Here is a 41,886-nt window from a genome sequence, read left to right as displayed (position 1 = left end):
CGTTCGCGGTGCAGCGGCTCGGTGGCGTCCCTCGCCGCCGCGAGCAGCCGCTCACGGCACAGCCGCACGGCCTGCTCGCTCGCCCAGGGCGGAAGATGCGGGCGCCACCCCCAGCGCAGGTCGTCTGCGGTCACCGGCGTGTGCAGCAGGCCGGCGGCCTCGGCGAGCCAGGCGGCGTACGAGCCCCGGTCGAGCAGCGCCCTCGTGACCGCCCCGAGGGGGCGGCGGTGTCGCGCGCGCCACCCGGCCGCGTGGCGCAGGCCGGCCGCGGGCGAGTGCCGCAGCAGACCGTGCACATACGAGGGTGGCGGCTGGACGACCTGGTCTCCGCCGAAGCCGGACAGCCGCAGCCGGGCCCCGCGCGCCCGCATCCGCTCGGCCAGGTACCGCTGCTCCACCCGCGTACGGACGATGGCGGACGGCTCGTCGCCCAGATCCACACGCTCGTCCAGCCCGCTGAAGTGAGCGGGCACATCGCCCGGCTCGAACACCAGATGCTCGACGCGGGGCAGGTGCCCGGCGGCCCGGGTGGCGTACTGGAAGTCCTCGTTGGTGGGGGCGCCCGCGTCCATGGTGACGGTGACCAGCCGGGCGCCCGCCCGGGCCGCCAGGAAGCACAGTGAGGTCGAGTCCATGCCTCCGGACAGGTCCGCGCCTACGACCTCGTCCGCTCGCACCCGTAACGCGACCGCCTGCTCAAGTGCCGCACGCAGCCCGGCCGCAGCCTCTTCCAGGGGCAGCCGGTCCTCCGGCGGATCCCACCAGCGCCGGACGCGCACCTCGCCGTCGCGCGCCAGCTCCAGAGCAGTGCCGGGCACTACGGCGTGCACGCCACGCCACAGCGCACCCCAGCCGAGTGGGTGCGCAACGGTGTCACCGGACAACCGCAGCGCCAGCTGCGCGGTGTCCAGCTCCGCGCCGGTCAGCCGGGCGAGGACACGGGACTGGCCGGCCAGGACCGTGACGCCACCGGACTCGGCCCGGTACACCCGCCGCTGCCCGGAGAAACTTCCCCGCGCGTAGGTGTGCCCCGCGACGGAGGCGAGGACGTGGAAGCAGCCGTGGACACCCGAAAGCACCGGCTCGATGTGCGCGATGTCAGTGACCTGCCGGGCCCGCGCGGCCAGCTCGGCGGAGTTCAGGGAACACGTCCCGGCGAGGGCCAGACGCACGTCACCGACGGCGCAGGCGGTCAGCTCCTCGTCCGGCCAGCAGCCGACCAGCCACGGACGGCCCGAAGCGTGCGACAGGACCCGGACGACGGTCGGGCCGGAGATCTCCCGCAGACGAGCGAGGAGACCGGGTGCCGTATCCCGGTCGGGAAGGACAACGAACCAGCAGGCCGGCGGGATGCCCATCGACTTCTCCAGGGTAGGGACCGAGCGACGGCGGGGCGGTGTGAGACCGGGTGCCGGCCCAGACCCGCACGGCCAGGACCGGCACCCGCCGGGCCCTCAGAGCCACCGGCCGACCGGAACGTCAGGCCAGTCCCCGAAGAAGCCCTGGGTCACCTCGGCGTACTGCCCGACCTCGGCCAGCAGCGGCGGCTCGTAGACGTCCTCTGCCCCGATGTCCTCCAGCGTCTCCTTCACAGCGATCACCTCCGGTCACCTCGAAGCGGAACTCCCGCTTCCCACAACCCAGTTAGGCACGCCACGCCGCGAACAGACCACCCCCGCCAGGCCGAAACCACCTGAGTGAGGGACAGAAGATCCCCGCCCGGCACACGCCGGGGTACGTACCGCCCGCCCATACACCAGCTCATCCACCCACACACCCGCTAATCCGCCCGCCACACCAGTACACCCCCGGACAGTGAAGCCAGGACGGAGGCGACAGCGCACGGCAGCGGGCGAAGCCGCGGTCGGCGCGTGCCCGCAGGGCGCAACCCGAGCGCGAACCCGGACGGGACACCGCACCACCCCCACCAGGTCAACCAGGTCTGCCGCCGCGAAGACCTGGCGGACCTGGTCGCCGACACCCCCCTCGGGCCCGAGCAGGCCGCCGCCCGCCTCCGGGTACGCCGTGCAGACGTCGACCACATGGTGCGATTCGGCTGGGTCCGCTCCCCGCAGTCGATCGAGGTCCGCTTCGGCACCAGCCGGGCCGGGGCCGTCGACGTCCCGCTCTGCACCACCGACTCCGTCGACGCAATCCCCGCCGCACACCCGGAAAATCGACTGGGAGCAGCCGCGCGCCGTGAAGAAGGGCCGACGCTCCCCGCTCGCCCCCCTGTGCCCGGCACCGGCGTAGGCCTACTGCGGGTGCAGCCCTCCGCCCCCGGGCCCGTGGTCGTACCGGGTGCCGAGGGTGGTCACCCGGCCTGAAGGCGCCCGGCCTCCAGGCCGTCCAGGCGTTCGTAGAGGGCACGGACGAGCCGGGCGCGGTTCTGGACGCAGCGCACAGTGCCCTCGACCGCCACGGACAGCCGGCCTTCCGCCTCGCGCAGGACAATGTCGGCGAGCGACCGGGGCCCGCTGCCCTTGGGGAGTCGGGCGGCACGGCGGCGGACGTCGGAGGCGACGGCGCGGGCGTGGCCGGTGAGCTGAAGGGCGATCTGCTCGTAGTCGCGTTCGGCGAGCGCCTCCGTTCCGGTCCACGCCAGGACGGCCTTCACCAGGCACTCGTACGGCTCGCGGTCGAGGGGAAGCTCCGCCCCGATGAGCCCTTCGGGGACGTACAGGACCCTGTGGCTGCTGGTGTGCATGGCGGGCATCGCTGCCGGGGCGGTATCGCGCGGGTGGCCGGCGGTCACCGCCGGGCGTCCTCGCCGACGCCGCCGGCACGGTCGTCCTGGTCCCCGGTGTGCTGGGCGAGGAACCGGGCGAAGCCGCGGTCCACGCGGGCAAGCAGGCCCCGGGAGGGGACGCCACAGGCAGACGGCTGGAGGCCGCGGCCCTCCAGGGCCGAGGCGGTGATGTCCGTGGATGCGCGCATGGAACCCCGCCTCTCCGGCTGGTGGTCCGTCGGTGCCGTCGACGCTACACAGCAAGGTACTCCCCCTGCCGTTCCCCGGCCGCTTCCCGGGCGCGGCCCTGGGCCGCCTCGCGGCGCAGGTTGCCGATCGCGTCCCGCAGGGGCTGCAGGTGGGTACGGCCCAAACGCAGCAACGCCGGCCCGGCCGGGCCGTACTCGCGCAGCCGCTTCAGGCCGGTGGCGACGATGGGGATCCTGCCGTCGTAGTCGTGGAAGCCCTCCGCCCGCTCCCCCTGCCACAGGCAGCGGGTCAGCTCGTGCAGGCGCGCGATGGCGCGGTCGGGATTGCGCTCGCCGATGCGGTCGAACACCAGCAGGACCGGCGGGTGCGCCCTGTCACCGGAGAAGGTGGCCGGCGCGCTCCAGCAGGTGCGCTACATCGGCCGCTCGGTGCCGTCGGTGTCCTTCACCTCCCGCCGCACAAACCGGGCGTACTTGCCCAGCTTGCCGGCGATCTCCTCGGCGGTCTCGTGGCAGTTGTCGACCTCGATGAACAGCAGCGGCACCCCGTCCTGCGGGCCGGTCAGGACGATGCCGGCCTGGGCGCCGCCCCGCCCGGGCGCGTTCCACGTGCCGGGCGGCCGGGCAGCGGCACCTCGGGCCAGTACGAGGCGATGGTGCCGAACCCGGGCGGCGCGTCGACGGCGGCCCGGGCGGCGGCCTGGACGTGCGGCGGGTCGACGGTGAACCTGGCCATGTCCGGCTTCGGGCGCAGCATCGCGATGACGGTCTCGTTGACGGCCATCGGGTGCAAGGCGCCGCTGGAGCCCACGCCGCGCGCGGCGGACCCCATCTCCGTCACCGGGCGCTGCAGGAGGCGGCTTGCAGGCCCTTGGGGGCCAGGTTCCGCAAGCGGTCCCCCGCCTGGGTGGAGCCGCCGTTCTCCACCAGGCCGTGCCGGCGCATGCCGGAGAGCACGGCGGTGTGGGAGGCGGTACGGGCCTGCTTCCGCTTCGACGCAGTCGGCTTGCCGGTGTACCGGTGGCTCAGGTGCGGAGCGCCGATCCGCTGGATCTGATCAGCCGTGGCCACCTTCAATGCCCCGAGCACGCACAGCACGTCACCGAGCAAGGTCTTCGTCGATCCCGCCGGGTTCGTCTCCCGCTCGCCCGCCATGAGCCCCACTCCCTTCCCGTCACCCACCACACCACCACGCCCGGCCGCCGGACGCCGACCGCGCCCGACCGCAGAGGACACCCGGCCCCCGGACCCGATGACCTCCTCCCCCACGGACAACACAGAGAAGTTCAGGAGGGGAGAAGAGGGCTGTGACGACGCGGGGCGCGCTCGATCTGCGCGGTGACCTGCGTGTTTTCTGTTTTGCTCTCTCGATATCAGGCACCAAAGGGGGTTCCACAGTGGCTTCCCACGTGCATACCGCAGAACGTCGGGACGGCTGGCCCGGTACTGGTCCCTTCGCTTCGGAACCGAGGGTTCGGCCGCCAAGCGGCAGGAAAGGCCCTCGCCCCGGTTCACGCGTCCGGGACGAGGGCCCTGGGTGCTAACGCGGCTGCGGCGAGCGCGCTGTCCGGCGAATCGTTCTCACGGACTTGGCGGCAGCCTCGTGTTCCCCTCTCGGGCCACCGTCTCAGGCACTGGTCCGGGAGAACAGCGGGTCACACCCAGACGTAGAGGTCGTACAGGCCGCCGGCGTTGCGGACGCACTTGGCCGTACCGGCATAGGAGTCACGCAGCGCTATGCACTCCGACTTGGAGAACTCACCTATGTAATCCCAGCCCGCAGCCTTCGCGGGGACCAGAGTGGCGGCTGTGGCCGTCGCGGTCGTGCCCGCGGCGGCCGAGGCGCCCGCCGAGGCCATCATGACGACTGCCGCGCCGGCGGCAAGTGCGCCGAGGACGCGCTTCGCTGTCGTGCGCATGGTCCGTCTCCCTTCACCTGTGCCACGAGGGAGGTTCCCTCCTGGCTGCCGACAGCGTCAGGGAACGACTCGGGCGGTGACCAGGTGTTCCGCTGTCCCGGACAGCCGTCGCGCTGTCCGGCGTGGTCAGCGGCCGGACCTGGGTTCTGTCCCGGACAACTCGGGACGGCTGGTCGGGCCCTGTGACTTGCATCTCCCACTCGGAGAACGTCGGTGGGCCCATGTCCACTCCTCCGCCGCAGTCCTCCCCGGCACAGGAGAACGGAACCGACATGTGGATCACACGTCCAGGGTCACCAGCACGCCGTTAAAGGCGGCGGCTTCTCGGCGGTGGGCGGGACGGTAGCGGAGGTGGACAAGGGGTCAGGGACGGCTTCGTGGCCGGGCCGGCCCTGCTGGACAAGAGCACCAAAATCAGCCCTTGCAGCCCCGATTCATCCTGTTTCGATTGTGATCGTTCGTGATAGTTGGCGGATCCGGGATCCGGACCGGACTCTCCGCTCGTGTGGGTGGGGTTCAGTTCACCGATCAGGCGGGCGTGAGGTAGTCGGTGTTGCGTGCGGCTTCGGGGGTGAGGCCGGTCCAGCGTCGGAAGGCCCGGTAGAAGGAGTTGGTGTCGTCGTAGGCGAGGAGGTAGGCGACCTGGGAGATGGGGAGGGCGGGGTCCGCGAGGTAGCGGCGGGCGAGCTTTTCCCTGGTGTCACTGAGGACGGCCTGGTAGCTGGCGCCTTCTGCCTGGAGCTGGCGCTGGAGGGTGCGGGGGCTGAGCATGAGCTGGGCGGCGACGGCGTTGATGGAGCTTTCGCCGGCGGGCAGGTGCTCGTGGAGTGCGGCGCGCACCCGGTCGGCGGTGGTGGCGGACGCTTCGAGTTCGGACAGGCGGCGGCGCAGTTCGGGTGCGAAGAAGTTCCACATGGCTTCGTCCTCGGTGAGGAACGGCTGTGAGGCGTCCTCGGCGGAGAAGGTGATGGCGTCGGCCTCGCCGGCGCGGACTGGTGTGCCGAAGTACGAGGTGGTCCCGGCCGAGGGCTGCGGGGCGTGGCGCATGGCGACGCGGGTCGGGTGAATCTCGCGCCGTGTGCCGATGCGTGCCAGTGCCGCCCAGAACGCGAGTTCGGCCGCGGCAAGGAGTGGGGGTGGCGTCGGGCCGTCGGGCCAGTGGACCGTGATCGTCAGCCCGGTGCGGTCGGCGGTGACGTCGAGGTTCACAGGGCCGATGAGCGGCTTGAAGGCGGCGATGCGTTCGGCCGCGGTGCGCAGGTCCGCGCTGCACAGCGCCGCGAAGATCGGCGGATTGAACACCTCGACGGACAGAGCCCGCCCGATCCTCACCGCCAGGTCGGGATCCGCGGCCTCGGTGTCCAGCGCGTCCCAGAACCGGTAGTACTCCTCGGTCGTCATCGTGACCTGGCCGTGAGCGAAGAGACCGGCCGGAAGCTGCGCCCGGCGCAGCACGCGGGCGAGGGAGATGCCGAGGTCGTGCAGGAGTGCGCGGGTGCCCGGGTCCAGGGTGAACTGCTTCGATGCCATGCCCCGAGGGTAGTTCCGCGCACGCGAGGAAGGGCATGCCGCATGCGCCATCGGACCCGCAGAAGACGCCATCTGGAGGTGGCGTGAACAGCAAGAAGGTAGGCGTCTTCCGCTAGTCCCCTGACGTGTTTCTCCGCCTAGCGTGGAAGCCACGAGCCACCGCAGCGGTGAACTCGGCGAAGGAACGGAGACGACCATGACCAAGACGATCCTCATCACCGGCAGCTCCAGCGGCATCGGCCGGGCAAGTGCGAAGCACTTCCACGAGCAGGGCTGGAACGTGATCGCCACGATGCGCAGCCCCGAGAAGGAGACCGAGCTCACCGCCCTGGAGAACGTGCTCGTCACCCGGCTCGACGTGCAGGACTCCGCCTCGATCGCCACGGCCGTCGACGCCGGCCTGGAGCGGTTCGGTCGGATCGACGTGCTGCTCAACAACGCGGGGTACGGCGCCTACGGCCTGCTGGAAGCGATTCCGATGGAGAAGGCCCGACGGCAGTTCGACGTGAACGTCATGGGCCTGCTGGAGACGACCAAGGCCGTCCTGCCGCACCTGCGCGCCAACGGCGGCGGCACCGTCGTCAACATCTCCTCCATCGGCGGCAAGGTCACCTTCCCGCTCGGCACCCTGTACCACGGCAGCAAGTTCGCCGTCGAAGGACTGAGCGAGGCGCTGCACTACGAACTCGCCGCGATCGGCGTCCACGTCAAGCTCGTCGAGCCGGGCATCGTCGACACCGACTTCGCCGGCCGTTCCTTCGACTTCACCAACGACGAGTCCCTGGCCGAGTACCAGAAGCTGGTCGGAGCGGTCCTCGAAGGGCAGGCGCAGCTGGGCGCCGGTGGCGACAAGCCCGAGATCGTCGCCGAGACCGTCTACCGGGCGGCCACCGACGGCACCGACCAGCTGCGCTACCCCGCCGGCCCGTTCGCGGCCGAGCTGATCGCCCAGCGCGCCGCCACGGACGACGCCACCTTCCTCGGCGGCATCAAGAGCCGGTTCGGCATCTGAGAGCTCCCTTGCGCCACCGGCCACCGACAGCTGCTCACCCCTTGACGAGGACCTCATGACCACCACCACCAAGACAGCTCTCGTGACCGGAGCCTCCTCCAGCATCGGCGAAGCGACCGCCCTCAAGCTGATCGCCCTCGGCTACACCGTCTACGGCGCGGCCCGCCGCACCGACCGCCTCCGCAAGCTCGCCGAACGCGGCGTGCGCCCGCTGGCGATGGACGTGACCGACGACGACTCGATGCGCAGCGGGGTCGACCGGATCGTCTCCGAGACCGGCCGCATCGACGTGCTGGTCAACAACGCCGGATACGGCTCGTACGGCGCCCTGGAGGACGTCTCCCAAGAGGAGGCGCGCCGTCAGTTCGACGTCAACGTCTTCGGCGCCGTCCGTCTGACCCAGATCGTCCTGCCGCACATGCGGGCCCTGCGTAGCGGGACGGTCGTCAACGTCACCTCGATGGGCGGGAAGATCTACACCCCGCTGGGGGGCTGGTACCACGGCACCAAGTTCGCCCTCGAAGCCCTCAGCGACTGCCTGCGGATGGAGGTCAGGCCCTTCGGGATCGACGTCGTCGTCATCGAGCCCGGCGGTATCCGTACCGAGTGGAGCGGCATCGCCGCCGACCACCTGGAGAAGTCGTCCGCCGGCGGTGCCTACTCCGGTCAGGCCGAGGCCGTTGCCGCCTCCATGCGTTCCGAGGCCATGGTCAAGCGCATGTCCCCGCCCACCGTCATTGCCGACGCCGTCGGCAAGGCCGTCACGGCCCGCCGGCCCAGGACCCGCTACGCCACCGGTTTCGGCGCGCGCCCCCTCCTCGCCCTGCGGCGCGTCCTGCCCGATCGGGCCTTCGACGCGATGATGGCCCGGTCCGTGGGCCTTCCCCGCTGATCCCCTCCGGGCAAGGGCCGCCGGGGGCGGCCTGGACCGCGGCGGCCCGCGCCGCCGCACCGGTCGTTCTTTCCACCGAACCTGCCCTCGGGCACACCTTCACCATCGGGAGAACTCGTGCGTGTCATCGTCTTCGGAGCGTCCGGCATGATCGGGTACGGCGCCCTGTACGCGTCCCTGCGGGATGATGCGGTCACCGAGGTCGTCGCCGTCGTCCGAACCCCGCTGGACGTGGCCCATCCCAGGCTGCGGCAGATCGTCCACGCCGACTTCACCGACTTCACGGCGATCCAGGACGAGCTCACCGGCTTGGACGCCTGCTTCTACTGCCTCGGCGTCTCCGCCGTGGGCCGCTCCGAGGCCGAGTACACCCGTGTCACGTATGACTACGCGCTGGCCGCGGCTCGTGCCCTGATCACCGCGAGCCCGGGCCTGACGTTCGTGTACGTCTCCGGTGAGGGCACCGACCCGACCGGCCAGAGCCGTCAGATGTGGGCCCGGGTCAAGGGCCGTACGGAGAACGACCTGCGGGCGCTGCCCATGACGGCGTACATGTTCCGCCCCGGCTTCGTCCAGCCGGTCGACGGTGCCGTCTCCCGCACCCCGCTCTACCGCAGGATCTACCGTGCCACCGCGGCCCTCCACCCGATGCTGGGGCGCCTGTTCCCCCGGCACATCACCACCACGGACGCTGTCGGCCGGGCCATGCTCGCCGCTGCCCGGCCGGGCAGCGGTGCTTCCGCCGTCCTGCGCAACCCCGACATCAACCGTCTGGCCACCGCGAGGAGGCGAAGGAGATGGCGGTGTCACCCGGCCGGCCTCTCGTTGATCAGGGAGCCTTGGCGCAGCCATCGGACGAACGCGAAAGCCCACGTCACGACGAGGAGCAGCAGCAAGATCAGGGCCAGGAGCCAGGAGACGGCCCGGACCCGGCAACCCCGGCCGGGCACCAAGGAAGTCGAGGAGACCGGCCTCGTCGGCCTGGCGGCCGCCATCGGCAACGCCGTCTCCCACGCGACCGGCCGCCGCATCCGCTCCCTGCCCGTCACCATCGGCCAGCTCATGCACTGGCATCCGGCAACGAGGGACATGGCAGGCAGGACACCCAGCCAGCCCGCCGCGTCCCCGGCGCCCGGTGCCACAGCGGATGAACGGCTGCGACAGATCCCCCCTCATGAACGATCCTCATGAACGATCATGATGCCGCTCTCCCACCACCGGTGCCGGACCAGGCCGCGGGTGATGAGGCGGCCGGTGGGCGCGGTGGCTTCGGCGGTGTCCTGGGCCGGTGCCTCACCTCGTGGGTGGCGACGCGGACACACCCCTGCCGGAGTCACGGTGCCGGGGACCGGGAGGCAGCCGTCTCATTGATGTCGGCGTTGGTCAGGGTCCGGCGGGGTGCTCCGGTGCGGACGGTGTGGATCATGGCTCGTCCGAGGTCGGTGCTGCTGGTGATGTGGCGCGGGGCGACGCGGCGGATCAGGGGGGCCAGGGGGGTGAGGAGCCGGTAGAGCAGAGCGTAGAGCGGGGTCTTCGCGGTGGTGCCGGGCAGGGGGGTGATGATGCCGGGGCGGAACATGAAGGCGCGCGGGGTGAGCGCGAGCAGGGCGTTCTCGGTCTCGCCCTTGACGCGCGCCCACATCAGGCGGGTCTTGCCGGTGGGGTCGGTGCCGGCGCCGGAGACGTAGCAGAAGGCGATGCCGGGGCTCGCCTCGAGCAGGGCGCGGGCGGCGGCCAGGGGGAAGGCGTAGGAGACCACCCGGTAGTCGGCCTCGGTCACGCCGAGGGCCGAGGTGCCCAGGCAGTAGAAGCAGCCGTCGTATCCGGCGAGCCGGTCCTGGACCGCGGTGAAGTCGGTGAAATCCTCGTGGTGAAGCTCGCGGAGCTTGGGGTGGGTGCGTCCGGTGCGCGTACGGCCGACGGCGAGGACCTCGGTGACCGCGTCGTCACGCAGGCAGGCGTCCAGGACTCCCTGGCCGACCATGCCGGTGGCGCCGAAGACGATGATGCGCACGGTGTTCCTGTTCTGTCGTAGGGCTGGGGTTGTGCGGACCGGACTCTTGTCCGGCCCGGGCGTCTGCGTCTGGCGGGGCGGGGCTTTCAGGGCTGAGCGGTCATGGTCGGTCCCGGGGAGGCCGTGCGGGGCGCTGCGTATCTCGGGCTGCTGCCGGAATCGATGAAGCGGCTTCCGCCCTGCGTGCTTCTAGACCGTCTTGGACATGCCGCCGTCGATGACGTGGTTGACGCCGGTGATGTTGCCGGCCACGTCGGAGAGGAGGAACGCGGCCAAGGCCGCGACTTCCTCGGGTTCGGTGATGCGGCCGGTCGTGACGTTCTCGTCCTTCACCAGTTGCTGGGTGAACTCGGCGAGGGACATGCCGGAGGCGGCGGCCCAGTGGGCGGCCTGACCGTCCGGGTCCTGGAAGGCGGTGGTGTTGACCATGCCGGGGGAGATGGTGTTCACGCGGACGCCCAGGGGGCCGAACTCCTCGGCCAGGGACTTGCCGAGCGTGATGACTGCCGCCTTGACGGCGCTGATGACCGGGAAGGCCCCGGGCATCAGCCCGCTGATGGAGGAGATGTTGACGATCGCTCCCCGGCGCTCGATCAGGCTGGGCAGGGCCGCCCGAGTGGCGCGGACGGTGCTGAGCACGTTGATCTCGAAGGCGCGGGTCCACAGGGTGTCGTCGGCGTCGTGGAAGCCGACGGACGTTCCGTTTCCGCCGCCCACGTTGTTCACCAGCAGGTCGATGCCGCCCAGCTCGGCGAGCGCGGCGCGGAAGAGGGCGGAGACGCCTTCCGCGGTGCTCAGGTCGGCCGCCACCGTGTGGGCGCCGGTCTCCTTGAGCTCGGGCGTGATGGTGCGGGCGGCGCCCACGACACGGACGCCTTCGCCGACCAGGGTCCGCACGGTGGCCAGTCCGATACCGCGGCCGGCTCCGGTGACGACCGCCGTCTTGTCGGTGAGATTCAGGTTCATGGCGTTCCGATCGTTGAACGAGGGGTGCGGAGGGTGAGTGAGGGCTGCCCGAGGCCGGGCTCGGGTGCCGGGGGCGGGTGGGAGGGACAGGCGTTGTCGGCGGCGGTGGAGACGCGCTCCCAGCCGGCCCAGGTCCGCAGCCGCCCGATTCGGCGCGGGCGCCGGGTGCTGCGTGCTCAGTGCCGGGGCTGGAACTGGGGGTTCCAGAAGATGCCGACGAGTTCTTCGGATGCGGTCCACAGGCGCCGGGCGGCTGCGGGGTCGCTGGCCGCCGCGGAGCGGCCGACGAGGGTGGGGTTGCCGCGCATTTCGCCCCGGCCGTCGGGGCCGACGAAGCTGCCGCCGGGCAGGTCCTGGACGGCGGCGTACAAGGTGGGCAGCGCGCCGGCCTGGCTGTCCTGGGCGATCAGGCGGTTGCCGAGGCGCATGAGGAGGCCGCGCAGGGCGCTGGCGTCGTTGCTCTGCAGGTTGGTGGCGGCCCAGCCGGGATGCGCGGCCATGGCGCGTACGCCGGAGCCGACCGCGGTCAGGCGGCGCTGGAGCTCGAGGGTGAAGAGCAGGTTCGCGAGCTTGGACTGGCCGTAGGCGGTCACCGGGTCGTACTCGCCGGTCAGGTTGAGGTTGTCGAAGTGGATGCGCGGGGAGCCGGGAGTCTTGTGCCCGGTCGAGGACAGGGACACCACGCGGTCGGTGACGTGGGGCAGCAACAGGTTGGTCAGGGCGAAGTGCCCGAGGTGGTTGGTGCCGAACTGCATCTCGAAGCCGTCCTTGGTGCGGGCCTCGGGGATGTACATCACGCCGGCGTTGTTGATGAGCAGGTCCAGCGGCCCCTCCCAGTCCGCGGCGAACCGGTGGACGGAGGAGAGGTCGGCCAGGTCCAGGGGGCGGACCTCCGTGCTTCCCTTCACGGTCTCGGCGGCGGCCTGCCCGCGCTTGGGATCACGGACGGCGAGGACCACGTGGGCGCCGGCGCCGGCCAGGGCACGGGCGGTGGCCAGGCCGAGCCCGCTGTTTGCCCCGGTGACGACGGCGGTGCGGCCGCTCTGGTCGGGGATGTCGTTGACGGTCCAGGTGTGCTTCGTGTTCTGTGCCATGCCGCCCAATGTAGCCAGTGATAACAATGTGGTCAATGGCAACAATGTTGACGCTGGCCACTCCCGCGCTAGGGTGGCACCGTGACGAACCGGCCCTACCACCACGGAGATCTGCCCTCGGCGCTCCTCGCCCAGGCGGAACAGACGTTGCGCGACAAGGGCGCCGACCAGCTGTCCCTGCGGGAGCTGGCCCGCGCCATCGGAGTCAGCCCCGCCGCACGCAGCCGGCACTTCAAGACCAAGCAGGACCTGCTGGACGCCCTGGCGCAAACCGGCTTCGAACGGCTCGCCGACGCCGTCGCCGCCTCCCAGGAAGGAAGCGGGCAGACCTTCGCCCAGCGCCTCGACGCCGCAGCGCGCGCCTACGTGAGCTTCGCGGTCGACAACGCCGCACTGCTGGAGCTGATGTTCTCCGCGAAGCACAGTCCGCAAGCCTCACCGGCGCTGACCGCAGCCGCACACCGCTGGTGGGAGTTCTTCCTGGAGCTGATCGCCGCCGGCCAGCGCAGCGGCGAGGTGCGCAACGGGCCGCTGGAACGTATCGGCCTTCCGGTCTTCGCGGCGCTGCACGGGTACGTCGGCGTGGTGATCAGCGGGATGCTGCCACACGACCTGGCCGAACACGGACTCGACGACGTGATGGCATCCATCCTGCACGGCTGCGAACCGCAGCAGAACCCGGCGTCGCGACAGCCGACCGCCTCGCCGAGATCGTCCGCAACCGGGGCGATCAGTGCCCGTCCCGGGCACTGACAGCAACACCCAGCCCCAAAAAGCACGCTGCCGAGCAGCCCCGTACAACAACCCCGGAACGACAAACGACCGCCGGCCCTGCCCCGACGGGACGGGGCCAGTGGTCATTGGACCCTTCACCCCCGCAAGACCCACTTTCGACACATGGCCGAGGCCCGACTCCGTGATCATTCACATGGTCACCGTCTCCGGCTCGAAGAACGGCAGAGCGGCAACCTGGTGGCCGGCGAACTCGGCGATCAGCTCAGCCGGCACCCCCGGGCAAGGCCACTCCATCACCTCCCCCAGCCATCCCGCATCGGCAGCGGCAACATCACGTCGCGCAGCAGCATCGCCACATCGCTCGAGGTGTCCGAGCCGAGCGTCAGACGGAAGGCAGGCAGCGAGTGCGCGCAGAGGCCAAGGCCCAGCGTCAGCATCGCGGAGACCGCCTCACCGAAGACCGTCTCCCGCAGCAGCACCGGCAACCGTGTCGAATCCAGCACCATCACCTGCCCTGGCCGGTGGACCACCACCCGCGTGGACACGCCCGCCACCCCGGCCACCCCGGCCACCCCGGCCGCCGCTGCCGATCACTCGTAGCGTGAGCCGGATCCCCCCGGCCCGAACCACTCCCGCCAGACGCCCAGCAGCGTCGGGCGTAACGGCACCACCTCCTGCGGAAACTCCGGGAACCCCTCGAACACGTACTGATGCACCAACCGGCGCTTCGCGCTCATGCTGGTCTTCGCGCGGTCCCTGCACTCCCGCCTAAACAGCGAAGATCGCTTCCCGGACTCCTCCGTGACGCTCGGGCGGCCGCCGCGGCGCCTGGTCCACCACCCGTCCGCACAGGCCAGCAGCAGGCTCTCGCCCCGCTTCGCCGACAACCACTCCAGCGTCCTGAAGCCCATGAAGCGCAGCCCCAGCATGTCCGCCTCATGCTGCGGCATGGCCTCGAGCTCGACTACCTTGGCCCGCCGCCGGCCGGTCAGCGTCGTCCGCTCCGGATCGTAGGCCGGCCGCGCTCGCCCGGCCGTGCCCGCTCCGCACGGCCGTCCCTAAAACCCGTCATCGCCTCCAGCACGTGCTCGGCCCTGATCCGGGCCCGGTCCAGCTGGCTATCGCCAAGGTCGGCCAGCGTCCACGGCTGCCCCGCAGGCCGGGAACCGGCCGACGGCCTCGGACAACACCCGGGCATCGGGCTGGTGGACCAGCCAGCGGATCGAACGCGATTCGCGATGACCGTCGGCATGCACCAGCGTGAGCCGGCCGTGCTGCGGCTCCATCACCTCCACGGTCCACCCGACCCCGTTGAGCAGGAACGCACTGCCCTGTGCCACATGAAGCAGCCCTCGCCGGCCCGCCATCACACCTCCTCGTGCGCGGCAGGCCGACCATCGAGCGGCCGATGAGCGGGCCCCCAAGGTCGGTCAACAAGCCGTCGATGCCAGAGCAGATGCTTGGCGTTCGCGCGGGCGACCGCCTCGCAGTGCGTCGCCTTCACCAGAACACCGAACCGCACCTCCCCCCGCTGGGCCAGCGCGAGCAGCTCAGGCCGCAGTCCGAGCGGATCCCTTCATCGGGCCTCTCTGAGACGACAGGGCGTCCAGCACGCTGTGGACGTAAGCCCGCAGCCCGACCACCACCGAGTAGCGCCAGCCGCAGACCACGACTGCCTCCCTGGCCGCAACGAACTTCACCACGTCCGCGTCCCTGATCAGAGCAGCGGGGCGTACGTCGAATAGCCACATCCCACCATCGGGCATTACCGCGAGGCAGTCGGGAGTGTGCCGCTCCCGACCGTGAACGGTCTCGAAGCCAACCTCGAACGGCTGCGACAGCACATCCCGTACCCGCACGAAGGGGAGAGCTCTCCCCCGCCAGCGGCCCGGACGCTGCCCACAGGGCCACGGTTTCAGCATCGGGTTCGAGGCCGCCGCGATCAGCAGGGCGGCCCGACGATGAGTGCCTGTTTCGGAACTCTGTATCAGCAGGTCGAAAGGTGTCAGTGGTGAGCTGACGCCCCCAAGCCGCTACCGGACGAGGAGGCTCTCGATGTGGTCGATCACCGCTGACACGGCCTGCCGGTAGGCGGTGCTCGACCGGCGGACCTGGGACAGCAGCATGCCGCCCTGGATGGCGGCCAGCAGAGCGGTGGCGAGCGCGGCGGTATCGGCGCGCTCGCTCAGCTCGCCCCGTGCCTGCATGCGTGCGAGTCCCGACCTGATGGGGCCTTCCCACCGGTCGAAGGCGGAGACGAGTCTGGTCCGTGCCGACTGGTCGCCGTCGGCGAGTTCGCTGGCGAGCGAGCCGATCTCGCAGCCGCCTTCGCATCCTCTTGCGTCCTGTCGGTTCCCTGCCCTGTCGCACCACTCGCGCAGGGCCTCGATGCTGTCCAGGTTGTCCAGCAGCGGACGCTGCTGGGCGAGCTGGGTGTCCGTTTGGTGGTCGATGACCGCCAGGACCAGGCCTTGCTTGTCGCCGAAGTAGTGGTAGATCTGCGACGCGCTGACCCCGGCGGCCGCCTGGATGTCCGGGATGCTCGTGCCCCCCGCGCCGCGGTGGAACATCAGCTCCGCAGCGGCCTCGATGATGCGTTCGCGGGTCTTGCGGCCCCCCTTGGTGAGCCGCTGTCTCTTCGGCTCTCCGGTCTTCGCTGGTGTGCTCATATGCCCACGCTAGTCGAGTTGGAATTGACATTCCAATCATGCCCTACCGATGATCTGGAAAGGTCATTCCATGCCCGGGTGGCCGTCTCTTCAGACAGGTGAGTGCCATGCTCCTCGACCCCCAGATCGAGATTCTGCTCAAGGAAGTGACCGCAGAAGGCGGACCAGCTCCCCACACCCTGACGGTGGCGGAGAACCGCGCGTTCGGGCGTGCCTTCGGCGCCCTGGCCGGCGCTCCCGTACCAGTCACCGACGTCCGGGACACCACGGCCGCTACCGAAGGCCGCGATATACCCGTCCGTATCTACCGGCCTTTCACCGAGCCGGATGCCGGGCCGCTGCCTGTGACGCTCTTCTTCCACGGCGGCGGGTGGGTTTTCGGCGATCTGGACACCCAGGACAACATGGCCCGCTTCCTGACCATCCGCTCCGGCACGATCGTGGTCTCCGTCGACTACCGGCTGGCACCCGAACACCGCTTCCCGGCCGCAGTCGACGACGCCTATGCTGCGCTGACCTGGGTCGCGGGCAACGCCCCGGGCTTCGGGGGCGACGGAGAGCGCATCGCCGTGTTCGGCGAGAGCGCCGGCGGCAACCTTGCCGCGGTTCTCGCACAGGACTCTCTGCGCCGCGGAGGGCCTCGCATCACGCTCCAGGTGCTCGCCTACCCGGCGGTCGACCGGTTCGACGACAGCCCCTCGATGTACGAGAACATGACGGGTCCGGTCCTCTCCCGTTCCTATCTCGAGTGGTTCTGGGGCGCCTACCTCAGCACCCCGGACCAGGGTGCCGACCCGCGGGTCTCACCGGCGCGTTGCGACGAACTGGCCGGACTTGCTCCCGCCGTCATCGTCACCGCCGAGAACGACCCCCTGCGCGACCAGGGCGACCACTACGCCCGCAAGCTGGCCGACGCCGGCGTACCGGTCCAGCACCTCCCGGTCGAGGGAGCCGTTCACGGCTTCCTCTCGTTCACCGGCTCGGTGCAACTCTCGCGGGACATACTGAACCAGCTCTCGGACGCCGTGGCCACGGCCTTCAACTGACCCAACCTGGCACCGCCAGCCGCCGAACCTCTGCCGCACGCACGCGGGACAGCGACCACCACCGAGCTGTCCCTCGCCATGAAACGGCCGGTCCAGGGCTGCTCGGATCGGCCTCTTCATCGGCGGCAGAATGTGGCCACCCCGGCCGATGAGCCGTTCGGCAACCGGTCACGCTGACTGTTCACCAAACGGCAGGCCCTCACGCCCGGAGAACCCAAACGGACCCTGACCAGTCCTCAACGAGGTTCAGGAACAGGCACTGAGCTTGACGTTTAACCTGCCCGCGTCATCGCGGGGACTTCGCTGCATGTCCAATCGCGATGAGGCCGACACCGACAACCAGGAGCGATGGTGAGCGCAAGTTCCAGCTGATCAGTATCAGGATCGCCCCTGCTCCCCAGCATCTGGGTTGCCGTACTCGCTGCTGGAGCCATCGACCGGGCATGCTGCCGAGCAGCAGAGCGTGCACCCCAATGACGGCCAGGACGATGGCGAGGGCGACCAGCACAAAGCCCAGCACAAGGAACGTGAACAAATCCCTTTCCCCCCTGCTCCTGGCTGTCACGCCGCATCGCTATCCAACCCGACTGCCGCGGAGATCTCACTGCCGGGGCGGGTGTGACGTTTGACGTCGGGGCTTGGTGCCGACTTTGTGATGGGCCGGACGGGTGTATGCCTCGCCGGTCGCGAGGACTCTCCCCACTTCATGGCGGGTGGCCAGCTTACGGTTCTTCGAGCCCGGAGGTCGTCCGGGTCCGGGACGCGATGGTTTCGGTGCACCGGCTGGGGAGCCGGTCTTCGTGCGTAGGTTCCTGAACCCCCGCCGGACGCGGGAGGGCGTGAGCTTGTTCGCCTCAGTCGGCTTCTCCCAGGGCCTGCGGAGGTCGGTAGCCAGCGGTCGGGCGAGCCGGAGCTGGGCATAGGCGGCGATCACGAGCCAGGTCCACCGGTCGGCCGCTTCCGAGCTGCGAAGCCGGGGCTTGGTCCAGCCGAGGGTCTGCTTGAACAGGCGGAATGTGTGCTCGATGTCGAAGCGGCGAAGGAAGCACTGCCAGCAGCGGTCGACATCCGCTTCGGTGGCGCCGGTGCGCGACTACCACAGCCAGACCGGCTTGTTGACCCCGCCGCTGGGCAGCTTCTGAACGACCAGGCGGATGACGGTGCCTTCGATGACGGGCAACGGCCCGTCGTGGTCGAGCCATGCGGCCCGGCGGGTCAGCCGCGGGTGCAGCCGGTCCCACGCCTGCGCGGTCGCCTTCCCGTAGAGCCGGGTGCCCGTGACCGTCACGGCCTGCTCGTTGCCCCAGGTTGCGGACTCGCCGAATACGAACTCGCCTCCGTGCTTGGGCGGCCGGCCGCCCTTGGGGATGGCCACGTGGAACTCTTCGCGGGAGGGTGTCGGACGCCGCATTACCCGATCTGAGCGGAGCCGGCCAAGGATCTCGACGGGCAGGTCACCCAGCAGGTGGGCGATGCGCGGGGCGTCGTATCCGGCGTCCAACACGACCAGGACCTCCGGGTCATCCGGCCGCCACTGACCGGCGGCAACCAGCCGCTCGATGACCTCACGGATTTGCACAGTGGTCACCGCGGCGACGTCGGCGCCGAGCTCCAGGCGGACCGCGTCCAGCACCGCCGTCCAGGACGTGCGGCCGGTCTCCAACGCGGCCACCACCGAGTACGGCCAGCCAGGCACCATCTGATGCTTGCCCTCACCCCGCCCGAAGGTGTGGCAAAAGGCCCGGTCCGCACACGTGTTGGCGTCCGGCCGCAGCCACGGCGAGACATCCATCGCCAGCCCCCGGTCGGTGGTTGGCACACCGTGACCGCCCTGGAGCAACCCCTCGTCCGCGAGGACAAGACCGTTCACCTCGCCCTCGCCGTCGAGTCGGTGGAGCTCCGTGTGGCCGTCGGCCCGCAGAGCGACGCCCGCCTCCACGAGCTCTTCGACGGCCCGTGCGCGACGGCCGTCCGCACGGCACTGGAGCGGGAGCAGGCCCAGCCGGAACACCGCTCGATCACCTACAACCCGATGGATGGCCTCGGGCCTGACACCATCCTGCTCGTGGAGGACCACGCCCTGTGCGAGGACGGCGAGGACCACGGGGAGCTGATGCTCTCCTTCTCGCCCTCGCTCAACTTGCACCTCCTGGCCGCCTTCGCCCCGCCCGTCGCGGAAACCATCCGCTCGGTTCTCCGGACGGCTTGAGCGCCTACCCCCTGTCGGCAAACGATGGCACCCTCAAGTGATCAGCGCACCACCTACGCGCACTCGGTCCGTGCCGGCCGGTCACCGCCACCCCTCCGTCCGCACCCACAACCAGCGGGGCGGGCGCCGGTGAGGGAGTCGCAGCTCCCCCCCCCACCGGCGATTCGTGCTCTGCCCGGGGCCGTTCGGCGACCCGGCCGGGTCCCGTACGGGCACCGGCGCTTCTCGGTGGCCGGGCTACGGCAGCACCACCGGCAGCGTGACGCGGTGAATGCCGTGTCGTTGAACCAGACCGACACGGCTGTCCGCCGGCGGACTCTCGTGCGCGCCGGGGGGATCCGACAGGGCGCAGAGCGGGAGCGGAGGGCAGAGGCGGGGCGTGGTGGCGACGGAGCATGGGAAGTGAAGCGTGGCGAATGCGCACAGGTCCTCGATGCGACACGGCATGGCCCAGTGGAGTGACAAGCTGCGCCGCCTCCCCGAACCGGAGCAGCATCAGGCCCTGCTCGATCTGGTGTGGACACGGCTGTCGGCCGTGACGGGTGTCACCGACCGGTCGGCCGAGATGACGTCCCCCTGGCGGAGGCTGGGCGTGTACCGGCAGGTGGCGGACCGGTTGCGCGCCGACCTCTGCGAGGTCACGGGGGTGGGGCTGCCTGCGACCGTGTTCTTCGACCACCCGACCCCCCATACGTTGGTGGGCCACCTGCGGTCCGCACTCCTCGGGCTGTGCGGAGGGGACGATGACCACACGCTGGCGGGAATGGCCGCCGACGCCGCTGTTGTGGTCCAAGAGCCACTCGCCGTGATCGGTCTGGCATGCCGCCTGCCCGGGGGTGCCGACTCTCCCGAGCAGCTGTGGCGGCTGGTCGCAGAGGGGAGGGACGCCATCACAGGGCTGCCCGAGGACCGCGGGTGGGATCTGGACGCGCTGTACGACGCGGACCCCCGGTCGCCGGGCACCACCTACACCCGCCACGGCGGGTTCCTCAGTGGTGTCGACCTGTTCGACCCCGGCTTCTTCGGCATCGGTCCTTGGGAGGCGGTGGCGCTCGACCCGCAGCAGCGGCTGATGCTCGAGACCTCCTGGGAGGCCCTGGAGCGCGCGGGCATCGCCCCGTACACGCTGCGCGGCAGCCGGACGGGGGTCTTCACCGGAGCTTCCCTCCAGGACTACGGACCGGCGTGGCACGAGGCCCCGCCGAAGGCGCAGGGCCAGATGCTGACCGGCAACGCGCTGGGCGTGGTCTCCGGGAGGATCGCCTACACCTTCGGCCTCGAGGGACCGGCCCTCACCGTCGAGACGCAGTGCTCCGCGTCGCTGGTGGCGCTGCACCTGGCCGGGCAGGCGCTCCGGGTGGGCGACTGCGACCTGGCACTCGCCGGCGGTGTGACAGTGATGTCGACGCCGGGCATGCTGTCGGAGTTCAGCCGGAAGCGGGGGCTGGCGCCGGACGGGCGGTGCAAGGCGTTCTCGGCCTCCGCCGACGGGACCGGTTGGGCCGAGGGGGCGGCCGTGGTGGTGCTGGAGCGGATCGACGACGCGCGACGGCGGGGACACCCGATCCTGGCGGTGCTGCGCGGCACCGCCGTGAACCAGGACGGCGCGAGCAACGGGCTGACCGCGCCCAGCGGACCCGCGCAGGAACGACTGATCCGCCGGGCACTGGCCAGCGCAGGGCTGCGGGCGGCCGACGTCGACGCGGTCGAGGCCCACGGCACCGGAACGACACTGGGCGACCCGATCGAGGCGCGGGCGATCATCACCGCCTACGGCAAGGACCGACCGCCCGGCCGGCCGCTCCACCTCGGCTCGCTGAAGTCCAACATCGGACACGCCCAGGCCGCGGCCGGTGCCGCCGGAGTGGTCAAGATGATCATGAGCCTGCGGCACGGGATGCTGCCGCGCACCCTCCACGTGACCGAGCCGTCACCGCACGTCGACTGGTCGGCCGGGCAGGTGCGGCTGCTCCAGGAACCGGTGCCGTGGCCACCCCACGCGGACCGCCCGCGCCGTGCAGCGGTGTCGGCGTTCGGCGTGAGCGGCACCAACGCCCACGCCATCATCGAGGAGGCGCCCGGGGGCGCACCGGGCAGGGGAGGACGACCGGCGTCCGGTGCGGGGGGCGGATCCACTCCCATCGCGGCCGTGGCCACGGACACCGCACTCCCCGTCGTACTGTCGGGCCGCACCGAGGCGGCCGTACGCGAGCAGGCGGAACGGCTCGCCGCGCACCTCGCTGCCCACCCCCGACTGACGCTACCGGACACCGGGTTCACCCTTGCGGGCCGCACCCGGTTCGAGCACCGTGCGGTCGCCACCGTGCGCGACCGGGCGGAACTGCTGGGCGCCGTGCAGGCACTGGCCCAGGGACGGCCGGCGCCCGGACTGGTCACCGGCCGCGCACGGTCGGGGGTGGAACCCCTGCCGACGGCCGCGCTCTTCACCGGCCAGGGCAGCCAGCGCAACGGGATGGGACAGCAGCTGTACGCCGCCCACCCCGTCTTCGCACGCGCCCTGGACGAGGTGTGCCTGCACATGGCGCCCCACCTGGCACGGCCGCTGCGGCAGGTGATGTTCGCCCCCCACCACGAGGCCGACGCGGAACTGCTGCACCGGACCGAGTACGCCCAGCCCGCGCTGTTCGCGTTCGAGACCGCCCTCTACCGGCTCGTGGAGGCATGGGGGGTGCGGCCCGTCGCGCTGGTCGGGCACTCCGTCGGCGAGCTGACGGCCGCTCACGTCGCCGGGGTGTGGTCGCTGGCCGACGCGTGCGCACTCGTCGCCGCACGCGGCAGGTCCATGGAGGCCTGTCCGCCCGGCGGTGCGATGACGGCGCTCGAAGCAGCCGAGGAGGAGGTGCTCCGCTCCCTGGAAGGGATCGGGGACCAGGTCACCGTCGCGGCGGTCAACGGCCCCGCAGCCACCGTCATCGCGGGCCACTCGCCTGCGGTCCGCCGCGTCGCCGCTGCGTGGGAGGCACGGGGCCGCAGGACCACGCGGTTGCGCGTCAGCCACGCCTTCCACTCGCCGCACATGGACCACGCCCTGGACGAGCTGCGCGCCGTGGCCGAAGACCTCGAGTACCACCCGCCCACCGTGCCGGTGGTCTCCCACCTCTTCGGGGAGCCGGTCCCCGCGGAGCAACTCACGTCGCCCGAGTACTGGGTCGCCCACGTCCGCCGGCCCGTCCGGTTCCTGGACAGTGTCCGCTGCCTGCACGAGGACGGCGTCACCGGCTACCTGGAGCTCGGCCCCGACGCCGTGCTCACCGCGATGGTCCCGGCCTGCCTGCCCGAGGGCTCGGCCCAGGTGGTCGCGGCGTCCGCCACCCGGAAGGGGCGCGCCGAGGACCTGACACTGCTGGCGGCTCTCGCCGAGCTGCACGTCCAGGGTCTGGGCGTCGACTGGCGGGCGCCGTTCGAGGGACGCGGGGCCACCCATGTCGAATTGCCGACATACGCCTTCCAGCGCGAGCGGTACTGGCTCGACCGGCACAACCGACCGGTGCCGGCGCGGTCCCGCCGGACCGGGGGACCGGACAGGCCGGCTGGGTGGTGCTACCGCGAGGCGTGGCGGCGCCTGGACACCCCACCAGCGACCGGCCGCCGCCCCGCGACCGGGGTGTGGCCGCTGCTGCTGCCCGCCACGAGCGTGGACGAGGAGACGGAGTCCCGGCTGTCCCTGGCCATCGAACACGTCGGCGGCAGAGCCCTGCCGATCAGGTGGGGCCCCGGCGACGCGGACCGGACGAGAATCAGGGAACTCCTGCGCCGGCGGCTGCCCCACGGGGAAGAACCCGCCGGTTTCCTCTCCCTGCTGGGCCTCGACACCACTGCACGCGCCCTCCCCCTCAGCGAAGGTCTCGCCCTCACCATCTGCCTCGCACAGGCGCTGGCCGACCTGGAGTCCCCTGCACCCCTGTGGTGTGCCACCCGTGGTGCAGTGGCGATCGACGCCAGCGAAAGTCCTGCCGAGCCCGCACAAGCCATGCTCTGGGGTCTGGGCCGCACCCTGGCCCTGGAACGACCGCACGGCTGGGGCGGCCTCCTCGACCTCCCCGCCACGCTCGACGACCAGGCGTCGATGTGGCTCGGCACCGCACTGGCCCTGCCACGAGGGGAGGACCAGCTGGCGGTCCGCCCGTCCGGGCTGTACGCGCGCCGCCTGGAGAGGGCGGAGCCACGCCAGGGACAACCAGCGCGGTGGCGTCCACAGGGCACCGTGCTCATCACCGGTGGTACGGGTGCGCTGGGCGCCCGGACCGCCCACTGGCTCGCCCGTAACGGTGCCCAGCGGCTGGTGCTGACCAGTCGCCGCGGCATGGACACGCCCGGTGCGCGGCAGCTGGCGGGTGAGCTACGGGCGACGGGGTGCGACGTGCTCGTCATGGCCTGCGACATCGCGAACCGGGAACGGGTCGCCGCCCTCCTGGCCGCACTCCCCGGCGACGAGCCGCTGACGGCCGTGGTCCACGCGGCCGGGGTCGCCGGTCCCGCCGCGCCGCTGACCGAGACGGCCCTGGCGGACTTCACCGATGTGCTGGCCGGGAAGGTCGCGGGCGCTGCCCACCTCGACGCGCTCCTGGCGGACGCGCCGCTGGACGCCTTCGTGCTGTTCTCCTCCGTCGCCGCGAGCTGGGGCTCCACCGGGCAGGCGGCCTACGCTGCGGGCAACGCCTTCCTCGACGCCCTCGCGCAGCACCGGGCCGCCCGCGGACTCAAGGCGACCGCGGTGGCGTGGGGCCCGTGGGCGCGAGCAGGAATGGCGACCGAGCCTTCGATGCGGGACGTCATGCGCAGGGGAGGACTGCTGCCCATGGCTCCCGAGCGGGCGACGGAAGAGCTGTGGCGGGCCGTCGCGGCCGGCGACAACGGGCTGACCGTCGCCGACGTCGACTGGGACCGCTTCCTGCCGTCGTTCACGGCCCGCCGGGAGACCCGGCTCTTCGACGCGCTGCGGGACATGCCACCCACCCGTGGGGAGGCGGCACCCGGCGCGCCCCGCGCCCGGCAGGAAGAGTCCCCCGGCCCCGCCGTGCGCCTGGCCGATCTCCCGGACGCCGACCGCGGCCGGGCAGCACTGGACCTGGTCCGTGCGCAGGCAGCGGAGGTGCTCGGCCACCCGTTGGTGCAGGACGTCGACCCCGCCCGGCGCTTCCTGGAGCTCGGGTTCGACTCCCTGGCGTCCGTGGAGCTGAGCCGGCGCCTGTCCTCGGCGACGGGCCTCACCCTGCCCACGACGGTGGTGTTCGACCATCCGACCGCGACCGATCTCGCACGCCACATCGCCGAAGTGTCGGCGGTACCCGTCACGGCGGCGGCGCCCACTGCGGCCGTCCTCACCCCGACGGCCCCGCGCAACCCGGAGCCCGCCGGCCCGGCGGGTGTACGCGAGCTGTACCGCCGGGCGGCCAACTCCGGTAAGTGCAGTGAAGGAATCGCTTTTCTGCGGGCTGCCGCGAAACTGCGGCCGGTGTGCCACGACACCACCGGGTTCGGCGCCTGCCAGCGGATGGTCCGGCTCGCTTCCGGCCCCTCGTCCCCCGTCCTGGTGTGCCTGCCGCCGATGGTCGCCCCGTCCGGGCCGCACAACTTCGCGCGGCTCGCCCTGCACCTGCACGGCCTGCACGACGTGTTCGGCCTCTCGCTGCCGGGGTTCGGGGACGGCGAACCCTTGCCGGCCACCAGGGAACTGGTCGTCGACCTCCACGCCGACACGGTGATGCGGGAGCTCGGCGAGAGCCCGTTCGCCCTCGCCGGATACTCCTCCGGAGGCTGGCTGGCGCACGCGGTCACCGCCCGGCTGGAGGGCCGGGGCACACCACCGCAGGCACTGCTGCTGCTCGACACGTGGCTCCCGACCGACAACGTCCCGCAAGAGTACGTCGCACGGCAGATCCAGGGGCTCACCATCAACGACCAGGCGTTCGCGCTGATGACCGAGGACCAGTTGACGGCCCAGGGCGCGTACCTGGACCTGTTCGAGGACTGGCTACCCGAGACACTCGGGACGCCAGTGCTTCTCGCCGCGGCCGCCGAAGACACCCTGCCCACCCCACCGTGCGGGCAGGGCGAGGAAGCCCCCGTCACGGCAGCGGAACCCGTCCGCACCTGGGACTTCGGCCACGACATCGTGCGGGTGCCGGGGGACCACCAGACGATGATGACCGCATACGCAGCCGATACCGTTCGCGTGCTGCACACCTGGCTGCGGAGAGAACGGGCGACGCGCTGAGATCCCGGGGCCTTCCGACGGGGCTATGATCTGCGCTCCCAGGAGGCAGGCACGGTATTGTGCCCGCCTCGAAGGTCATCGATCGTGGTGCACCGGCCGTTCGTGAGCGGCGGACGTCGGGCCACCGTGCACCGCTACGGCCGCGCGGAGCTGCTGGGCACCGTCCACGACGACGAGGAGCTGGTGGTGCTGGTCGAGCGGGCCGGCGTCGCGGTCCCGGCCTCGGTGCTGGACGATCCGCGGTGGATCGAGTGGCGCGGCGGCCGGCGCACCAGTTCGCCCGCAGCCGGTGAAGTCCCCTACAGCCCGCGCTGGTACGGGGTGTGTAAGTCAGGCCCCGGTCCCCGCAGGGCGGGGCGCAGTACAGCCGGGGCCGCCTCTAGTACTCCAGCAGCGGTTCGCTATCTCGCCTGGTCAGAGGCGTCGTCGGGAGTGTAGTTGGCTGCTGGCACGTCAGGGGCGGTCTTGCCGGACCGCCCCTCCAACGAATGACATCGAGATCTGTCTGCGCGGTGGTGAGGGCAGCCTCCCCGCGTGATCGACGACCTTGCCGAAGCGACCTGGGACCGTGAACTCGACGACCTCTTCCTGCGCATCGGCCACCGTTTCGGCCGCGCCGACCTGCGACGCCGCATGCGTGACTACGTCCGCGCCCTGCTCGGTCCCGTCGGCCGCAAAAACGGCTGGCAACTCGCCGAACATGCAGGCCACCGCACCCCCGACGGCCTGCAACGGCTACTGAACGGAGCCACCTGGAACGCCGACGATGTCCGCGACGACCTGCAGACATACGTCGCCGACAAACTCGGCGAGGCCGATGGGGTACTCATCGTTGACGGCACTGGCTTCGTCAAGAAGGGCACTACCTCCGCGGGCGTCCAGCGCCAGTACTCTGGCACCGCCGGCCGCACCGAGAACTGCCAGATCGGCGTCTTCGCCGCCTACGCCACCACCCGCGCACGCACCCTGGTGGACCGCGAGCTGTATCTGCCCAAGTCCTGGACGGACGACCGCGAACGCTGCCGCGCCGCCAAGATTCCTGATGAGAGGGGCTTCGCCACCAAACCAGAGCTGGCCAGGGCCATGGTGCTGCGCGCACTCGCCTCACCGCTGCCGATCGCCTGGGTGACCGCGGATGCCGCCTACGGCCAGGAATGGCGCTTTCGCCGGATGCTGGAAGAAGCCGCAGTCGGTTACGTGCTCGCCGTTCCGAAGTCCCAGCCGGTGCCCCGCTTCGGTCGGATCGACTATCTCTTCAGCCAGGCACCGGATGAGGCATGGGAGCAACGTTCGTGCGGCGATGGCGCCAAGGGCCCGCGTGTTTATGACTGGGCGGCCGTCCAGCTCCCGGTGATCGAGGACTTCGACGGCGAGCGGCCCACCCATCACCGCTGGGCGCTGGCCCGGCGCAGCATCAGCAGACCCGACCAGATCGCCTACTACCTCGCGTACGCGCCCGTGGGCACCAACGTTGACCGGCCCGGGCGCCGGTGGGCGATCGAGGAATGCTTCCAGGCCGCGAAGAACGAGTGCGGCCTGGACCAGTACGAAGTCCGCCGCTACGTCGGCTGGATGAGGCTCATCACCCTGGCCATGCTCGCGTATGCCTTTCTCTCGACCACGGCGGCACAGGCGGCGGCAAAAGGGGGTGCAGAAACGGTTCCACCGTGGGTCCGCTGTGGCGCAGGCGGCCCGGCTCGGGGTTGGCGGAGGTGCAGATCGGTCCCGCTGATCTCGGTTCCGGCGAAGTAGGAGCCGGGTGTCGCGAGGAACAGGGCGGGATTGACGGGTGTCTGGTCGCTGGCGGTGTCGAAGAGCCACCGGAGCAAGGCGTCCATCGTGTGACGGATCCGGGCGGCGCGGTCTTTCTGCAGGTCCTTCAGTTCACGTACGGCGACGCGGCCGGCATCAGTGAGACGGACATGGGTCTGGGGCCCCATGACGCGGAGGATCTGCACCAGGCCGTGCTGGTCTAGCTGGAGAGCCAGGATGGCTGGGTCCTCGTCTTCCAGCTGGAGTTCTTCGGGGAAGGCGGCGACGTCGATGTACCTGCCCGGGTTCTGCTTCTCGCGGTCGTCCAGCCATAGCAGCAGCCGGGCCAGGTAGCCGGTCACCTCACCGGGCACCGCGCTGGAGGTGGCTTCGATCTGTGCGGAGACGCGAGGAGGGTTCCGTCGTTGAGCCCGTTCCAGGCTCTTGCTGGTCTCCCTGACAAGGTTCTTTGCCCACTTGTCAATCTCGCGTTTGTTGATGCCGCTGCGGGCCACGTTGCCCTCCTGTCTCAGGTACCTCAGCCAAGGGTACGGACCAGGTCTGACAACGAGCCTTCCGTTGAGCGGGCCGCCGGTGACGAGGGGGCCCGCTTCACCGGCGGGCACCCCGTCACCGGCGGCCCGAGGCCCTGTGCGGGGTCAGTTCTCGTGGTCGTCCGGGACGGTGAGCCAGTTGACGCCGTCGGCGTCGGTCATCCAGACCACGTGCGCCTCGTGGACGTTGCCCTGCTGGACGACGTGGACGCGGCCCGGGTGCGTGTTGCCCTTCGGGACGGTGTCGACGTGCGGGGCCAGCCGCTTCCAGGTGCCGGTGGTGACCCGCCCCAGGACCAGGGTGGAGAAGTTCTCACGCACCTCCAGCCCAAGAGGGCGGTTGAGGTGCCCGGCGAGCAGAACGTGCATGCGGGCCTGGCGGCCGACGAAAAGTCCGCCCGACGGGGCTGCTGTGCGTGAGGCGGTGGAGCAGGTGCGGGCCCGTGCAGCCACGAGGGGGTCACCGGGCAGGACGCACGGCCGGTCCGGTTCACGCAGCCGAGACGCCACCACACGGTCCTCCCCACTTCAGACGCTGCCGGCGCCAGCATCCCGCATCACCCCCGCCCCCAGCGCCCGAACCCGAAAAATCCGTCCCGGATCCACCGCCGTGGTGACGGCGGCGGAGCATGGCGGCTCTTCCAGAGGTCCGAGTTCAGGGGGCGGTGCGGTTCAGGATCTGCTCATGTCGTCGGCGGCCGCCAGCAGCAGACCGGCCAAGCTGTTCATCCCTTCGGGAGGCACCGCCATCAGCGGCTGATCGATTCCCTGCCACTCCTGTATGGGGTGAATTCGTGGCTCCGAACGGCAGTGTCGGGCGGCGTCCGTGTGCCGGGTGTCGGAGGCTGGCCGGCATGTCCCACCACCTCAGCGGGTCCAACCTGCGGCCCCCATGGATGACGGCCGTCTCGACATGACCGATCTGTTCGCGTTCACGGCCGACGGCGACCGCACCGTTCTGATCATGAACGTGAATCCGGTCGCTCCGACGATGGGTGCCTCCTACCACCCCGACGCCGTCTACCGCATCAACGTCGACAGCGACGGCGACCACCAGGCCGACGTGGCCTTCAGCTTCGTCTTCTCCCAGCCCCGGGACGGCCATCAGACGTTCCCGCTCTACCGGGCGGACGGCGAGCAGGCACGCTCCCACGAGGCGGGTGGACGCGAGATCCTCACCGAGGAGCCGGTCGCCTTCGGCCCGGAGCCCGAGATCATCGTCTCGGGCCCCTACCGGGTCTCGGCCGGGCTGCGCAGCGACCCGTTCTTCGCCGACCTCGAAGGCATCGGCAACGACTTCAAGTGGACCGGCAGGGACTGGGGCATCGACAAGAACATCTTCGGCATCGTCCTCGACATGCCCTCCACGGAACTCGGCCCGGACCCGGTCATCGGCGTATGGGGCCGGATCAGCGTGCGCCAGGACGGACAGCTCAAGTCCGTCGACCGCGGCGCCCACCCGTCCGTGACGGCGTACTTCAACAAGGAGGACGCCAAGGACGCCTACAACGCGGGCGAACCGGCCCAGGACTGGGACACCTACCTCGCACCGTGGAGCGCGGTCCTCGCCCACACCTGCAACTACGACGCCAAGGACGCCGAGCAGACACTGCGCACCATCCTGCCGGACGTACTGCGCTACGACCGCTCCCAGCCCGCCGCCTACCCCAACGGCCGCACCCTCACCGACGACGTCGAGACGGCGCGCATCCACATGCTCACGCGCGGCAAGATCCCCGACGCGAACATCCCCCCGCACACCGACCTGTTGCCGGACTTCCCCTACCTCGGCACACCCCACCCGGCGCCACCCGCCTGACCGAAGGCCCACACCCGGCAATCAACCGGGCGACGGACGTCCCCGGCCGCGCCCGGGGGTTCCCGTCCGCGGGACACATCGCACTCGCTGGAGGCGGCGGCCTCAACGAGGCCGGCCGGGGCGCGGTACCAGTAGCTCTGCCGGCCAGCGCCGGATATTCGACGAGCAGGTCCCGCAGCGCGCGGCGGACGTGGGCGACGCGGGCCGCTCGTACCGGGACTACAGGGGCCGGCGCCCGGAGACGGCGCCGCCCGGGTCATCGGCCAGGGCAATGCGGGCGGTGATGCGTTTGCCGACCGGCTCGCGCTGCGCTTCGAAGCCCTGGGCGACGGCCATGACGATCTCCAGGCCGTGCTGGCCGACCCGGCCGGCGTCCGGTCACCGGTGATCTTCAGAACGGGGCCAGCAAGCAGGTCCTCGCGCAGGGCCGCAAGGCACTCAAGGAGCTGGCGCGTGAGGTCCTGGGCGACGAGGCACCGTGGCGCTCTTGCCAGCCAACGGCGCTCTAGGGTCAGGAGTTGCGCGGGGCTACGAGGCCGGATTCGTAGGCAAAAACCACGAGTTGAGCGCGATCACGGGCGCGGAGCTTGGCCATGGCGCGGTTGATGTGGGTCTTGGCGGTCAAAGGGCTGATGATCAGGCGGTCGGCGATCTGGTCGTTGGACATGCCCTGTGCGGCCAGGGCGACCGCCTCGCGTTCGCGGCTGGTCAGCTCCTCCAGCCCGCTGCCGGCGCGGGTGGGGGGCGGCTGGGTGACGTACCGGTCGATGAGCTTGCGGGTGATCGCTGGCGCGAGCAGGGCGTCGCCGCGGGCGGCGACACGAACGGAGTGCAGGAGGTCTTCCGGCACGATGTCCTTGACGAGGAAGCCGGCGGCGCCAGCGCGCAGCGCGTCGAAGACGTACTCGTCCATGCCGTAGTTGGTCAGCATGACCACGTGCACCCCGGCCAGGGCCGGGTCCGCGGCGATGCGCCGGGTCGCTTCGATGCCGTCCATGACGGGCATCTGGATGTCGATGAGCGCAACGTCGGGCAGATGCTGCTGGGCGAGCGCCAAGCCTTCTTGACCGTCGGCGGCCTGGGCCACCACCTCAATATCGTCTTCGAGGTCGAGTAGCGCGCGGAAGCCACTGCGGATGAGCGGCTGATCGTCGACCAGCAGGACACGGATCACGGCGCTCCGTTCGTGGGGAGTTCGGCCTGGACGGTGAAGCCACCCGTGCTGCGCGGCTCAGTACGCAGTCGCCCGCCCAGGGCTGTAACGCGTTCGCGCATGCCGAGCAGGCCGAGGCCGGGCGTCGGCGCGGGGTGCAAGGTGGCCTTTCCATTGTCGTCGACACGGATGGCCAGGGCGTCCGGCCGGTAGTCGATGAGCACTGAGGCAGTGGTTGCGGCGGCGTGCCGGGCGACGTTGGTGAGCGACTCCTGAACGATCCGGTAAGCGGTACGGCCCACTGCTGCTGGCACGTCGTGCGGATGTCCTTCGATCGTCAGCTTCGTCTTGAGACCGGTTGTTTGAAACCCTTTCACCAGCTTGGGGATGTGATCGAGTCCGTGCGGCGGGGTGGTGTCGTCGTCGCGCAACGCCTCAAGCGTCGCGCGCAGCTCCCAACTCGCCTCCCGACCGGCTTCCTGGATCGCCAGCAGGGCCTCTGACACCTGCTCGCCCCGCCGCCGGGCCACGTGGACGGCGACCTCGGACTGCACTTTGATGACCGAGATCTGGTGGGTGAGCGAGTCGTGCAGCTCCCGCGCGATGCGTAGCCGCTCCTCGTCGGCCCGGCGGCGCGCGGTCTCTTCACGGGTGCGCTCAGCTTCGGCCGCCCGCCGCTCGGCCTGCCGCACCGCCTCCCCGGCGGCGAAGGCGGCGATCAGCCAGGCGATCTCAAGGGTGTTCCGGGCCTGCGCCACGACCTCGCGCGCGGGTCCGTCGTGGAAGATCACGGCGGTGAGGTGGAGCACAGCCACCAGGGCCACGGATGCGGCCAGTGCGACGGTGCGGTGCCCATCACGTACCGCGCCGTAGACCGCGACCAGGTAGGAGACAGCGAGCACCTCGAACCCGGCCCCCAGGTAGCCCACTGCGGACAGTCCGGTGACGGCCAGGACTACGAGCGGTACTCGGCGGCGCGCGGCCAGCGCCAGCCCGCCGATCGTCAGCAGTGCGGAGCCGATCAGCTCGCGGCCCCCTGCCGGGTGTAGACCGGACAGCCCGGTGCCCAGCAGCAGCGCCGCCACGCCCACGGCAAGCATCCAGTCGGTGACCGCGGCCGGGACGACGAACCGTCCTTTGTTCATAGGTGCACCGTAGCCGGATGCAGTTGTGGGCGAGTCCAGCTCATGGACGAGCGGTCGGCTACCGCATGTGCGGTACCGGCGCGCCGCCTGCCGCACCCGCAGTATCCGGATGCCGCAGCGGCGGCAGTCGAAAGTGCCTGCGTCTGCTGGACGATCGGCAGAGGGTCGGGCGCGCATGCTCAAGGCGCATCGAACCTCACAATCAGCGACGGAGAAGGAGAACAGCGGTATGCACACTTCAGCAGCCCTGACGGTGGCCGCCGAGAGCGGGATCATCGGCGACGGGCGAACCGGGGCCAATCTGGCCCTGGGGACAGGGCTACTCGGCCTGGCTATCGGCTGGCTGGCCCTGGCCCGCGCCGGCAGCCGGATCAGGATGGGCAACGCACGCACCAACGGGATGTCGGCCATCGCGGTGGGGCTGGCCGGCACAGCCCTCGCGGTGCTGCACCTAGCCACCTCCAGTGGCGGTCCCGGCACCGGCAACGGGCTTGTCGGCGCCATCGTCGCCGTCCCGCTGGGGCTGGGCGCCGTGCTCCTCGGCCGCCGGGCGCTGACCCGCTCCCGGGGGGCGACCGGCCGATCGATCGGATGACCGTCCGACCGCCACCCCGTCACTGCGTGCGGGTATCCACAACTGACTGCCCACGGTGGCACTGCGACACCGCCTTCTGACGACACTGCCGACCGCATACTCATGCCGGTGTGGGTTGTCATGCCCGCCGACCCGGTCCCGGGCATGAGCAGCAGGAGATCCTCGCCCGGCTGTGGAAACGGCGACGAACGCCCTCAGGGCGGGCCTATTTCAAGGGGCGGTGACCGATGCCAGAGGCGCCGCCTACCGTCCCGATGTCCCGGGCCGCCGTGGAAGCGATGGACGCCAAAACCATCCAGGCCGCCATGCCCTCCCCGCCGATCTCCGACTACCGACGGCTCACCAAGTGAGGCTTTCGGCAGGCCTTCACCTTTCCTCCTCGGTCAAGCAGAAGCGAAACAGCTGACCGAAGGCAGGCCGTAGGCAGCAGTGCCGACGGGCGTCAGGACGTGTCGCCGGAGTAGTAGAAGCGGGAGCTCACTCCCGGGCCGGGCGTGCGGGGTTCGCCGGGACGCGGGTCGTACAGCGCCCGGCCGCCGGGCCACCGGGAGAGCTCGGTGGCCAGAGCAACACCGTCGTCGACTTCCCCGGCCCGCCAGCCGTAGGTGTCCAGCAGCAGTCCGTCCAGCGGCCCGCCGACCAGTTCGGCGTAGGTCCGCTGCGGCAGCGGGCCGGGGTGAGGGGCGTCGTGTTCCGCGCTGTAGACGCGCCGGTTCAGCAGCTGTTCGTCTCCGTTCATGCGATCAGCTTTCCAGCCGCCACCGACAACCGCCCCGGCCTTCGAGCCCGTCCGTTACCGGCGGTGCCCGATGCCGAACCGGCTGCGGGGCTTCACGGCCGGCGCTTCGGCTGCCGCGCGTTCGGCTTCCTCCGCCCGGCGGCGCGTGACGCGCTCAGCCTCCGCACGGTCGGCGGCCTCCCTCTTGCATGGCCCGCGCAGCCGGTCCCATTCGCCGGGCCACGAGGACCGCCTGGTTTCCTGCCGGCGCTCGTCGGTGAACTTGGTGCCGCACTGCGTGCACACCGGCCGCTGCGCCTCCCGCTCCGCGGCCTCGCGCTCTGCCTGGCGCCGGCGGGCCTCGCGGAGCCGGACCTGGTACAGCCGCTCGCCGTCGGGATTGTCCAGGGCCTGGGTGAGGGTCTGCCACTGATCACGCCCGAGCCTGCGCCACACCGCGCCCGCGGCCCCGGCCGGGTCGGCGGTGATCCGCTCCAGCTGGGTGACGACCACGGGCACCGCCTGGTGGTAGTCGACGGCCGTGATGCCCGCGCCCCGGCCCGGGTACGACTCCACCGCGAAGTAGCGGCGGGCGGCTTGCTCCAGGCGCTGGATCCGGCTGGCGCGCTGCGCGGCGGTCTTACCCGTGAACACGAACGCCACCGGCACGTACCCCTCGCGGCCCGTCGCCGGGTAGATCCGCGACCACAGCCGGAAGTCGTGCACCGCCGCACCCCGGGCCGCCCGCTCCTTGGCCGCGTCGGCCTTCGGCGCCAGGAGCTCGAACCACTCGCTGTAGCGGCGCAGCTTGTCCACGAGCTCGTCGACGGGCTCGGTGACCCGGTCGACCTCCAGGAGCATCGCGGGCACCCCGGCCTCCGGCGCACGCATCGTCAGGTCGGCGTACTGGGTGTAGCCGTAGGGCAGGCGGTGGGCAATGTCGGTCTGCCAGGACAGCGGCGTTCCGTACCCGGCCCCGGTGAGCACGGCGGCGGTCGAGGTGACGGCGGCGGCGTGTTCGTCGTAGCGGTCGGCCTGGACCGGCCGGCCTTCGTCGTCGTACTCCAGCTTGCGCAGCGCGGAGATCCGCACCGTCTTCGGCAGCAGCAGCCAGTTCGTAGCGCACCGCGCGGGCGGTGGGCCGGGCACGGAAGGTGATCTTGCGGACGTGTTGCCTGCGGGTGTACGCCGAACGCATCGGAGCCGTCCCAGCGGTGCGAGGGAGGACCGTTCGATCAGCCCCATGTTCCAACACGCGGAAGCAACGGCGGAACTTCCTCTCGGCGCCTGTGTCACCTCTTACCGCTGTCCACAATCACCGGTGTGCCGTTAGCGTCCGTGCCGCAGGGGACCGCATAGACGGGATTGGCCTTGGCGGCCTCCTTGTAGGCCTCCAGACACTGGTTGTACAGCACCTTGTCGCTGAGCGAGCGTTCGATGATCTTGTTGGCGGCGGCGATGCCCTCCGCCTCGATCCGCTTGCGTTCCGCTTCCGCCTTCGCCGTACGGGCCGCCTCCGTGGCCCGCTCGGTGGCCTGCTCCTGCTGGATCTTCTTGTCGATCTGGTCCTGCAGCCTGTCCGACGGCCGCACATTGCGCAGGTTGACGGTGGTGACGTCGATCCCGCGCGGCGCCAGACGCCCCTTGACGAGGCCGGCGATCTCGGAACCGATCTGCTCGCGCGCGGAAGCGTATCCCTCCTCGCTCGTGTGCTTGGCGAAGACGTTGCGGATGATCTCGCGGGCGTCGGGCAGCACCAGCCGCTGCTCGACAGCCTCCTCGCTGCCCGCCAGCCGGTACAGCTCAACCGCCTTCGCCGGCACCACGGCCCACTTGAGGGTGACGTCGGCGTACAGCACACCGCCTTGCGAGGAGCGGACCTCGACGACGTCCTTGCCGTTGAGATCGAGATCGACCGGTCGGGTCGAGAAGGACGTGACGTCGGTGAACGGCGACTTGAAGTGCACCCCGGACGTCAGCGGCGTACCGGTCTTCCCGAAGGTCACCGGGACGCCGACCTCGTAGGCACTCACGACATGCACACAGGCGAACATCGCCGCCAGCAGCCCCGCCACGCCGCTGAGCGCCGCCCCGAGCTTCCAGCCCTTCACCTCCCGGAGCCGGCCGACGAGAAAGAGGACGACGGCCGCTATGAGCAGCACGATGGACAGCACGAACACAGGTGATCCCCCTCAGGAAACGTTTCCGCGCCCCCCTGGGACGCGCCCCCGGCGCGCATCGTAGCGACCGGAGGTGACGCCCATACCTCACCACGGTTCACCCGTGATACGGGCCAGCGAACACGAGATCACCCTCACCCGCCAACCGGCCACGGCAGAAGCCGGAGGTCACCAGCCAGACAGTGCCCGAACCTGGCCTTCGCCGCCTCCTTTCGCCAGGTCAGTCCATGGACGACGCACCGGTCCCACTCCCCCGTCAAAGCCGGCCCGTATCACGCTGTCCCACGCCTTCCGCGAGGTCGCCGGGGATGTTCTGCATGGCGTGGCGAGCTGGTGCGACAAGAGCAGCTTCGCCGGAGAGGGCGGCTCCGTCGAGGAAGCCGCTCGCCCACCTTGCCTCGCCGCCGCACCCCAGGGACTCAGCCGCTATGAGCTCGCCGTGTTCATCCCGGGCACGACGGCATCGATTCCTCCCTGCTGCCGGCCGGAGTCTTGGACATGTGCCTCGACACCCACGCCGCACAGGGGTGCCTGATCATCCGGCTTGGCGCCGCCCGGGAGTTCCTTAGCGCGGCCCGCCGACGGCGGATCACGGACAGCCGCCACGGACAAGCGGCCTGGTCTTTGCCCGGTCGCTGCCGTGCCCGTGCCGGGGGACACCTTCGCCTCGGCCCCGAGCGATTTTTGATCACCGCCGCTGAGTACCTGACCTGCGGATCCGCAAGGAGAACGACTCGATCAGCCTCGACATCGAAGCCGAGCACCGGATGTCCGCGCTCACCCTGCGGGTCCATCAACACCGGCTTGCCCAGCCGCCGCCCGGGCGATGGAAACGAGAGAGGACCGGCCCCTGGCTCAGGCCCGCGCACGCGCCACGCTGCCGAACCGGCCACACCGCACCACCAACGACGCCCTCGGCCTCATCGCCCACCGACTCAGACTTCCCAGCCTGGCCCCCAACGCGAACGACCCCCCTCCGGGCCTTCCTCACCCACACACGCCGTACGTGCGGTAGACCCAGTACAGACCGCACACTGTGCGTGGGTTGGAACTGTTCGCTCTGGATCCCTCATGGACGACCCCGAGTTCGGACGCCGTGGCAACTACTGGCGGACCCGCCGCCGAATCCCCATGGCGGAGTTCGCTGCCCTGATGGGCAAGAGCCTGCGGTGGTTGGAGGACCTCGAGGGCGGACGCCGTCAGGCCGACCCGCACTACTCCGTGATGGTGCTGGCCTCACGACACCTGGGCATCACCGTCGAGCGCTTGATGTGCGAGGCCATCGATGCCCGGTGCGCCGGTGAGAACGAGATCGAGGCCGTACGCCGCGCGCTGCAGCGGCACGACGTGATCACCCGTTGCTTCGACGACTGCCCGGACGACCCTCTGCCCGTCGGGGCCCTGCGCCGGTCCTTGTCGTACGCGCGCACCGGGTTCCAGACCGGCCACTTCGCTCAGCTCGGCCACGAGATTCCCCGGCTCGTCCTCGACGCCACCCGCGCCGCTCACCGCCACCACGGCGACGACCAGCTCCGCGCGGGCGTGCCCGGTGAGCTGGAGGGCGATCTGCTCGTAGTCGCGGGGCGTGAGGTCCGGGTCCTGCCACGCGAGGACGGCGGTGACGAGCGCTTCATACGGGTCGCGGTCCAGCGGCAGTTCGGCGTCGACCAGGCCGTGGGGGTCGTGGAGCACGGTGTAGGTGTCGCTCACCGGCGCCTCGCCGCGTCGTCCTGGTCGTGGTCGCCGGTGCGGTCGTCCGGGGCCGCCTGGGCGAGGAAGCGGGCGTAGCCGCGGTCGGCGCGGGCCAGCAGGGCCGGTGAGGGCCGGCCGAAGGCGGGGGGCTGGAGGCCGCCTCCTTCGGGTTCGGGTCCGGCGGGTGTGGGTGTGCTCATGGGGCACCGCCTCCGTTGCTGGGGTTGCGTCGGTGTCGTTCGACGCTACGGAGGCCGCCACGCAGCTCTCAACGAGATTGCGGGTAAGTGCGGAAGTCACTCCAGGGCGTTGATCGCGGCCTGGATGAGGACGCGGGCGGCGTCGCCGTAGACGGCCATCGACGCCAGGCCGGCGAACGCCTTGGCGTAGTCGGCGACCTCGCGTGGCTGCGTCACCTTGATCTCCGCCGCCAGCGTCTCCACCACGGCCACGGTGTCGTCGTGGACGTAGAAACGCCTCCTGCGGCCACACGGTGCGCTGCGCGGTGAACGGGATGATCCCCAGCGAGAGGGAGGCGAGCGGCATCACGACCAGGAGGTGGCGCAGCTGCCCGCGCATCGCCTCTGCGTCGGCGGTGCGGTAGCGCAGGACGGACTCCTCCATGAGCACGATGAGGGCCATACGGAGCGCGACCACGTGCAGTGCGATGGCCCCGAAGCGGCGGTCACGGCGCTGTATCGGCACCGACCTTCTGGAAACAGGCGGCCACCGTGACAAAGAGCCGTCACATCTCGATGCCGGGCGCGGCCTGCCGGCACACGCTGTCCTCTGACACCGCACCTGGATCGTTTTCCAGTGAAGTCGGATCAGGCTGCGCCGGAGGGGTTCCGCAGCGAGGGCCATTGCGGTGCTGACCGACTGGCGGTGGACACACGACACCGTCGGCGGGTGGGCCGGGGCCCGGCCGCTGCGGGCCGGCCCTCGGGCTGGGGCCGTGGCCACAGGCTCTGGGCGAGGAAGGCGGCGTCGGGGGTCTGGACCGTTTCGGGGCTGTGCGGGGGGTCTGCGCGGTGACGTACTGGGCCGACAACGCGGCGCCTTCCTGCCAGCCGGGCAGGGGAGACGCCTGGTCGCCGACGACGTAGAAGCGGCCGTCACCCCCGGGCTGGAGGCGTGGTCCTCCGGAGGCCGCTGACGCAATGGCAGTGACGACCGCAACAGCCAGAGCCAGGGCCGCGATCGTGTCGGTGGTGGTCATGAAGCAGGACGTGTTCATTATCTAGGGTTAACAGTGCACCTGTGCAGCTCAGCGGCTATCTGATCCGTTAAGGCACGTAAGTGCACATCTCCGGGGCGGCTGAAGTTTCTCGGTTTTCGTGATCGCGTCCTGACGGCCGTGATGGCCGTGATGGGCCCGGTGATCGCGCTGGCCTCCTTCTTCGTCACCCAGGCGATCCTGGCCGGGGGCACGCCGGCTACTCGATCGACCACCCGGGCGCGGCGCTGGCGATCGTCAGCTCGGCGCTGGTGGTACCGATCCGCGCGCTGATCGGCCTGGGTACGGGGGCGTTGATCCGGCACACCGCCCTGGCCACCGTCTCGGTCTTCGTGCTGCTGCTGATGCTGATGCTGCCGGAGCTCACCTCGGGCACCACCTACGCCTGGTCCGGGACATCAACCACGCGCTGCCGCGCTCGGCCTGGCGAGGAAGCGCACCACCAGCGCGTTCAGCTCCGCCGCTCGCACCATGGGCATCCCGTGGTGCGAGACCCCCGGAAGTACCACCACCTCCCCCGCCGCCAGGTCGCGGCGCGCGGCCGCCGCCACCCGACGCACCTGGTGCGCCCGGCTCCCGGCCGCAAGCGCGACCAGGGTCGGCACCCGCAGCCCCCGCACCCGGGCCGGCCTGGGCCGCCGGCCGACCACCGGCTTGGCATCCGGGAACTCGGCCGCCAGCCCGTACAGTTCGAGCCACGCGGGGTCGGCAGGGGCCCCGCCCGTCTCCCACGTCACGAACGAACGCGCGACCGCAGCGCTCGGGCGCAGCAGCATCGGCAGCGCGCGCAGCAGGTAGCCGGGCCGGTAGCCGCCGAAGCACTGCGTGGGGTCGAGCAGCACCAGCCGTCGCACGCGCTCCGGCGCGGCGAGCGCGTACCCGAGCGCGATCCACCCGCCGTACGAGTGACCGCACAGGTCAACCGCACGGTCGGCCAGGCCGAGGCCGTCGAGCACGCCGCCCAGCCAGTCCAGCAGCTCGGCGACGGTTTTCGGTGGCCGGTCGCCGCGGACGCTGCCGCCCGGCTCGCCGATCCGGTCGACGGCGTACACCCGACGGGTGCGGCTCAGCTCCGCCGCGTTGGCGAACCACACCGCCGCGGTGGCCGCGCCGCCGTGCAGCAGCACCAGCGGCTCACCGTCGGCCGGCCCGCAGGCGAGCACCCGGGTGGTGCCGTGCTCCGATCGAAGGTCGATCCGCGCCACGGGGACCGGCCAGCGGTCCACGACCGCGTCGTAGGCCGCCCAGAAGCGCGTCAGATCCGTGCCGGTCATTCGTTACCCCAACTTTCGAGATCAGCTCGCCGAGCAAGTATCTCGCTGAACGAGATACTATCCGAGCAAGATACGCTGCTGCCCTGGAAGGGCCAAGCACGGAAGGGCGCGACAGAGTGGACGAAGCCGACCCCGGTCTCCAGGTGGTGCACCGACTGCGCGCCGTAACGGTCGAACTCGACCTGCTCGCCGCCGAGTTCGCCCAGCGCAACGGGCTGCACCCAACTGACCTCCGCGCGCTGATCTGCCTGCTCGACACCGCCCGCGCGGGCACCGCCGCGACACCCGGGTGGCTCGGCCGCCAGCTCGGCCTGAACTCCGCGGGAACCACCGGCTTGATCGACCGTCTGGAACGCCTCGGGCTGGTCCGCCGCACCCGCGACTCGCAGGACCGGCGCCGGGTGCTGCTGGAGGTGGAGGAACGCGCGATCACACTCGGCTGGTCCTTCTTCGGGCCACTGATCGGCGAGGTCGTGGTCGGCCTGCGGGACTTCTCCGCCACCGAACTCGCCACAGTGCACCGCTTCCTGGACACCGTGCAGCAGATCGCGGCCGCGCAGCGATAGGCGCCTGAGGCGCGGGGCGACGGGCGCGCGGGGCGACACGAGCATGTACACAGCGGCCGGGCTCGCCGGGCGCACCCCGTGGTACCGCCAGAAGACACACGTCTCCGTGGTCGACATCCTGGTTGCGTTCCGCCGAGCCCGAATTGAAGAAGTCATCGCAGCTCACTCGCGTGACAAGGGAATCGTCATCGCCGGCGTGACCTGGGAAGCTACCGTCGCGTAACCGAGAAACTCCAGGGGCGGGAGCGATCCTGGAAGTGTGGCCCGGCCCCGGCGAAGGTGTCTCTCCTGTCGTCAGCCGTTGCCACGGGGAAGCTCCCAACGGCGGCGCTACTGCGCTGACGCCTGCCGCTCGAAGGCTTACCGTGAGCGGCACCGCTGGCCGGCTTCGGCACACGGACCAGGAAGGACAAGCGGTAGTGCTCTGCGCGGTGCCGTTCACGGGCGTACCGAGCCCGGCACCGGGCCTTCTGACCGTGGCGCGCAGCCGTTGCAGAACACCGTTCTACCGGCTGGTATCACGGCTGCACATCACGATGCCCGCGTGCCCACCGGTGCACCTACCCTGAACAAACACCGGAATCGGTCGACTCCGGTGTTTGTTGCGGTCGAGAACCAATACGCCGCATTGGACCTCCACTCAGTGACCGTGACCCCGGATCCGCCAGTGCCCGGGGAAAACCTCACGCTCCAGATCGCCGGGATCGTGCAGCATGAGATGAAGGAAGGCGAGTACGCCTTCCGCGTCCAACTGGGTTCGAAGAAGGTGCTTGAGAAGCGGGTGGACCTCTTCGAGCACCTGCGGGGCGATCAGTCCGCAGGCTTCAGGCTCAGCTGTGACACCAGCGACGGGAACAGCCCCTCCCCGAGGGAGAGAGCGGTCCTTCGGGATTCTCGCGTCCCGCCGGTAGCCCTCGTGCTCGGGGCTCTCGCCGAGTTCGGCGAGAGCCGGCTGCTAAAGATGGTGCTGGCCGTCACCGGGATCGACGGCCTGGAGGGCGCCGAGCTGGAGCGGGCGCTGGCGGAGTACGGGCAGAGCCTCACCCCGCATCTGCTCGGTGTGGCGGTGTGGCTTGGGTCTGATGACCAGCTGGGCTCTGAGCGCAGGCGGAGGGCGTCCGGGCGACCGGTGATCTCGCCCGCCATGTCCTGCGCGGCACTGCTGTCGTTCACGGGACGCGACGATCCGGAGGGGGTGCGGGCCTTGCTCGCACACCTGCGCGCTGATGCCCTCGCCCATTCCTGAACCTCCCGGCCGGCCGTGCTCTGGTCTTGGGTCACGACGGCCCCGGAGGGCATCTGCCCGACATCGTCACCACAGCCAGACGCCTGAGTGCCGCATCCGGGACAGGGCGCGGGCATCGCGGCGCGCGGCCGCAGTGCCGATCCGGCTCTGCCGGGAGCGCGGCCGACGCGAGTTCCTCGCGGCGAGGCGGCGCTTGCCGGCTTCATTAAGACCGTGTCCTATGTGGTGGTGGTTCGTTGGTCAGGGCATGGGGGGTACGTGGAGTTGGATTGTTCCGGACGGGCTGTGGGAGATCGCGAAGCCGCTGATCCCGCCGCCGAGGGTGCGGCCACAGGGCGGTGGAACACAGGACACGCCTGATGAGACGTTGTTCGCCGCCATCATCTACGTGCTGGTCAGCGGCTGTGCCTGGCGGGCTATGCCCCCCTGCTTCGGGGTGTCGAAGTCGACCGCTCACCGCCGGTTCCTGATCTGGTCGAGAGCCGGTGTCTGGGGCCGGCTGCACGAGGCCGTGCTGCACCGGCTCGACGACGCCGGCCTCGTCGACGTCACCCGCGTCGTCCTCGACACCGCCCACGTCCGCGCTAAAAGGGGGGCGAACACACAGGTCCGAGCCCCGTGGACCGGAACAAGCCGGGTTCCAAGATGCACGTCCTGTCGGACGCGAACGGCCTGCCCCTCCTCGTCGGCGTCT

At 70.8% G+C, this 41,886-nt stretch carries 40 protein-coding genes and 5 pseudogenes; 16 read left to right on the top strand and 29 right to left on the bottom strand.

Going from position 1 to position 41,886, the window contains the following annotated elements; genetic code table 11:
• A partial coding sequence (locus IE251_RS39280) for an asparagine synthase-related protein (protein ID WP_189757735.1) occupies positions 1–1,358 on the bottom strand: 1,358 nt, incomplete at its 3' end.
• Positions 1,359–1,454: 96 nt separating this feature from the next.
• On the bottom strand, positions 1,455–1,601 hold the full coding sequence (locus IE251_RS39275) for a lasso RiPP family leader peptide-containing protein (protein WP_189757734.1): 147 nt from the start codon (positions 1,599–1,601) through the stop codon (positions 1,455–1,457).
• A 291-nt stretch (positions 1,602–1,892) separates the two neighbouring features.
• Here IE251_RS39275 and IE251_RS41565 point away from each other — a divergent pair.
• Positions 1,893–2,253: pseudogene (locus IE251_RS41565) on the top strand (hypothetical protein); the annotation flags it as partial.
• Between the two features lie 61 nt (positions 2,254–2,314).
• On the opposite strand, the gene IE251_RS39265 reads toward IE251_RS41565, so the two are convergent.
• From IE251_RS39265 to IE251_RS39235, 8 genes are all read right to left on the bottom strand, one after another.
• Positions 2,315–2,707: a DUF6415 family natural product biosynthesis protein gene (locus tag IE251_RS39265; protein ID WP_189757733.1), complete on the bottom strand. Its 393-nt coding sequence runs from the start codon at positions 2,705–2,707 to the stop codon at positions 2,315–2,317.
• A gap of 44 nt (positions 2,708–2,751) precedes the next feature.
• Entirely contained in the window at positions 2,752–2,937 is a 186-nt protein-coding gene (locus tag IE251_RS39260) for a hypothetical protein (RefSeq protein WP_189757732.1), read from the bottom strand.
• A gap of 44 nt (positions 2,938–2,981) precedes the next feature.
• Complete coding sequence (locus IE251_RS39255) at positions 2,982–3,287, bottom strand: hypothetical protein (protein WP_189757731.1); 306 nt, start codon at positions 3,285–3,287, stop codon at positions 2,982–2,984.
• 63 nt (positions 3,288–3,350) lie between these two features.
• Positions 3,351–3,482: a replication-relaxation family protein gene (locus IE251_RS41560; protein ID WP_229897144.1), complete on the bottom strand. Its 132-nt coding sequence runs from the start codon at positions 3,480–3,482 to the stop codon at positions 3,351–3,353.
• Between the two features lie 17 nt (positions 3,483–3,499).
• Complete coding sequence (locus IE251_RS39250) at positions 3,500–3,778, bottom strand: hypothetical protein (protein WP_189757730.1); 279 nt, start codon at positions 3,776–3,778, stop codon at positions 3,500–3,502.
• Entirely contained in the window at positions 3,775–4,092 is a 318-nt protein-coding gene (locus tag IE251_RS39245) for a hypothetical protein (protein ID WP_189757729.1), read from the bottom strand. Before IE251_RS39245 ends, IE251_RS39250 begins: the two co-directional genes overlap by 4 nt.
• A 500-nt stretch (positions 4,093–4,592) precedes the next feature.
• Positions 4,593–4,856 carry a hypothetical protein gene (locus tag IE251_RS39240; protein WP_189757728.1) on the bottom strand — a complete coding sequence of 88 codons (264 nt, stop codon included), beginning with the start codon at positions 4,854–4,856 and terminating at the stop codon, positions 4,593–4,595.
• Positions 4,857–5,384: 528 nt separating this feature from the next.
• Positions 5,385–6,386 (bottom strand): AraC family transcriptional regulator, encoded by a 1,002-nt coding sequence (locus IE251_RS39235; protein WP_189757727.1) that lies wholly within the window; start codon positions 6,384–6,386, stop codon positions 5,385–5,387.
• Between the two features lie 196 nt (positions 6,387–6,582).
• On the opposite strand from IE251_RS39235, the gene IE251_RS39230 reads away from it, so the two are divergent.
• From IE251_RS39230 to IE251_RS41555, 3 genes are all read left to right on the top strand, one after another.
• On the top strand, positions 6,583–7,398 hold the full coding sequence (locus tag IE251_RS39230) for an SDR family oxidoreductase (protein WP_189757726.1): 816 nt from the start codon (positions 6,583–6,585) through the stop codon (positions 7,396–7,398).
• A gap of 55 nt (positions 7,399–7,453) precedes the next feature.
• Positions 7,454–8,290, top strand: coding sequence for an oxidoreductase (locus IE251_RS39225; RefSeq protein ID WP_189757725.1), 837 nt, complete (start codon positions 7,454–7,456; stop codon positions 8,288–8,290).
• A gap of 117 nt (positions 8,291–8,407) precedes the next feature.
• Positions 8,408–9,481, top strand: a complete 1,074-nt coding sequence (locus IE251_RS41555) for an NAD-dependent epimerase/dehydratase family protein (RefSeq protein WP_229897143.1) — start codon at positions 8,408–8,410, stop codon at positions 9,479–9,481.
• 142 nt (positions 9,482–9,623) lie between these two features.
• Here the strand turns inward: IE251_RS41555 and IE251_RS39215 are convergent, their stop codons facing one another.
• The 3 genes from IE251_RS39215 to IE251_RS39205 form a co-directional block, all read right to left on the bottom strand.
• Entirely contained in the window at positions 9,624–10,304 is a 681-nt protein-coding gene (locus IE251_RS39215) for an NAD-dependent epimerase/dehydratase family protein (protein ID WP_189757724.1), read from the bottom strand.
• A 189-nt stretch (positions 10,305–10,493) separates the two neighbouring features.
• Complete coding sequence (locus IE251_RS39210) at positions 10,494–11,270, bottom strand: SDR family oxidoreductase (protein WP_189757723.1); 777 nt, start codon at positions 11,268–11,270, stop codon at positions 10,494–10,496.
• A 176-nt stretch (positions 11,271–11,446) separates the two neighbouring features.
• On the bottom strand, positions 11,447–12,364 hold the full coding sequence (locus IE251_RS39205; protein WP_189757722.1) for an oxidoreductase: 918 nt from the start codon (positions 12,362–12,364) through the stop codon (positions 11,447–11,449).
• 81 nt (positions 12,365–12,445) lie between these two features.
• Between IE251_RS39205 and IE251_RS39200 the strand changes: the two genes are divergently transcribed.
• Positions 12,446–13,117, top strand: coding sequence for a TetR/AcrR family transcriptional regulator (locus tag IE251_RS39200; RefSeq protein WP_189757721.1), 672 nt, complete (start codon positions 12,446–12,448; stop codon positions 13,115–13,117).
• A 275-nt stretch (positions 13,118–13,392) separates the two neighbouring features.
• Here the strand turns inward: IE251_RS39200 and IE251_RS39195 are convergent, their stop codons facing one another.
• The 3 genes from IE251_RS39195 to IE251_RS39185 form a co-directional block, all read right to left on the bottom strand.
• On the bottom strand, positions 13,393–13,644 hold the full coding sequence (locus IE251_RS39195; RefSeq protein ID WP_189757720.1) for a hypothetical protein: 252 nt from the start codon (positions 13,642–13,644) through the stop codon (positions 13,393–13,395).
• A gap of 45 nt (positions 13,645–13,689) precedes the next feature.
• Positions 13,690–14,049: a hypothetical protein gene (locus IE251_RS39190; RefSeq protein ID WP_189757719.1), complete on the bottom strand. Its 360-nt coding sequence runs from the start codon at positions 14,047–14,049 to the stop codon at positions 13,690–13,692.
• A gap of 1,083 nt (positions 14,050–15,132) precedes the next feature.
• Complete coding sequence (locus IE251_RS39185; RefSeq protein ID WP_189757718.1) at positions 15,133–15,768, bottom strand: TetR/AcrR family transcriptional regulator; 636 nt, start codon at positions 15,766–15,768, stop codon at positions 15,133–15,135.
• A gap of 107 nt (positions 15,769–15,875) precedes the next feature.
• Between IE251_RS39185 and IE251_RS39180 the strand changes: the two genes are divergently transcribed.
• A complete protein-coding gene (locus IE251_RS39180) occupies positions 15,876–16,814 on the top strand; it encodes an alpha/beta hydrolase (protein ID WP_189757717.1) in 939 nt (312 codons plus the stop codon).
• A gap of 601 nt (positions 16,815–17,415) precedes the next feature.
• On the opposite strand, the pseudogene IE251_RS39175 reads toward IE251_RS39180, so the two are convergent.
• Positions 17,416–18,612: pseudogene (locus IE251_RS39175) on the bottom strand (NF041680 family putative transposase); the annotation flags it as partial.
• Between the two features lie 24 nt (positions 18,613–18,636).
• Here IE251_RS39175 and IE251_RS41550 point away from each other — a divergent pair.
• From IE251_RS41550 to IE251_RS39160, 4 genes are all read left to right on the top strand, one after another.
• Positions 18,637–19,023 carry a hypothetical protein gene (locus tag IE251_RS41550; protein ID WP_200692295.1) on the top strand — a complete coding sequence of 129 codons (387 nt, stop codon included), beginning with the start codon at positions 18,637–18,639 and terminating at the stop codon, positions 19,021–19,023.
• Positions 19,024–19,468: 445 nt separating this feature from the next.
• Positions 19,469–25,261 (top strand): type I polyketide synthase, encoded by a 5,793-nt coding sequence (locus tag IE251_RS39170; RefSeq protein ID WP_189757716.1) that lies wholly within the window; start codon positions 19,469–19,471, stop codon positions 25,259–25,261.
• Positions 25,262–25,363: 102 nt separating this feature from the next.
• Positions 25,364–25,699, top strand: a complete 336-nt coding sequence (locus IE251_RS41960; RefSeq protein ID WP_307784842.1) for a hypothetical protein — start codon at positions 25,364–25,366, stop codon at positions 25,697–25,699.
• A 96-nt stretch (positions 25,700–25,795) separates the two neighbouring features.
• Positions 25,796–27,013 (top strand): IS701 family transposase, encoded by a 1,218-nt coding sequence (locus IE251_RS39160; protein WP_373302114.1) that lies wholly within the window; start codon positions 25,796–25,798, stop codon positions 27,011–27,013.
• Between the two features lie 659 nt (positions 27,014–27,672).
• Here IE251_RS39160 and IE251_RS39155 read toward each other — a convergent pair.
• Entirely contained in the window at positions 27,673–27,936 is a 264-nt protein-coding gene (locus IE251_RS39155) for a hypothetical protein (RefSeq protein ID WP_189757715.1), read from the bottom strand.
• Positions 27,937–28,459: 523 nt separating this feature from the next.
• Here IE251_RS39155 and IE251_RS39150 point away from each other — a divergent pair.
• The gene (locus IE251_RS39150) at positions 28,460–29,386 is read left to right on the top strand and encodes a DUF4331 family protein (RefSeq protein ID WP_200692294.1); all 927 of its coding nucleotides are present in this window, start codon (positions 28,460–28,462) and stop codon (positions 29,384–29,386) included.
• Positions 29,387–29,605: 219 nt separating this feature from the next.
• Here IE251_RS39150 and IE251_RS39145 read toward each other — a convergent pair.
• From IE251_RS39145 to IE251_RS39135, 3 genes and pseudogenes are all read right to left on the bottom strand, one after another.
• A pseudogene (locus tag IE251_RS39145) lies at positions 29,606–29,761 on the bottom strand (ATP-binding protein); the annotation flags it as partial.
• Between the two features lie 136 nt (positions 29,762–29,897).
• Positions 29,898–30,560 carry a response regulator gene (locus IE251_RS39140; RefSeq protein ID WP_189757714.1) on the bottom strand — a complete coding sequence of 221 codons (663 nt, stop codon included), beginning with the start codon at positions 30,558–30,560 and terminating at the stop codon, positions 29,898–29,900.
• Complete coding sequence (locus IE251_RS39135) at positions 30,557–31,684, bottom strand: sensor histidine kinase (RefSeq protein WP_189757713.1); 1,128 nt, start codon at positions 31,682–31,684, stop codon at positions 30,557–30,559. Before IE251_RS39135 ends, IE251_RS39140 begins: the two co-directional genes overlap by 4 nt.
• A 229-nt stretch (positions 31,685–31,913) precedes the next feature.
• On the opposite strand from IE251_RS39135, the gene IE251_RS39130 reads away from it, so the two are divergent.
• Positions 31,914–32,279 carry a DUF6223 family protein gene (locus tag IE251_RS39130; RefSeq protein WP_189757712.1) on the top strand — a complete coding sequence of 122 codons (366 nt, stop codon included), beginning with the start codon at positions 31,914–31,916 and terminating at the stop codon, positions 32,277–32,279.
• Positions 32,280–32,506: 227 nt separating this feature from the next.
• Positions 32,507–32,629 (top strand): hypothetical protein, encoded by a 123-nt coding sequence (locus IE251_RS41855; protein WP_267925726.1) that lies wholly within the window; start codon positions 32,507–32,509, stop codon positions 32,627–32,629.
• 92 nt (positions 32,630–32,721) lie between these two features.
• Here the strand turns inward: IE251_RS41855 and IE251_RS39125 are convergent, their stop codons facing one another.
• The 8 genes and pseudogenes from IE251_RS39125 to IE251_RS39090 form a co-directional block, all read right to left on the bottom strand.
• Complete coding sequence (locus tag IE251_RS39125; RefSeq protein ID WP_189757711.1) at positions 32,722–33,018, bottom strand: hypothetical protein; 297 nt, start codon at positions 33,016–33,018, stop codon at positions 32,722–32,724.
• A gap of 54 nt (positions 33,019–33,072) precedes the next feature.
• Complete coding sequence (locus IE251_RS39120; RefSeq protein ID WP_229897142.1) at positions 33,073–34,146, bottom strand: hypothetical protein; 1,074 nt, start codon at positions 34,144–34,146, stop codon at positions 33,073–33,075.
• A 143-nt stretch (positions 34,147–34,289) separates the two neighbouring features.
• Positions 34,290–35,177 (bottom strand): prohibitin family protein, encoded by an 888-nt coding sequence (locus IE251_RS39115; RefSeq protein ID WP_189757710.1) that lies wholly within the window; start codon positions 35,175–35,177, stop codon positions 34,290–34,292.
• A gap of 1,236 nt (positions 35,178–36,413) precedes the next feature.
• The gene (locus IE251_RS41545; RefSeq protein WP_229897141.1) at positions 36,414–36,887 is read right to left on the bottom strand and encodes a restriction endonuclease; all 474 of its coding nucleotides are present in this window, start codon (positions 36,885–36,887) and stop codon (positions 36,414–36,416) included.
• Entirely contained in the window at positions 36,884–37,069 is a 186-nt protein-coding gene (locus IE251_RS39105) for a hypothetical protein (RefSeq protein ID WP_189757709.1), read from the bottom strand. The genes IE251_RS41545 and IE251_RS39105 overlap by 4 nt, the downstream gene beginning before the upstream one ends.
• 96 nt (positions 37,070–37,165) lie before the next feature.
• Positions 37,166–37,502: pseudogene (locus IE251_RS39100) on the bottom strand (Scr1 family TA system antitoxin-like transcriptional regulator); the annotation flags it as partial.
• An 803-nt stretch (positions 37,503–38,305) separates the two neighbouring features.
• A complete protein-coding gene (locus tag IE251_RS39095; protein WP_189757708.1) occupies positions 38,306–38,473 on the bottom strand; it encodes a hypothetical protein in 168 nt (55 codons plus the stop codon).
• Between the two features lie 31 nt (positions 38,474–38,504).
• Positions 38,505–39,380, bottom strand: a complete 876-nt coding sequence (locus tag IE251_RS39090; protein WP_189757707.1) for an alpha/beta fold hydrolase — start codon at positions 39,378–39,380, stop codon at positions 38,505–38,507.
• 116 nt (positions 39,381–39,496) lie between these two features.
• Between IE251_RS39090 and IE251_RS39085 the strand changes: the two genes are divergently transcribed.
• The 3 genes and pseudogenes from IE251_RS39085 to IE251_RS39075 all read left to right on the top strand — a co-directional run.
• Positions 39,497–39,946, top strand: a complete 450-nt coding sequence (locus IE251_RS39085; protein WP_189757706.1) for a MarR family winged helix-turn-helix transcriptional regulator — start codon at positions 39,497–39,499, stop codon at positions 39,944–39,946.
• Between the two features lie 544 nt (positions 39,947–40,490).
• Entirely contained in the window at positions 40,491–41,192 is a 702-nt protein-coding gene (locus tag IE251_RS39080; RefSeq protein ID WP_189757705.1) for an ML domain-containing protein, read from the top strand.
• A gap of 247 nt (positions 41,193–41,439) precedes the next feature.
• Positions 41,440–41,886, top strand: a pseudogene (locus IE251_RS39075) (transposase); the annotation flags it as partial.

Origin of the sequence: Streptomyces eurythermus (genome assembly GCF_014649115.1) — a bacterium.
Classification (GTDB): Bacteria; Actinomycetota; Actinomycetes; order Streptomycetales; family Streptomycetaceae; genus Streptomyces; species Streptomyces eurythermus.
Note: the sequence above shows the minus strand (reverse complement) of the source record. Positions and strands in the feature narration are given on the sequence as shown.

Coding starts and splice junctions, on each gene's coding strand:
- IE251_RS39260 (WP_189757732.1), bottom strand. CDS start 2,937: ATGCGCGCATCCACGGACATCACCGCCTCGGCCCTGGAGGGCCGCGGC.
- IE251_RS39210 (WP_189757723.1), bottom strand. CDS start 11,270: ATGAACCTGAATCTCACCGACAAGACGGCGGTCGTCACCGGAGCCGGC.
- IE251_RS39170 (WP_189757716.1), top strand. CDS start 19,469: ATGGCCCAGTGGAGTGACAAGCTGCGCCGCCTCCCCGAACCGGAGCAG.
- IE251_RS39225 (WP_189757725.1), top strand. CDS start 7,454: ATGACCACCACCACCAAGACAGCTCTCGTGACCGGAGCCTCCTCCAGC.
- IE251_RS39155 (WP_189757715.1), bottom strand. CDS start 27,936: ATGCACGTTCTGCTCGCCGGGCACCTCAACCGCCCTCTTGGGCTGGAG.
- IE251_RS39265 (WP_189757733.1), bottom strand. CDS start 2,707: ATGCACACCAGCAGCCACAGGGTCCTGTACGTCCCCGAAGGGCTCATC.
- IE251_RS39090 (WP_189757707.1), bottom strand. CDS start 39,380: ATGACCGGCACGGATCTGACGCGCTTCTGGGCGGCCTACGACGCGGTC.
- IE251_RS39105 (WP_189757709.1), bottom strand. CDS start 37,069: ATGAGCACACCCACACCCGCCGGACCCGAACCCGAAGGAGGCGGCCTC.
- IE251_RS39235 (WP_189757727.1), bottom strand. CDS start 6,386: ATGGCATCGAAGCAGTTCACCCTGGACCCGGGCACCCGCGCACTCCTG.
- IE251_RS39190 (WP_189757719.1), bottom strand. CDS start 14,049: ATGCCGCAGCATGAGGCGGACATGCTGGGGCTGCGCTTCATGGGCTTC.
- IE251_RS41855 (WP_267925726.1), top strand. CDS start 32,507: ATGCCAGAGGCGCCGCCTACCGTCCCGATGTCCCGGGCCGCCGTGGAA.
- IE251_RS39230 (WP_189757726.1), top strand. CDS start 6,583: ATGACCAAGACGATCCTCATCACCGGCAGCTCCAGCGGCATCGGCCGG.
- IE251_RS39240 (WP_189757728.1), bottom strand. CDS start 4,856: ATGCGCACGACAGCGAAGCGCGTCCTCGGCGCACTTGCCGCCGGCGCG.
- IE251_RS39185 (WP_189757718.1), bottom strand. CDS start 15,768: ATGAGCACACCAGCGAAGACCGGAGAGCCGAAGAGACAGCGGCTCACC.
- IE251_RS39125 (WP_189757711.1), bottom strand. CDS start 33,018: ATGAACGGAGACGAACAGCTGCTGAACCGGCGCGTCTACAGCGCGGAA.
- IE251_RS39205 (WP_189757722.1), bottom strand. CDS start 12,364: ATGGCACAGAACACGAAGCACACCTGGACCGTCAACGACATCCCCGAC.
- IE251_RS39135 (WP_189757713.1), bottom strand. CDS start 31,684: ATGAACAAAGGACGGTTCGTCGTCCCGGCCGCGGTCACCGACTGGATG.
- IE251_RS39150 (WP_200692294.1), top strand. CDS start 28,460: ATGGATGACGGCCGTCTCGACATGACCGATCTGTTCGCGTTCACGGCC.
- IE251_RS39130 (WP_189757712.1), top strand. CDS start 31,914: ATGCACACTTCAGCAGCCCTGACGGTGGCCGCCGAGAGCGGGATCATC.
- IE251_RS39245 (WP_189757729.1), bottom strand. CDS start 4,092: ATGGCGGGCGAGCGGGAGACGAACCCGGCGGGATCGACGAAGACCTTG.
- IE251_RS39180 (WP_189757717.1), top strand. CDS start 15,876: ATGCTCCTCGACCCCCAGATCGAGATTCTGCTCAAGGAAGTGACCGCA.